The sequence below is a fragment of the Mycobacterium sp. genome (assembly GCF_025965855.1).
In the GTDB taxonomy this organism is placed as follows: domain Bacteria; phylum Actinomycetota; class Actinomycetes; order Mycobacteriales; family Mycobacteriaceae; genus Mycobacterium.
Window position 1 is genome coordinate 1 of record NZ_JAOPWB010000149.1, and the last position, 53,406, is coordinate 53,406.

The 53,406-nt window shown below is 66.4% G+C and carries 57 protein-coding genes, 4 tRNA genes and 1 pseudogene; 32 read left to right on the forward strand and 30 right to left on the reverse strand.

What is annotated here, in order from left to right:
• From JWP83_RS11725 to JWP83_RS11735, 3 genes are all read right to left on the reverse strand, one after another.
• The coding region (locus JWP83_RS11725; RefSeq protein WP_297730116.1) for a hypothetical protein at positions 1-317 on the reverse strand (317 nt) is incomplete at its 3' end.
• A 497-nt stretch (positions 318-814) separates the two neighbouring features.
• Positions 815-1,489: a GNAT family N-acetyltransferase gene (locus JWP83_RS11730; protein WP_297730117.1), complete on the reverse strand. Its 675-nt coding sequence runs from the start codon at positions 1,487-1,489 to the stop codon at positions 815-817.
• Between the two features lie 26 nt (positions 1,490-1,515).
• Complete coding sequence (locus tag JWP83_RS11735) at positions 1,516-3,939, reverse strand: AAA family ATPase (RefSeq protein ID WP_297730118.1); 2,424 nt, start codon at positions 3,937-3,939, stop codon at positions 1,516-1,518.
• 538 nt (positions 3,940-4,477) lie between these two features.
• Here JWP83_RS11735 and JWP83_RS11740 point away from each other — a divergent pair.
• From JWP83_RS11740 to xerC, 3 genes and pseudogenes are all read left to right on the forward strand, one after another.
• A pseudogene (locus JWP83_RS11740) lies at positions 4,478-5,383 on the forward strand (cell division protein FtsK); the annotation flags it as partial.
• Positions 5,384-5,393: 10 nt separating this feature from the next.
• Positions 5,394-5,627, forward strand: coding sequence for a DNA-binding protein (locus JWP83_RS11745; protein ID WP_297730119.1), 234 nt, complete (start codon positions 5,394-5,396; stop codon positions 5,625-5,627).
• On the forward strand, positions 5,628-6,785 hold the full coding sequence (xerC, locus tag JWP83_RS11750) for a site-specific integrase (RefSeq protein ID WP_297730120.1): 1,158 nt from the start codon (positions 5,628-5,630) through the stop codon (positions 6,783-6,785).
• A gap of 35 nt (positions 6,786-6,820) precedes the next feature.
• Here the strand turns inward: xerC and JWP83_RS11755 are convergent.
• From JWP83_RS11755 to JWP83_RS11765, 3 genes are all read right to left on the reverse strand, one after another.
• Positions 6,821-6,894 (reverse strand) — tRNA-Phe (locus tag JWP83_RS11755).
• Positions 6,895-6,920: 26 nt separating this feature from the next.
• Positions 6,921-6,997: transfer RNA gene (locus JWP83_RS11760), tRNA-Asp, on the reverse strand.
• Positions 6,998-7,028: 31 nt separating this feature from the next.
• Positions 7,029-7,101 (reverse strand) — tRNA-Glu (locus JWP83_RS11765).
• Between the two features lie 134 nt (positions 7,102-7,235).
• On the opposite strand from JWP83_RS11765, the gene JWP83_RS11770 reads away from it, so the two are divergent.
• Together JWP83_RS11770 and JWP83_RS11775 are read left to right on the forward strand one after the other, a co-directional pair.
• Positions 7,236-7,308, forward strand: a tRNA-Lys gene (locus JWP83_RS11770).
• Between the two features lie 139 nt (positions 7,309-7,447).
• The gene (locus tag JWP83_RS11775; protein WP_297730121.1) at positions 7,448-8,257 is read left to right on the forward strand and encodes a TIGR04255 family protein; all 810 of its coding nucleotides are present in this window, start codon (positions 7,448-7,450) and stop codon (positions 8,255-8,257) included.
• On the opposite strand, the gene JWP83_RS11780 is transcribed toward JWP83_RS11775, so the two are convergent.
• Positions 8,247-9,146, reverse strand: a complete 900-nt coding sequence (locus tag JWP83_RS11780; protein WP_297730122.1) for a class I SAM-dependent methyltransferase — start codon at positions 9,144-9,146, stop codon at positions 8,247-8,249. The two genes, JWP83_RS11775 and JWP83_RS11780, sit on opposite strands and share 11 nt — an antisense overlap.
• A gap of 137 nt (positions 9,147-9,283) precedes the next feature.
• Between JWP83_RS11780 and JWP83_RS11785 the strand changes: the two genes are divergently transcribed.
• Positions 9,284-9,694, forward strand: coding sequence for a metalloregulator ArsR/SmtB family transcription factor (locus tag JWP83_RS11785; protein ID WP_297730123.1), 411 nt, complete (start codon positions 9,284-9,286; stop codon positions 9,692-9,694).
• Between the two features lie 37 nt (positions 9,695-9,731).
• On the forward strand, positions 9,732-9,935 hold the full coding sequence (locus tag JWP83_RS11790) for a zinc transporter Slc39a7 (RefSeq protein ID WP_297730124.1): 204 nt from the start codon (positions 9,732-9,734) through the stop codon (positions 9,933-9,935).
• A 30-nt stretch (positions 9,936-9,965) separates the two neighbouring features.
• Here JWP83_RS11790 and JWP83_RS11795 read toward each other — a convergent pair whose 3' ends face one another.
• Positions 9,966-10,994 carry an oxygenase MpaB family protein gene (locus tag JWP83_RS11795; protein WP_297730125.1) on the reverse strand — a complete coding sequence of 343 codons (1,029 nt, stop codon included), beginning with the start codon at positions 10,992-10,994 and terminating at the stop codon, positions 9,966-9,968.
• 67 nt (positions 10,995-11,061) lie between these two features.
• On the opposite strand from JWP83_RS11795, the gene JWP83_RS11800 reads away from it, so the two are divergent.
• From JWP83_RS11800 to phoU, 5 genes are all read left to right on the forward strand, one after another.
• Positions 11,062-11,676 (forward strand): TetR/AcrR family transcriptional regulator, encoded by a 615-nt coding sequence (locus JWP83_RS11800; RefSeq protein ID WP_297730126.1) that lies wholly within the window; start codon positions 11,062-11,064, stop codon positions 11,674-11,676.
• A gap of 166 nt (positions 11,677-11,842) precedes the next feature.
• Complete coding sequence (locus JWP83_RS11805; RefSeq protein WP_297730127.1) at positions 11,843-12,865, forward strand: acyl-ACP desaturase; 1,023 nt, start codon at positions 11,843-11,845, stop codon at positions 12,863-12,865.
• 8 nt (positions 12,866-12,873) lie between these two features.
• A complete protein-coding gene (dusB, locus tag JWP83_RS11810; protein WP_297730128.1) occupies positions 12,874-14,007 on the forward strand; it encodes a tRNA dihydrouridine synthase DusB in 1,134 nt (377 codons plus the stop codon).
• A 216-nt stretch (positions 14,008-14,223) separates the two neighbouring features.
• Positions 14,224-16,338 (forward strand): LCP family protein, encoded by a 2,115-nt coding sequence (locus JWP83_RS11815; protein WP_297730129.1) that lies wholly within the window; start codon positions 14,224-14,226, stop codon positions 16,336-16,338.
• 57 nt (positions 16,339-16,395) lie between these two features.
• Entirely contained in the window at positions 16,396-17,082 is a 687-nt protein-coding gene (gene phoU / locus JWP83_RS11820) for a phosphate signaling complex protein PhoU (RefSeq protein WP_297730130.1), read from the forward strand.
• A gap of 15 nt (positions 17,083-17,097) precedes the next feature.
• Here the strand turns inward: phoU and pstB are convergent, their stop codons facing one another.
• From pstB to JWP83_RS11850, 6 genes are all read right to left on the reverse strand, one after another.
• Positions 17,098-17,874 (reverse strand): phosphate ABC transporter ATP-binding protein PstB, encoded by a 777-nt coding sequence (gene pstB / locus JWP83_RS11825; protein WP_297730131.1) that lies wholly within the window; start codon positions 17,872-17,874, stop codon positions 17,098-17,100.
• Positions 17,875-17,886: 12 nt separating this feature from the next.
• Positions 17,887-18,801: a phosphate ABC transporter permease PstA gene (pstA, locus tag JWP83_RS11830; RefSeq protein WP_297730132.1), complete on the reverse strand. Its 915-nt coding sequence runs from the start codon at positions 18,799-18,801 to the stop codon at positions 17,887-17,889.
• Positions 18,798-19,838 carry a phosphate ABC transporter permease subunit PstC gene (gene pstC, locus JWP83_RS11835; RefSeq protein ID WP_297730133.1) on the reverse strand — a complete coding sequence of 347 codons (1,041 nt, stop codon included), beginning with the start codon at positions 19,836-19,838 and terminating at the stop codon, positions 18,798-18,800. The genes pstA and pstC overlap by 4 nt, the downstream gene beginning before the upstream one ends.
• A gap of 44 nt (positions 19,839-19,882) precedes the next feature.
• The gene (pstS, locus tag JWP83_RS11840) at positions 19,883-20,959 is read right to left on the reverse strand and encodes a phosphate ABC transporter substrate-binding protein PstS (protein ID WP_297730167.1); all 1,077 of its coding nucleotides are present in this window, start codon (positions 20,957-20,959) and stop codon (positions 19,883-19,885) included.
• A 204-nt stretch (positions 20,960-21,163) separates the two neighbouring features.
• Positions 21,164-22,087, reverse strand: coding sequence for a mycothiol synthase (gene mshD / locus JWP83_RS11845; protein ID WP_297730134.1), 924 nt, complete (start codon positions 22,085-22,087; stop codon positions 21,164-21,166).
• Entirely contained in the window at positions 22,084-22,854 is a 771-nt protein-coding gene (locus JWP83_RS11850) for a response regulator transcription factor (RefSeq protein WP_297730135.1), read from the reverse strand. The genes mshD and JWP83_RS11850 overlap by 4 nt, the downstream gene beginning before the upstream one ends.
• 174 nt (positions 22,855-23,028) lie before the next feature.
• Here JWP83_RS11850 and lmeA point away from each other — a divergent pair, with 174 nt between their 5' ends.
• The 8 genes from lmeA to JWP83_RS11885 all read left to right on the forward strand — a co-directional run bounded on the left by lmeA (position 23,029) and on the right by JWP83_RS11885 (position 26,934).
• Entirely contained in the window at positions 23,029-23,841 is an 813-nt protein-coding gene (gene lmeA / locus JWP83_RS11855; protein WP_297730168.1) for a mannan chain length control protein LmeA, read from the forward strand.
• Complete coding sequence (locus JWP83_RS11860) at positions 23,838-24,254, forward strand: thioredoxin family protein (RefSeq protein WP_297730136.1); 417 nt, start codon at positions 23,838-23,840, stop codon at positions 24,252-24,254. The genes lmeA and JWP83_RS11860 overlap by 4 nt, the downstream gene beginning before the upstream one ends.
• 41 nt (positions 24,255-24,295) lie before the next feature.
• Positions 24,296-24,373: an Ms5788A family Cys-rich leader peptide gene (locus JWP83_RS31235; RefSeq protein WP_367185629.1), complete on the forward strand. Its 78-nt coding sequence runs from the start codon at positions 24,296-24,298 to the stop codon at positions 24,371-24,373.
• Positions 24,374-24,479: 106 nt separating this feature from the next.
• Positions 24,480-24,953 (forward strand): DUF4395 domain-containing protein, encoded by a 474-nt coding sequence (locus tag JWP83_RS11865; protein ID WP_297730137.1) that lies wholly within the window; start codon positions 24,480-24,482, stop codon positions 24,951-24,953.
• A 38-nt stretch (positions 24,954-24,991) separates the two neighbouring features.
• Positions 24,992-25,825 carry a sulfurtransferase gene (locus JWP83_RS11870; RefSeq protein WP_297730138.1) on the forward strand — a complete coding sequence of 278 codons (834 nt, stop codon included), beginning with the start codon at positions 24,992-24,994 and terminating at the stop codon, positions 25,823-25,825.
• Position 25,826: 1 nt separating this feature from the next.
• Positions 25,827-26,129 carry a DUF1416 domain-containing protein gene (locus tag JWP83_RS11875; protein ID WP_297730139.1) on the forward strand — a complete coding sequence of 101 codons (303 nt, stop codon included), beginning with the start codon at positions 25,827-25,829 and terminating at the stop codon, positions 26,127-26,129.
• Between the two features lie 11 nt (positions 26,130-26,140).
• A complete protein-coding gene (locus JWP83_RS11880) occupies positions 26,141-26,266 on the forward strand; it encodes a hypothetical protein (protein ID WP_297730171.1) in 126 nt (41 codons plus the stop codon).
• On the forward strand, positions 26,263-26,934 hold the full coding sequence (locus JWP83_RS11885) for an FABP family protein (protein WP_297730140.1): 672 nt from the start codon (positions 26,263-26,265) through the stop codon (positions 26,932-26,934). The genes JWP83_RS11880 and JWP83_RS11885 overlap by 4 nt, the downstream gene beginning before the upstream one ends.
• Before the next feature lie 250 nt (positions 26,935-27,184).
• On the opposite strand, the gene JWP83_RS11890 is transcribed toward JWP83_RS11885, so the two are convergent.
• Complete coding sequence (locus JWP83_RS11890; protein WP_297730169.1) at positions 27,185-28,051, reverse strand: aminodeoxychorismate lyase; 867 nt, start codon at positions 28,049-28,051, stop codon at positions 27,185-27,187.
• 70 nt (positions 28,052-28,121) lie between these two features.
• Here JWP83_RS11890 and JWP83_RS11895 point away from each other — a divergent pair, with 70 nt between their 5' ends.
• Both JWP83_RS11895 and JWP83_RS11900 read left to right on the forward strand, forming a co-directional pair.
• A complete protein-coding gene (locus tag JWP83_RS11895; protein ID WP_297730141.1) occupies positions 28,122-29,216 on the forward strand; it encodes a folate-binding protein YgfZ in 1,095 nt (364 codons plus the stop codon).
• 148 nt (positions 29,217-29,364) lie between these two features.
• Positions 29,365-29,559 (forward strand): DUF3073 domain-containing protein, encoded by a 195-nt coding sequence (locus tag JWP83_RS11900; protein ID WP_297730142.1) that lies wholly within the window; start codon positions 29,365-29,367, stop codon positions 29,557-29,559.
• Positions 29,560-29,635: 76 nt separating this feature from the next.
• On the opposite strand, the gene purM is transcribed toward JWP83_RS11900, so the two are convergent.
• From purM to JWP83_RS11930, 6 genes are all read right to left on the reverse strand, one after another.
• Positions 29,636-30,730 (reverse strand): phosphoribosylformylglycinamidine cyclo-ligase, encoded by a 1,095-nt coding sequence (purM, locus tag JWP83_RS11905; protein WP_297730143.1) that lies wholly within the window; start codon positions 30,728-30,730, stop codon positions 29,636-29,638.
• 71 nt (positions 30,731-30,801) lie between these two features.
• A complete protein-coding gene (purF, locus tag JWP83_RS11910) occupies positions 30,802-32,337 on the reverse strand; it encodes an amidophosphoribosyltransferase (RefSeq protein WP_297730144.1) in 1,536 nt (511 codons plus the stop codon).
• A 137-nt stretch (positions 32,338-32,474) separates the two neighbouring features.
• On the reverse strand, positions 32,475-32,864 hold the full coding sequence (locus JWP83_RS11915; RefSeq protein ID WP_297730145.1) for a sterol carrier family protein: 390 nt from the start codon (positions 32,862-32,864) through the stop codon (positions 32,475-32,477).
• 3 nt (positions 32,865-32,867) lie between these two features.
• Positions 32,868-33,473, reverse strand: coding sequence for a type II CAAX endopeptidase family protein (locus JWP83_RS11920; protein ID WP_297730170.1), 606 nt, complete (start codon positions 33,471-33,473; stop codon positions 32,868-32,870).
• Complete coding sequence (gene purL / locus JWP83_RS11925) at positions 33,470-35,767, reverse strand: phosphoribosylformylglycinamidine synthase subunit PurL (RefSeq protein ID WP_297730146.1); 2,298 nt, start codon at positions 35,765-35,767, stop codon at positions 33,470-33,472. The genes JWP83_RS11920 and purL overlap by 4 nt, the downstream gene beginning before the upstream one ends.
• 18 nt (positions 35,768-35,785) lie before the next feature.
• On the reverse strand, positions 35,786-36,574 hold the full coding sequence (locus tag JWP83_RS11930; RefSeq protein ID WP_297730147.1) for a helix-turn-helix transcriptional regulator: 789 nt from the start codon (positions 36,572-36,574) through the stop codon (positions 35,786-35,788).
• 125 nt (positions 36,575-36,699) lie between these two features.
• Here JWP83_RS11930 and JWP83_RS11935 point away from each other — a divergent pair, with 125 nt between their 5' ends.
• Positions 36,700-37,110, forward strand: a complete 411-nt coding sequence (locus JWP83_RS11935; protein WP_297730148.1) for a nuclear transport factor 2 family protein — start codon at positions 36,700-36,702, stop codon at positions 37,108-37,110.
• Between the two features lie 174 nt (positions 37,111-37,284).
• On the opposite strand, the gene JWP83_RS11940 is transcribed toward JWP83_RS11935, so the two are convergent.
• Together JWP83_RS11940 and JWP83_RS11945 are read right to left on the reverse strand one after the other, a co-directional pair.
• Entirely contained in the window at positions 37,285-37,632 is a 348-nt protein-coding gene (locus tag JWP83_RS11940; protein WP_297730149.1) for a VOC family protein, read from the reverse strand.
• A 14-nt stretch (positions 37,633-37,646) separates the two neighbouring features.
• Positions 37,647-38,903 carry a M18 family aminopeptidase gene (locus JWP83_RS11945; protein WP_297730150.1) on the reverse strand — a complete coding sequence of 419 codons (1,257 nt, stop codon included), beginning with the start codon at positions 38,901-38,903 and terminating at the stop codon, positions 37,647-37,649.
• Positions 38,904-39,012: 109 nt separating this feature from the next.
• Here JWP83_RS11945 and JWP83_RS11950 point away from each other — a divergent pair, with 109 nt between their 5' ends.
• The 5 genes from JWP83_RS11950 to JWP83_RS11970 all read left to right on the forward strand — a co-directional run bounded on the left by JWP83_RS11950 (position 39,013) and on the right by JWP83_RS11970 (position 43,821).
• Positions 39,013-40,032 carry a Dyp-type peroxidase gene (locus JWP83_RS11950; RefSeq protein ID WP_297730151.1) on the forward strand — a complete coding sequence of 340 codons (1,020 nt, stop codon included), beginning with the start codon at positions 39,013-39,015 and terminating at the stop codon, positions 40,030-40,032.
• Entirely contained in the window at positions 40,029-40,826 is a 798-nt protein-coding gene (locus tag JWP83_RS11955; RefSeq protein ID WP_297730152.1) for a family 1 encapsulin nanocompartment shell protein, read from the forward strand. Before JWP83_RS11950 ends, JWP83_RS11955 begins: the two co-directional genes overlap by 4 nt.
• 315 nt (positions 40,827-41,141) lie before the next feature.
• Positions 41,142-41,849, forward strand: a complete 708-nt coding sequence (locus JWP83_RS11960; RefSeq protein WP_297730153.1) for a haloacid dehalogenase type II — start codon at positions 41,142-41,144, stop codon at positions 41,847-41,849.
• Between the two features lie 37 nt (positions 41,850-41,886).
• Positions 41,887-43,350 (forward strand): NAD(P)/FAD-dependent oxidoreductase, encoded by a 1,464-nt coding sequence (locus JWP83_RS11965; protein WP_297730154.1) that lies wholly within the window; start codon positions 41,887-41,889, stop codon positions 43,348-43,350.
• Between the two features lie 3 nt (positions 43,351-43,353).
• Positions 43,354-43,821 carry a cupin domain-containing protein gene (locus JWP83_RS11970; RefSeq protein WP_297730155.1) on the forward strand — a complete coding sequence of 156 codons (468 nt, stop codon included), beginning with the start codon at positions 43,354-43,356 and terminating at the stop codon, positions 43,819-43,821.
• On the opposite strand, the gene JWP83_RS11975 is transcribed toward JWP83_RS11970, so the two are convergent.
• Both JWP83_RS11975 and JWP83_RS11980 read right to left on the reverse strand, forming a co-directional pair.
• Complete coding sequence (locus tag JWP83_RS11975) at positions 43,815-44,213, reverse strand: VOC family protein (RefSeq protein ID WP_297730156.1); 399 nt, start codon at positions 44,211-44,213, stop codon at positions 43,815-43,817. The genes JWP83_RS11970 and JWP83_RS11975 overlap by 7 nt on opposite strands.
• 105 nt (positions 44,214-44,318) lie before the next feature.
• Positions 44,319-44,633, reverse strand: coding sequence for a hypothetical protein (locus JWP83_RS11980; protein WP_297730157.1), 315 nt, complete (start codon positions 44,631-44,633; stop codon positions 44,319-44,321).
• 687 nt (positions 44,634-45,320) lie between these two features.
• Between JWP83_RS11980 and JWP83_RS11985 the strand changes: the two genes are divergently transcribed.
• Both JWP83_RS11985 and JWP83_RS11990 read left to right on the forward strand, forming a co-directional pair.
• On the forward strand, positions 45,321-45,791 hold the full coding sequence (locus JWP83_RS11985; protein WP_367185628.1) for a hypothetical protein: 471 nt from the start codon (positions 45,321-45,323) through the stop codon (positions 45,789-45,791).
• Positions 45,792-45,893: 102 nt separating this feature from the next.
• Positions 45,894-46,709 (forward strand): lysophospholipid acyltransferase family protein, encoded by an 816-nt coding sequence (locus tag JWP83_RS11990; RefSeq protein WP_297730159.1) that lies wholly within the window; start codon positions 45,894-45,896, stop codon positions 46,707-46,709.
• 33 nt (positions 46,710-46,742) lie between these two features.
• Here JWP83_RS11990 and purQ read toward each other — a convergent pair whose 3' ends face one another.
• From purQ to JWP83_RS12005, 3 genes are read right to left on the reverse strand one after another with little or no spacing between them, the layout of a single operon-like run.
• A complete protein-coding gene (gene purQ / locus JWP83_RS11995; RefSeq protein WP_297730160.1) occupies positions 46,743-47,417 on the reverse strand; it encodes a phosphoribosylformylglycinamidine synthase subunit PurQ in 675 nt (224 codons plus the stop codon).
• Positions 47,414-47,653, reverse strand: a complete 240-nt coding sequence (purS, locus tag JWP83_RS12000; protein WP_297730161.1) for a phosphoribosylformylglycinamidine synthase subunit PurS — start codon at positions 47,651-47,653, stop codon at positions 47,414-47,416. Before purS ends, purQ begins: the two co-directional genes overlap by 4 nt.
• A gap of 55 nt (positions 47,654-47,708) precedes the next feature.
• On the reverse strand, positions 47,709-48,437 hold the full coding sequence (locus JWP83_RS12005; RefSeq protein ID WP_297730162.1) for an ATPase: 729 nt from the start codon (positions 48,435-48,437) through the stop codon (positions 47,709-47,711).
• Between JWP83_RS12005 and JWP83_RS12010 the strand changes: the two genes are divergently transcribed.
• Positions 48,414-49,052, forward strand: a complete 639-nt coding sequence (locus JWP83_RS12010; RefSeq protein WP_297730163.1) for an MBL fold metallo-hydrolase — start codon at positions 48,414-48,416, stop codon at positions 49,050-49,052. The genes JWP83_RS12005 and JWP83_RS12010 overlap by 24 nt on opposite strands.
• Positions 49,053-49,119: 67 nt before the next feature.
• Here the strand turns inward: JWP83_RS12010 and JWP83_RS12015 are convergent, their stop codons facing one another.
• A complete protein-coding gene (locus JWP83_RS12015) occupies positions 49,120-50,787 on the reverse strand; it encodes an FAD-binding dehydrogenase (protein WP_297730164.1) in 1,668 nt (555 codons plus the stop codon).
• 48 nt (positions 50,788-50,835) lie between these two features.
• Positions 50,836-51,540 (reverse strand): DUF2334 domain-containing protein, encoded by a 705-nt coding sequence (locus JWP83_RS12020; RefSeq protein WP_297730165.1) that lies wholly within the window; start codon positions 51,538-51,540, stop codon positions 50,836-50,838.
• A 184-nt stretch (positions 51,541-51,724) separates the two neighbouring features.
• On the opposite strand from JWP83_RS12020, the gene JWP83_RS12025 reads away from it, so the two are divergent.
• Positions 51,725-53,347: a DHA2 family efflux MFS transporter permease subunit gene (locus JWP83_RS12025; protein WP_297730166.1), complete on the forward strand. Its 1,623-nt coding sequence runs from the start codon at positions 51,725-51,727 to the stop codon at positions 53,345-53,347.
• Positions 53,348-53,406: the final 59 nt, after the last annotated feature.

A 53,406-nucleotide genomic window follows, 5' to 3' on the forward strand; every position in this document is an offset into this window, starting at 1 on the left:
TGGAAGGTAACTTCGGTGCCCGTAATCGTCGATCCGTCTACGTCCCGCAGGTTGATGTCCGAGTTGATCGATCTTGATACGCCCTCGGGTGACCGCACACCTGTCACGATTGACTTCTTGATGTCCCGCCCTCGTATTTTCGATCTGATTCCTTCACCGACAGGTGTATAGACCGTCACTACGATCGCAACGACTCCGAGTGCCATAGATATGACGCCGACAATATAGGCAGCGGTGTCCGAAGCACTTGTGACATAAACGATCCAGCCGATTAGACAAGAAATAATTACAGCAAGAAATATCGACATAAGTTTCATCGGTTTCCCTTCCCGGAGTATCTTCTGGTGTCCTTCAGTATGGGCCGTCGCCTACCTCGGCGCGAGCGCATTCACGCGAGCGAGATCAGCCCAAATCCGGCGCTTCGCCTCATGCCCGGTTTGCGACCTTGCGCAACCTCGCAATGACTGTCAGCGGCAAGATCATGGCTATGAGCAGTGAAGCGCCGTGAAGATCTGCAGTGGGTCGACGACACGACAAATCTGTTGCCTGATGAAAGCCGTGTGCGAGCGTCACGGTGGAGGGTCGGAAAGTTCGTCCGCACGGAAGGCCGGCGCATAAGTGCAGATAACCTTAATCTGTCACCGCAGTGGCCGGACGGTGAGTCGGCGTGAACTTAACTGCCCGACAACCGAATCCCGCGCTGCAAAAAGGTGCCTCAACGAGCAGGCACGGCGGGACACCGCGCCGAGCTACCGCTGAGTTGGTGCCGCCGCGGCGGCGAGGGCGCAGCCCAAGACAGGCTGTGAGGACGCAGTTAACGGAGCCGGACGCCCTCCGGACGGTCGAGTGCCCGCCACATCCTCATCGCCTGGTCGTCCGTCGCGACCTTTCCCTCGTACTGTGTCTGATAGTTCTCAAGGTATTTTCGGATGACCGCGGTGTCGATTGTTTCAGCGCCGCCCGCCCCTGCGAATTCCGGATCGACGTGGAGCGCGATAAGCAGGAGTCCGTAAACGCGCTCCGCCCCCGGCTCTAGTGCAGGCTGGAAATATGGCAAGTCAAGTATCCGGCTGCCCCGGTTGACATAGAAGCGCAGGCGGGCTTCTGGGTCGCCGTGGTCTTCGCTGCCGCGGTGGGCTTCCGGATCCTCGACCTCGGCGAGGATGAGGCACGGCTTGAATTTCTGCCGCCAGGACTCGAGTGCTGCCAGGTACAGGGGGCCGCCGATGCCGCCGCCGCGGATTCCCGGACGCACGGCCAGGTAGCTCAACAGCAGCACCCGTACCGAATCGTCCCACTCAGCGATGGCACCGGCGAGGATGGTTCCGTCGTCATCCTCGGATAGCCAGATCGACGCGTCTTGCCCGTTGGCGTTCTCCTGCACCTCGTCGAGGCTGATGAGTTCATCTGGCGGGAACGACGGCACCAGGACCTGCTGGTAAAAATCCTCGATGACCGGTCCCGAGCCCGTTGCCTCGTATATGCGCATCTACTGACTCTTTCTTCCGTTCGGATCTAAAAGGGAGGGGGGTCGATGGGTTGCGCGATGATGACTTGCCTTTCATCGAGGACGTCTTCCAGGTGTGAGAAATACTGGCTGTCGATCTCGAGGATGTCGCCGGGCCAGGGCGGGGGGACTGGGAGCTCGAACCGGGCCGGCTCGGCGGACTGGTCTAAGCGGAGACCTACCGCCTCCCAGTAGGGCTGGAACAGTTCGCGTACGGCAGCCAGGGCGGTGTCGAGCTCGGCCAGCACGGCAGGGTCGCCGTCCTGTTCCGCGCGCAGGATCTTCTCCTGCGCGCGCCTGATGGTTGAGGCGTACAGCGACTTGGTGTACAGGTTGGGAGCTTGACGCTTTTTCTCCTGCTTGCCGTTGTACGTGTAGCTGAGCAGGGCAGCGCGGGAGTAGACCTCCACCGCCCTGGCGTAATCCCCGCTCTTCCACCACAGGTCGCCGATCAGCATGGCGACGCCGACCCGCAGGTCGTCGTCCTCGTCTTCGATGGCCGTCTGGTCGAGGCCGACGAGGCACCCGATGGCACGTTCGCGGTCCAGTGCTGCCCAGATCTCGGCCTGCCGGAGCCGCGACCAGGACCCGATCCACCCGTTGGGATTCCGCCGGACTTTGTCGCCAGGCTGCTTCTGGCAGGCCCGGTAGGCAGCGGAGAGCCACTCGTCGGCCGCTTCCGCGTCTTCCCTGCTGCCGTTGCCGGCGTACCACCGTGCCTTCCCGTAGAAGTTACATAGGAGGATGTAGATGCGCCGGAGTGTCATGTCCGGCGGAACGTGGTTGTACTCAAGGCTGAATGTTCCGAGCAGTCCGGTGACCGCTCGCCGGACCGACTTCCACTTTGCTGGGTCAGCGCGGAGCTCCGCCTCGTCCCAGCTGGACGTCCAGTTGCCGGAGAATTTCTCCAGCAAGTTCATCCACTCCTTGTCTTTTTGCTGGGACGAGACCCTTCTGAGCCAGCTCTCGATGTCGCTGGTGGCCTTGGAGCGCAGGTAGTCGTCCCACCACCAGAACGCGTCCAGGTAGAGCTTGACCAGGGTGGGCTTCGTCGCCTGGAACTCAATGGGCCCGAGCCACTGGGCGTGGTTGATCCAGTTCTCCACGCTGCGGGTCCAGGTGATCTGCTCGAACCGCGTCCAGGCGGCGAACGGTTCCTTCTCCTCTTCCCGGGGCAGAAGCTCGCGTTCCAGGTCCACCCGGCCGCGCTCGTAGCGCTCGGCGCTGGACTGCAGCGCCCGAAACCCCACGGGGTCGTGGGTTTTCAGCTGTCGCCAGGCCACCTCTCTGGTCGCCCGCGGAAGGCTCACGCCCTCCTCGATCGCGTCGTCAATGAAGGAGACGAGCTGTCGTTGGGCGAGCAACTGGTAGATCCGATGCACCTTGGGTTCCGACGGCTTCTCGCCGGCGTTACCTCTCAGCCTGGCGATCAAGCCCTCGGTGACCCACTCAGTGACCGTGAGCAGGCCGAATAGCGGCACTTCGTAGCCGAGTACGTCCGCCGCGAGCTGGTCGACAGCCGCGCGGACGCATTCGAGCAACCGGGTGAAGCCCTCGTCATACTCATCGCTCCGAAAGAGGTCCTCGAGGCTGCCAGACTGGGCGGCGCCGCCGTTGAGCAGTAACCTGCACCAGGTCGCCACCGCGAACGGGTGGCCCCGGGTCACCGTGAACAGCCCGCGCGCATCTTCGTCAGTCAAGACCAACCCCTGCTCCGTCACGTATGCCCGGACTTCCTCGGCAGACATGTTGAGCAGCGTGATGGTGCCCTCCGCGTCGTCGCGGTCCTGCACCCGGGCGTCCTTCCCGGGGCGTCGGAAGCTCACGGTCCGATACGTCGGTAGCCGCCTCAGTAACCCCCGCAGCCATCCCTGCACCGACGTACCGTCCAGTCGGTCGACGTCGTCGACCAGTACCACCACCTTGTACTCATCGGCGAGACGGCTTAATGCCTCTTCGGTCATGTGCTGGATGGTGCTGAGCATCGTCGACCGGTCCATCGGCTCGCCGTTGACGATGATTTGGTTGCCTACGATCGTTGATTTGCTTAAGCGGAAGGCGCTGATCTTCGCGGTGGCATTGACGGTCAGGTGGTACCACATGTTTGGATTGCGGGCCCGGCCCAAGGCGTCGGTCGCCGCTGAGGTGGCCGCCGTCGAGTCGGGCCGCTGCTCTGCGAACGCCTTGATGCCGGCTATGAATTCGGAGATCAGGGTTGCGCACGCATCGAAATCAGCCTGGACGGGGTCTTTGCCGGTATCGAATTCCGGTGCAGTGACGTGCAGTGCCAGCAAGTCGTCGTCACGGCAACGCTGGCTTACTTTCTGCAACAGCGCACTCTTCCCGGTGCCAGTGTCGCCGACGACGGTGTAACGGCCGAAAGAACTGTCCGGGTCCATGATCTTGTCGCACTGCTGTCCCAGGGATGTCATTGCAGCGGTGCCCCTTAGGTCGGTCGAGCGATGTGGACAGCGCCGCTGGTCAAGCCGTTGGCATCTGGCCTGCTGCCAGGCCAGTCGACCTTCAGAAGGAAGATCGCGTAGTTATAATGCAATCCAATAACGGTGAGTGCAACGGGCGGTTTACTACCGCGCCCGTTCTCCCATGAGTCAACCGACGGTCGGACACTTGAATAACTAGGTCGTCGGACATCAGTGTTTGGATCAGCGTCATGACACGCGCTGCGGCAGAGCACGCAAGTTGCTTTTCCAGATGCAGTCGTTAGCCATCGCTGGATGCAAGCAGCTCCCGTGTGAGCTGACTTACTTATATGTGTGCTTCTATCACCAGTTTTCCGCGGAAAACTGGCCAGGCCGTCTCAACGAGATCGGCGGTGAAAAAGTGCGCCCGAACCGCAGCGAGATTCAGCGGGCTCCATCGGAGAATCACAGGCCGGCGGCCCACCACAGGAACGTTCTGCTGCAGCAAAATTCACGATGCGGGTGATCGTGTACTTGAGAAGAAACCCTAATCCGCGACGCTGTCGGGGCACATTCCGCCCGTTCCACGGTGGTCGCACCCGGGACGGTTCGCATGGAATTGGTTATGCGACAACAGCTGTCGGCCATTGAAACTGCTAGACGGCCAACGAGCACCGAGGCAACAGCCGTTGAGATTGGCCGACGCGAGAATGGGTCGGCTTGGATTCTCCGCGCCGCTGGCCTCCACACTCTCACTGTGGGGTGCTCAGGGGCGGGCAAGGGCTCCATTTTTTGGGGCATTGCAGGCGGATTAGGCCCAGCCATCAAAGCAGGAAACGTCCGCCTTTTCGCCGTGGATTTCAAGTACGGGATCGAAATCTCAGTCGGCTCTGCTCTATTCAGCAAGATTGCGACGAACGAGGCTGAGGCCGCAGGCCTGCTAACCAAGTTGGAGGAGCTGCTGGATAACCGTGGCCGCAGGATGGCTGGCCGAGTGCGTTCGCACACACCGAGCACCGCCGAACCGCTCGTGGTGCTGCTCATCGATGAACTGGCTGGCTTGACCGCTTACATGGCAGACGTCGCCCTCAAGAAGCAAGTTGCGGCCTCGTTCTCACGCATCTTGACAAAGGGCAGGGCCGTAGGAATCGTGGTCGCAGCCTTCATGCAGGACCCTCGCAAGGAGATTCTGCCCATGCGCGGGTTGTTCACCCAGACCGTTGCACTGCGGCTGCGCTCACGCGACGAGGTCGCGATGGTCCTCGGTGATGGCCTTGCCGACGCCGCCCCCGCGCACCGCATCAACCCAAATAAGCCTGGGACCGGATACGTTATCGCCGAAGACGGATCAACGATGCGGGTACGTGCCGACTACTGGCCCGATTCGTTAATCCGTTCTGTCGCTGACGAATACGGGCTTACAAGTCAACGACCCGCTGGTCCCGCAGATAGCTGAGGAAATCGGCATGGCAACTCTCAGCATCAACACCACCGCGACCGCGATTGCGACCTTTCCAGAGCTTCTGACAGCGGAGCAGGTAGCCGAGCTGCTTGGCGTGTCCGCCGCCACCGTGAGCGGATGGGGCGCGTCGCGTGAGCACGGCGAGAACGTGGGGCCGCCATGCTATACGTTATCCGACCGCGTAAGACGTTGGGACGCAGCAGAAGTCCGCGCGTGGCTCAAGCAGGTGCGCCGCTAAATGGCTGGATCGGTACCGCGCGGCATTCGGAAGCGGATCAACTCAGCCGGCGAATCACGCTATCAAGTGCGCTACCTGGTGCGGGAGCCAGACTCACCGTCGGGTTGGGTTGAAACGTCGTCGACATTCGCCACCTTGCGAGAAGCGCGGGCCTTCAAAGCCGACAGGGACGGCGAAGCGGCGATTGGCGCCAGGCGCTTCGACCCTCGGCTTGGCCGAGCCAGCCTTTCCGGAATCTGGACCCAGTACAGCTCGTCGAAACGCCCGGCCGTGTCACCCAAGACATGGAGCGGCTACACGCAGCATTGGGAACTCCGCATCAGTCCGCGGTTCGCCCACGTGCCGGTCGACGAGATCAGCCGTAAGGATGTACAACAGTTCGTCGATACCCTGACCGTTGGCCCTTGGGCTAAGGTCGCCACGCTTCGGCTTCTGCGGTCGATTCTCGAAATGGCACGCGAGGACGGCCGAATTCACATCAACCCAGCGCAGGGCGTTGCAGCCGGGCGAATACCCGCACGAGAACGTCACCGCTACCTCACCGCCAGAGAAGTCGCTGCCCTGGCGGCGGCATGCGGCGACCAGGGCGACATCGTCACGATCCTGGCCTTCACCGGATTACGCTGGTCCGAACTCGTAGGACTGCGCGTCGGCGATGTCGACCTGGCAACCCGTCGCCTGTACGTTCGCCAGGCCGCGCCGGAGGTTGAAGGCCGGATCATCGTCGGGCCGCCAAAGACTCGCGCCGCCGTGCGAACCGTCCCACTCCCCCAAATCGTCATCGACGCACTCAAGCCACGAATCGTCGGCCGCGCTCCTACAGAACAAGCGATCACCTCGCCGAACGGCGGCTTCCTCAGATCAAACAACTGGCGTAGGCACACCCACTGGTCCCGAGCGCTTAAGAAAACCCTATTGGCGCCGTTGACCATTCACGATTTACGCCACACCTACGCCAGCGTTGCCCGGGCCTCCGGCGCTGACCTTCGCTATGTCCAGAAAACCATGGGGCACTCCACACCCACAGTCACGGCGAACATCTACAGCGACCTGTATTCCGACGAACTCGACCAGGTAGCCACAAACCTCGACCGGCTCCATGACTCCGCCGCAAACCAGACGAACGGACAGGAACCGGACACACGGAAACATCCATAGAGTGCTGTCACCGCGTCCGTGCAGTTCAACAGGGGTGGCCAGGGGCGGGATCGAACCGCCGACCTTCCGCTTTTCAGGCGGACGCTCATACCGACTGAGCTACCTGGCCGGAAGGCATTGAGTGCCTCGCCGTGTTGGCGACCCTGACGGGACTCGAACCCGCGACCTCCGCCGTGACAGGGCGGCGCGCTAACCAACTGCGCCACAGGGCCTCGCTGCTGCTCCGCGTCGCCGCGTCGCAAGTACCCCCTACGGGATTCGAACCCGCGCTACCGCCTTGAAAGGGCGGCGTCCTAGGCCGCTAGACGAAGGGGGCCAGAACCGAATCTCTCCGGGGTACTCGCAACGAAGTCACCGTTGGGAGCCACGCCAGCTTAGGTCACCGCAGGCCTGTTCCTCAAACGAACGGCATTCGAGCGGCGTTTCGGACGCAGTATCCTGAACCTTCGCGCCCCTATAGCTCAGTTGGTAGAGCTACGGACTTTTAATCCGCAGGTCCTAGGTTCGAGTCCTAGTGGGGGCACCCAAAAGCGGTCATCACCTCGGGCGATGCCGGCGTACCGTCGTCGGGCGGCGCCCGGTGGCGCCACGGCCGAGTCTTCGCGCTCGTCGCCCCGGCCGGCACTCGGCATGCCCTGGTTTGACCGCCAAACGGCTTGGCTATGCTTCGCAAGATGAGTGTCGATGCGGCCTACCCAAACGCGCCAGTAGCCCTGGTAACCATGGAAATCCGTCACCCAGCAACGGATTCCCTCACCGAATCATCGAGCGGGGAGCTCAGACGCCTGCTTGCGGACCTGCTGCCCATCGAACGCCAGGCGCAGGACGTGGCCTGGGCGATGGGCGCCGGCGGAAGTCCGCAGCCGGCCGCCGAGCGCTTCGTCCGCTACGTCAACCGCGACAACACGCTTGCCGCCTCGATGAAGACCCAGGCGGTCGTGATCGAGACCACCGCCTACACCAACTTCGAGGCGCTGGTCGACCTGGTCATGCGGGTCATAGACGCCCGCTCACAGTTCTCGCCGATCGTCGGGGTGGAGCGTCTTGGTCTGCGCTACGTCCTCGAGATCCGCGTCCCCCAGGGCGTGGATGGCCGCATCGAGTGGGCCAACTGGATCGCCGAGCCCCTGCTCGGACCGCAGCAAATCGCGCCCGGCGGCCTGATCCTGACCGAATGGCAGGGTGCGGCGGTCTACCGGGAGGCGCAGCCGGGCAAGTCGATGATCGTGCGCTACGGCCCGGGCGTGGGTCAGGCGCTGGACGCGAGCTATCACCTGCGCCGGACCATGCCGGCCCAGCAGGGACCGTTCTTCCTGATGGATATCGACAGCTTCTGGACTCCGACCGGGTCTATCCCCGAATACGACCGGAACACGGTGCTGACGACCTTCCAGGACCTGTACGACCCCGCTCGCACCGTGTTTCAGGAGATGCTCACCAACCGCCTGAAGGACGACCTGCTCAGCCGATAAGCACCGCGCTGGTGTAGGTCACGTCGGCGAAGGCTTCGGCGAGGTCGTCGTCGGGATAGACGAAGCCATTGGCCGCGTGCAACTCCTTGACGGTTCGCGACGACGTCCGCCAGCCGCGCTGGTTCAGATGGTCGAGGATGTGGCTGCGCTGCCCGTGATAGACGAGATCGTTGAAGTCGATCTCGAACCCGAGTTCGCTCATCCGGTCATGGTGTGCGCGCCACCGCGCGTCGGCGAAAACGGTGGTGTCGGGTACGAATTCGAAAGCCAGGCGGCTGTCTGGGGCACTCAACGCGGTGATGTTGCCGAACAGCGCGTCCTGGGCCTCGTCGGGCAGGTACACCAATAGGCCTTCGGCGCTCCACGCCGCGGGAGCCTTCGGATCAAAGCCGGCGGCCTGCAGCGCTGCGGCCCAGTCATCGCGCAGGTCGATGGCGACGGTGCGCCGCTCGGCGGTCGGCTCGGCGCCGAGGTCCCTGAGGGTCGACGTCTTGAAATCGATCACCTCCGGCATGTCGACCTCATAGACGACCGTGCCCGCCGGCCACGGCAGGCGGTACGCGCGCGCATCGAGTCCCGACGCGAGGATGACGACCTGGTCGATGCCGCTCTGCGCCGCGTCGAGGAAGAACCGGTCGTAGAACCTGGTGCGGCAGGCCATCCCCCGCGCCATTCGCTGTGGGTCGAACTCGGATTCACCGCCAACCGGAATCTGGCCGTTCACCAACCGCACGTAAACGTCGATGCCGACGGCGCGCACCAACGGCGCCGCGTACGGGTCGTCGATCAACTTCTCATCGGTCGACAGCGCCCGCTGGGCGGCGACCATGGTCGCCGTCGCCCCGACGCTGGTCGCCAGGTCCCAACGATCACGATCGGTGCGCGCCATAGCGTTCCCTCATCCCAAGCCGAAAAATATAGACTGTCTAGTTACTATCACAGTGCTGATTGGCGGGCCCGGCGGGACTCCACGGGCTCAACCCACTGACATTGCGGCGAGACTGATCCTTTGGCTATTATCTGCGTATGCATGCAGATAATAGCGGAGGCCGCCTGCCCGACGACCAAGCCAGCCTCGTGGTCGAGGTGTTCCGAATGCTGGCCGACGCCACCCGCGTGCAAGTGCTCTGGTCGCTGACGCATCGCGAGATGTCGGTCAACGAACTCGCCGAACACGTGGGAAAGCCCGCGCCATCGGTCTCCCAGCACCTGGCGAAGCTGCGGATGGCGCGTCTGGTCCAGCCGCGCCGCGAGGGAACCACCATCTTCTACAGCCTGGAGAACGACCACGTTCGGCAGCTCGTCATCGATGCGGTCTGCAACGCAGAGCATGCCGGTCCGGGGGTTCCCCGCCATCACCGCGACGAGAGCGGACTGAAGGCGATCGCCGCGTCATCGTCAACACGGAGCGCTCGAACGAGTCGCGGCTCGGTGTGAACGGCCCGAAACGACAACCACATTGGAAGGTGAAACCATGACCGAACAGCACACCCACGACGCGCCGCATGCGCACGAACACCGCCACGCCGACGTCGCTCACTCACATGCGCACACCACGCACGAGCACGACCACGTCACACACGAGCACGCCCATGCCCACGAAGACGGAACCGAGCACACTCATCAGCACGTGCACCAGTCCGACCTCGAAGGCGTGCACGGCCACGCACACGAGTGACGCCGCGCGTCCCGCCCTGATGGCGGAGAGCTAGGAGACGCTCGGGCAGTAATGCTTCGGGTTGTCGCGCTCGTCCAAAGGCGGCAGGTTGCGCGCCGGCGTCTGCACGAGCGGTGCGTCGGCCGGGATTCGCCCGGTCACACGATCCCAGCCGGCGCGCGCCCTCGGATGCCTGCGGTATCGCCTTGGCACGCAGGCAAAGACGAGGCGGACCACGTCGCCGACCCGCCGGTGCAGCCATTCGTCGCGGCGCGACCACCGGTAGCCCATCAGCTCGCGCACCGGCGGATCGTAGAGGCCGACGGTGAGCCACACGAAGAACGGGGCCAGCAGTTTGCGCTGCGCGGCCCATAGCGAGTCCGGAAGCCATTGAGCGAACGGCGGTTTGGGCAGCTCGGTCAGATCGAGGACCGCACGGGCGGCGTAATTGTTCTCTAACACGTTGCGGCACATGTGGTCCCAGTAGTCCTGGAAATCTTCCCAGGACGCCGGCACGGGCCGCATGCTCATGCCGTACATGCGATACCACTCGACATGTTCATCGAAGAGTTGTCGCCGCTGGGCTTCGGTCAGCCCCCCGCAAAACCGCTCTGCCACATGAATAGTGCCGACGAAGAAGGTGGCGTGCGCCCAGTAGAAGACATCCGGGTTCAACGCGTGGTAACGGCGGCCCCGTTCGTCAACGCCCTTGATATCGGCGTGATAGTCGCGCACCTCGGAGCCGGTGCCCGGGGCGCGTTCGCCGTCGAAGACGACCCCACCAATGGGGTATAGCGAGCGCAGCAGGCGCGGCCAACGCTCCCGAAAGAACGTCGAGTGGTCGATGACTGCCGCGCCAAGCTGCGGGTGCATGTTCTGCATGGATCCCGCCCACGGGCCCTGCAACATGCCGCGCCAGTCCCCGAAGTAGCGCCAGGTCAAAGAATCGGGGCCGAGCGGGATCGGCGGCGCCGCATAACCCAGAGGCGACACCGGGCACCCGCCGGCCACACCCTGTGATTCCGCGGGCGCTGCGCCGCCGCTGTTCAGCGGGCGGGATGCAGACGTATGTTGGGTCACTATTGGATTCCTGTAAGTATCGGCAGTTCTGACTACATGCGTTGTCATTTTAGAGCTTAGGAGCGATGTGCAGACGGGTCAACGACGGGGCCGTTGGACCGGCGTCCCCCTAGAGAGCCGCCTCGCCCTCCGCCGCGACAATCTCATCACCGCGGGCGTGCAGTTGCTCGGCAGCGACAGCGGTCCCGCACTGACCGTCCGTGCGGTGTGCCGGAAGGCCGCGCTCACGGAGCGCTACTTCTACGAAAGCTTCTCCGACCGCGACGAATTCGTGCGCGCCGTCTATGACGACGTCTGCACGCGGGCGATGAATACGCTTACCTCTGCGAAGACGCCGCGCGAGGCCGTCGAACAATTCGTCGAGCTCATGGTGGACGACCCCGTGCGGGGGCGGGTGCTGCTTCTGGCGCCCGCGGTGGAGCCGGTACTGACCCAGTCGGGCGCGGAGTGGATGCCCAACTTCATCGACCTGCTGCAGCGCAAGCTGTCGCGTATCGGCGATTCGGTATTGCAGAAGTTGATCGCCACAAGCCTGGTCGGCGGGCTGACGAGCCTGTTCACCGCCTACCTCAACGGCCAGCTCGGAGCCACCCGCAAGCAGTTCATCGACTATTGCGTCAACATGCTGTTCAGCGCGGCGGCACCATATGTACCCTCCACCGAGCAGGGGAAATCCGAGTAGCGGTTTCGGCACGCGCCGCACTGGCTAGCTGTAACAGAGCCACGTTTTCCGCGGGCCCGTCCGACAACTAAGACTGTGACGTGCCGCGCGGACGAGGAACTTGATGCTACCGGGGGACACAGATATATTGAGTGCAACCCGCAGACACAGATAACTGGAGGGGCCAATGTCAGCGGAGCTGACCGATGTACAGCTGTTGCGCGAACTCGAACCGTTCGTGGAGAAATACCTCAACCGGCACGAGAGCGTGCACAAGGACTGGAACCCGCACGACTACATCCCGTGGTCGGACGGCAAGAACTTTTACGCGCTCGGCGGTCAGGATTGGGACCCCGAGCAGAGCAATCTCTCCGACCTGGCCCAGGTCGCGATGGTGCAGAACCTGATGACGGAAGACAATCTGCCCTCGTATCACCGCGAGATCGCGATGAACTTCAGCTTGGACGGCCCCTGGGGCCAGTGGGTCAACCGGTGGACCGCCGAAGAGAACCGGCACGGGATCGCGCTGCGCGACTACCTGGTGGTGACGCGCGCGGTCGACCCGTTCGAATTGGAGAAGCTGCGCATCGAGGTGGTCAACCGGGGCTTCAGCCCGGGCCAGAATCACCAGGTTCGAGACGACCTGTTCGCCGAAAGCCTGTTCGATTCCGTCATCTATGTCACCTTCCAGGAGCTGGCGACGCGGATTTCGCACCGCAATACCGGTAGGGCCTGCAACGATGCGATCGCCGATCAGTTGTTGGCCAAGATTTCGGCCGACGAGAACCTGCACATGATCTTCTACCGCGACGTCAGCGAGGCCGGGTTCGAGATCGATCCCAACCGGGCGACGAAGTCGCTGCACAAGATCCTGCGCAACTTCCAGATGCCCGGCTTTCAGGTACCCGAATTCCGGCGCAAAGCCGTCTTGATCGCCGTTGGAGGCGTATACGACCCCCGCATCCACCTCGACGAGGTGGTCATGCCGGTGCTGAAGAAATGGCGCTTTTTCGAGCGTGAGGACATCACCGGTGAGGCAGCCGAGCTGCGTGACGACCTTGCCCTGCTCATCAAGGAGCTCGAGGCGGCCTGCGACAAGTTCGAGGTGTCCAAGCGGCGCCAGCTCGAGCGGGAGGCCCGCACGGGCAAGAGGACTACGGCGTTCGAGCTGCATCAAACCGCGGGCAAGCTAGTGATGAGCCGTCGTTAGTCCGAACGTTGCGCATCGGTCCGATCACGCTCGCCAGCCCGGTGGTGCTGGCCCCGATGGCGGGCGTGACCAACGTCGCGTTCCGGACGCTGTGTCGTGAACTAGAACTGTCGAAGGTCGGCACGGTCAGCGGGCTCTACGTCTGTGAAATGGTCACCGCGCGCGCTCTCGTCGAGCGGCATCCGGTCACCATGCACATGACGACGTTCGCCTCCGACGAGTCGCCCCGCTCGCTGCAGCTTTACACCGTCGACCCGGCGACCACCTACGCGGCCGCCAGGATGATCGCGGACGAAGACCTGGCCGACCACATCGACATGAATTTCGGTTGCCCGGTGCCCAAGGTCACCAAGCGCGGCGGCGGGGCGGCGCTGCCGTTCAAGCGGCGGCTGTTCGGCCAGATTGTCGCCGCGGCCGTGCGGGCGACCGAAGGCACCCCGATACCGGTGACCGTCAAGTTCCGCATCGGCATCGACGACGAGCACCACACCCACATCGACGCCGGCCGCATCGCCGAAGCAGAGGGCGCCGCCGCGGTCGCCCTGCATGCCCGCACGGCGGCGCAGCGCTATTCCGGCAACGCCGACTGGGAGCAGATCGCGCAGCTCAAGCAGCAGGTGCGGACGATCCCGGTGCTCGGAAACGGCGACATCTACGACGCCAGCGACGCGTTGGCGATGATGGCCAGCACCGGGTGCGACGGCGTCGTCATCGGCCGCGGCTGCCTGGGCCGGCCTTGGCTCTTCGCCGAGTTATCGGCCGCGTTCACGGGTAGCCCGGCCCCCGCGCCGCCCACGCTGGGCGAGGTCGCCGACATGGTGCGCCGGCACGGCCGGCTGCTGGCGGCGCATTTCGGCGAAGACAAGGGCATGCGCGATATCCGCAAGCACGTCGCCTGGTACCTGCATGGCTTCCCCGCCGGATCCGACTTGCGGCGAGCGCTGGCGATGGTCACGACGCTGGATGAGCTCGACTCGCTGCTCGACCGGTTGGACGGTGCCGTCCCGTTTCCGGACGCGGCGACCGGCCCCCGTGGGCGGCAGGGTTCACCGGCCCGCGTGGCCCTTCCCGAAGGCTGGCTGACCGACCCGGACGACTGCACGGTGCCGGCGGGGGCGGAAGTGATGCACTCGGGCGGTTGAGCGTTAACACGGGCGAAATCGCGTCCGCGGCGATAACTCAGTACGATGTGGACCTTGCTGCATTGCGCTTCGGTGGGGGTCGTTTGCGTGCCGCCGCAGGAGCGCGAGAACACCGTGCGACCCACGGGTGGCGCGGCTCGCGGCGCTGATCAACCGCAGCGCCGCACAGGCATTGTGCCCCTGCCGTCGCATCAGAGTTTCGGAGGCCGATAGGACATGAGTGATGGCGGCACTGACGCCACCCGTGGCCATCGGCGCACCCCGCAGCCAACGCTGGGCGCCGCCCCGTGGGAGCGGTTCGCGCAACCGCCGCCCGATCACAGCGTTCACCGGTGGCAGGCCGAGCCGGCCCCAGACGAGCCCGTCCAGTCGGCCGCCGTCGAGACCGAAAGCGCCGGGTGTCACACCGACGGCGGGCTCACCGTCGCCGATCTGATCGCCAAAGTTGGGGCCCCCAGCACCGCCCGGGCCAGTCACCATCGCGTCGCCCCCGATGCCGAAATTCCCGAGATCGGGGCCGACCTGCCCGTCGACCTGCAGGAAACGCAGGTGATCGACATCCCTGCCTATTCGCTCGACCCCCCCTCGGAGCTTCCCGACCTCGATGCCGCCAACTACCCGGATTACGACGAGTTCGAACCCGACGGGACCGAACCGGCGAGCGAACCACCTCCGCGCCGGCCCAAGCGGTTCCGCCGGACTTCGGCCGCCTCTGCCCCCGGGCCGGCTCCTGAGAACCGCGAGCCGAAACCCAAATCCCGGCGGCGGCCGATACTGCTGGCCGCGCGTTCGATGGCGGCATTCTCCGCCGTGCTGGCGCTGATCCTGACCGGTGGCGCCTGGCAATGGAGCGTATCGAAGAACAACCGCCTGAACTTCATCAGTGCGCTCGACCCGCACTCCAGCGACATCCGCGATCCGAACGGGCAGTACGGCGACGAGGACTTCTTGATCGTCGGCCTCGACTCGCGTGCCGGGGAGAACGCCAACATGGGCGCCGGGAACACCGATGACGCCGATGGCGCGCGGTCGGACACCGTGATGCTGGTCAACATCCCGGCGAACCGCAAACGCGTGGTCGCGGTGTCGTTTCCCCGCGATCTGGCGATCACTCCGATGCAATGCGAGGCCTGGAACCCAAGCACCGGCAAGTACGGACCCCTCTACGACGAGAAGACCAAGACCTGGGGTTCCAAGATGATCTACACGGAGACCAAGCTCAACTCCGCTTACGCTTTCGGCGGCCCGAAATGTCTGGTCAAGGAAATCCAGAAGCTGTCCGGTTTGAGCATCAACCGGTTCATCGCTGTCGATTTCGCCGGATTCGCGAAAATGGTCGACGCGCTTGGCGGCGTCGAGGTGTGCAGCAGCACACCTCTGCACGACTACGAACTGGGCACGGTCCTGGACCACGCGGGACGCCAAGTCCTCGATGGCTCAACCGCGTTGAACTACGTGCGGGCCCGCCAGGTGACGACCGAGACCAACGGTGACTACGGCCGCATTAAACGCCAACAGTTGTTCTTGTCATCGCTGTTGCGATCGCTGATCTCCGAGGACACGTTGCTCGACCTCAACAAGCTCAACAACGTCGTCAACATGTTCATCAGCCTCGCCTCCGTCGACAACGTCAAGACCAAAGACCTGGTCCAGCTCGGTCAGTCGCTGCAGGGGATGGCGGCCGGACACATGACGTTTGTCACCGTGCCGACCGGCGTCACGGACCAGAACGGCGACGAGCCCCCGCGAATGGCCGATATGCGGGCGCTTTTCGACGCCATCATCAACGATGATCCGCTGCCCGAGGAAAACGACCAGAACGCCCAGAGTTTGGGCACAGCGCCAACTTCGGGAGCGAGCAAGGCGCCCACCACCAAGAAGGCTCCGCCCCCCGCCGCGACCCCTGACGCACAGCACCAGCAGGTGACGACGGGCTCGCCGCAAGATGTCACGGTCCGGGTGTCGAACGCGACCGCGCAGAGCGGGCTGGCGGCCACCGCGACCAGCCAGCTCAAGCGGAACGGCTTCAACGTGATGTCGCCGGATGACTATCCCAGTTCGGTGAACACGACGACGGTGATGTTCTCGCCCGGCAACGAGCAGGCCGCCGCCACGGTGGCGTCGTCGTTCACCAACGCGAAGGTCCAGCGGGTCTCGGGCTATGGGCAAGTCATCCAGGTGGTGCTGGGGCCGGACTTCAACTCGGTCGCCACCCCCGCGCCCACCGGCTCATCGATCAGCATGCAGATAGAGCGCGGGTCGGGCAACACTCCGACGAAGCTGCCCGACGACCTGACGGTCACCAACGCCGCCGACACCACCTGCGAGTAAAGATCTTTGGCGGCACAGCATCGCGCTTTTCGCCGCCGAGAACGTAGGCTTGGCAGCATGCGGACCGCGTACCACGAGCAGCTCACTGAGTTATCCGAGCGGCTCGGCGAGATGTGCGGGCTGGCGGGAATCGCCATGGAGCGGGCCACCCAAGCCTTGCTGCAGGCGGATCTGGTGCTGGCCGAGCAGGTGATCTCCGACCACGAAAAGATCGCGACGCTGAGCGCCCACGCGGAGGAGAGCGCGTTCGTGTTGCTGGCATTGCAGGCACCAGTCGCCGGCGACCTCAGATCGATCGTCAGCGCAATCCAGATGGTGGCGGATATCGACCGGATGGGGGCGCTGGCCCTGCACGTGGCAAAGATCGCCCGCCGGCGCCATCCCCAGCACGCGCTGCCCGAAGAGGTCAATGGGTATTTCGCCGAAATGGGCAGGGTCGCAGTCGAATTGGGTAACAACGCGCAAGAGGTGGTGTTGTCCCGCGACCCGGAGAAGGCCGCCCGGATCCGCGAGGAAGACGACGCCATGGACGATCTGCACCGGCATCTGTTCTCGGTGCTGATGGACCGGGAGTGGAAGCACGGCGTGGCGGCAGCCGTCGACGTGACGCTGCTGGGCCGCTTCTATGAGCGCTTCGCCGACCACGCTGTGGAAGTGGCGAGGCGCGTCATTTTCCAGGCCACCGGGAGCCTTCCCGACGAAGACACGAAACACACCCGGCCGCCTCGGCCAGAACCGGCCTGACTCGCCGGTCGAGCGTTAGCCGAAGCGGCCGGAGATGTAGTCCTCGGTCGCCTTCTGGGTCGGGTTGGAGAAGATCTTCTCGGTGTCGTCGATCTCGACCAGCCGGCCGGGTTTGCCCACGGCTTCCAGGTTGAAGAACGCCGTCAGATCGCTCACCCGGGCGGCCTGCTGCATGTTGTGGGTGACGATGACGATGGTGTAGTCCTGCTTCAACTCGCTGATCAGCTCCTCGATGGCCATCGTCGAGATCGGGTCCAGCGCGGAGCACGGCTCGTCCATCAGCAACACGTCGGGTTGCACTGCGATGGCGCGCGCAATGCACAGGCGCTGCTGCTGACCGCCGGACAACCCGCCGCCAGGCTTGTCCAACCGATCCTTGACCTCGTCCCACAGGTTCGCGCCGCGCAGCGAGTATTCCGCAGTCTCGTCGAGCAGCTTGCGATTGCGCACCCCTCCCAGCTTCAATCCGGCGACCACGTTGTCACGAATTGACATGGCGGGGAACGGGTTCGGCCGCTGAAACACCATCCCGATCGCCCGACGCACTCCGACCGGGTCGATACCGGGGCCGTAGATGTCTTGGTCGTCGAGCAGCACGCTGCCCTCGACCCGGGCGCCCGGGATCACCTCGTGCATGCGGTTGAGCGTGCGCAGCACGGTCGTCTTGCCGCACCCCGACGGACCGATGAACGCTGTGACGCTGCGGGGCAGAACCGACAGCGTCACATCCGCCACCGCCTTGAACGACCCGTAGTAGATGTTGACGGCTTTGAGGTCCAACCGCTTGGCCACTGGTGCTCCTGCCTACGACTTCCCGGGGGCATAGATCCTCGCGATCACCCTGGCCCCGACATTGATGATCGCGATCACCAGAATGAGGGTTAGCGCCGCCCCCCACAACCGATCCGTGGGCACCGGGTTGACGCCCGCGCCCGCCGATGTCTGGTCGTACATCATGCCGGGCAGCGATCCCATGAACCCGCGGAAGATGTCGAAGTTCATCGACTGCGAATAACCGACGAGGATCAGCAGGGGCGCCGTCTCACCCATCACCCTGGCCACCGCCAGCATGATCCCGGTGATGATGCCGGACAGCCCGGTGGGAATCACCACGCTGGCAATGGTTTTCCACTTCGGGATCCCCAGCGCGTAGCTGGCCTCCCGCAGGTCCACCGGAATGATCCGCAGCATCTCCTCGGTGGCCCGCACGATCACCGGCAGCATCAACAAGACCAACGCCAACGACACCGCGAATTCGGACCGGGGCAGCCCCAGCGTCGCCACCCACAGCGCGTAGACGAACAACGCCGCCACGATCGAGGGCACGCCGGACAGGATGTCGACCATGAACGTGGCCAGCCTGCCCAGCGGTGTGCTGCCACCGTATTCGACCAGATAGATCGCCACCATGATGCCGATCGGGACCGAGATGACGGCGCACACCAGTCCCTGTAGCAGGGTGCCGACGATCGCGTGGTAGGCGCCGCCACCGGCCACGAATGCCGTCATACCGGCTTGCGAATGCGTCCACCACGCAGTGGAGCCAATCGCCTTGAGCCCCTTGGCGATTACCGAGCACAGCACCAACACCAACGGGATCACGGCGATCACCATCGACAGCGTCACCAACACGGTCGCGGTGTGGTTCGCGACCCGGCGGCGCCGGCCGAGCTCGGAGAAGGCCCGCGCCTTGAGCGGACGGTCGAGCATCGAGGTCATGGGCCGCCCCTACGGCTCCCGGCGACGGCCCCGCGGGCCAGGGCGTCGACCAGGAAGGTGAGCACGAAGAGGACCAGCCCCGCGGCGATATAGGCGCCGGCCTTGTATCCGTCATCGAATTCCGACGCGGTGCCCGCGATCTTGGTCGCGAAGGTCGAGCCGCCGTCGAACAGCGACCACCCGAACGCGGCCTGGGTGCCCCGCAAGATGATCAGTAGCGCGACCGTCTCGCCCAGGGCGCGGCCCAGGCCCAGCATCGCGCCGCTGACGTATCCGGGTCGCCCGAACGGCAGCACGGTCGTCTTGACCACTTCCCAACGCGTGGCGCCGAGCGCCAGCACGGCCTCGATCTCGTCGTGCGGCGTCTGGACGAACACTTCCCGGGTCACCGCGGTGATGATCGGCAAAATCATCACCGCCAGCACGATCCCGCCCGTGAAGATGGTGCCGCCGCCGGCTACCGACGCGTTGCCGGTGGCGAACAGGAAGCACCAGCCGAGGCTGTGATTCAGCCAGTTGGCGACCGGCCGCAGTTGCGGCGCCAGCACGTACAGTCCCCACACCCCGTAAACGATCGAGGGAACCGCGGCAAGCAGATCGACCGCGTAGGCCAGCGGTCCGGCGACCCTACGCGGCGCGTATTGCGTGATGAACAGAGCAACGCCCAGGGCGATCGGCATGGCCAGGACCATGGCGAACAGCGACACGAACACGGTCACCTGCAGCAGCTCGAGGATTCCGAAGTGCATGGCCGAGATGTCGGTGGTGACCCAGTTGCCGCCGTAGCTGAAGAAGTTCTCCTGGTTGCGCTTCAGCGCCGGTAGCGCACGCAACAACAGGAATCCGCCGATCGCCGCGATCAGAACGACGATCAAGACGCCGGAACCGCGTGCCAGCCAACGGAATATCCTGTCCCCCGCGCGCGGCTGGGCACGGCCCCAGGGGCTGATCGGTACGACCGGCGACTCCGGAAAGGGCGCGGCAACGACCGCACCCGAACCCGCCGAGGATGGGTTCGGCACTGAAGACCCTGTCACTGTGATCCCGTCACAGTTCTGCTGTCGCTCCTTGCGCCCACTGGTCACTGCATGGCATTGATCGCGGTAACCAATCGCTCCTTGACCTTATCGGGCAGCGGCACATAACCGGCGGACGTGAGGCCGGCCTGCCCATTGGTCGCGGCCACACCGAGGAACGACCTGATCGCCGCGGATGTGTCCGGGTCGTAGCCCTTCGAGCACACGATCTCGTAAGTGGCCAGCACCAGCGGGTACGTGCCCGGCTGCTGGGCGGCGTACATCGGATTCAGATCGAGCACCAGATCGTTGCCATCGGCCACGAAGCCGGCCGCCTGGATGGCCTTGTTGGCCGTGTCGTTGGTGAGCGGGACCACGCCGTTGTCGGTGTCGATCAGGGCGTACGGCAAACCGGCTTGGTCGGCAAACCCTTTCTCGACATACCCGATGGCCCCCGCTGTGACGCGCACGGCCTGGACCACCCCGGCCGACTTCGCGGCCCCTTCGCCGACGCCGCCCTGAAACTCCGTGCCCACACCTCGGGTCCAGCTCTGTGGCGCGGCGGCCGTCAGGTATTTCTGGACGTTGTCGGTCGTTCCGGACGAGTCCGCGCGGTAGATCGGCACGATTTTGGTATCGGGCAGCGCCACGCCGGGATTGAGCGCCACCAGTATCGGGTCGTTCCAGAGCGTGATCCTGCCGCTGAAGACCTTGGCCAGCGCGTCACTGCTGAGGACCAACTTCTGGACGCCCGGCAGGTCGTACACCAGCGCGACCGGGCCGAAGACCAGCGGCAGGTCCCACGCCGGGTTGCCGTCACAGCGTTTGGCGGCCGGGCCGATCTGGTCGGCGACCAGCGGCGAGTCGGCTCCCGCGAAGTCGACGTGGCCCGCGATGAACTGCTCGCGGCCGGCGCCCGACCCGGTCGGGTTGTACGACACACCCTTGCCCGGGCAGTACTGGCCCCACACCTGGTTGAAGAGCGACATTGCGTTTTGTTGAGCGGTCGAGCCCTCCGCCGTCAACCCATTCTTTCCGCCGCAGCCCGCCGTGCCGGTGAGTCCCGAGATCGTGGTCGGCGAAGCGCCGCGGCGGTTGTCGTCGCTGCCGCAGGCGGTCAGCGTTGCACCGCAGATCGCCATCGCCAGAGCCACGATCGTCAGCGCCCTGCCAAAGCTGTCGAGCCTCACCGATCTCGCTTTCTGATGCATTCCGGGACGCGTGCGGGCGCCGCTGGCAATTCCCCAAAGAAGGTTGGCGAGTCACCGCGAAAATATGCGCCGATATAGCCCACAGAAGCCGGTAGAGATGAATGCAATATGAACACTCAGCGCCCCCGGCTTAGGTCAGCCGGGCGCTGGCGCGTAGGCGGTGTCGACGCTGTAGGGGGTGAAGCCCAGGCGCTCGTACGTCCGCACCGCGGCGATGTTGTCGGACTCCACGTAGAGCATCACCGTCGGTTCTGCCGAACCGGGCAGCCGGCGTGCCAGGTACTGAATTCCGATGGCCGTCAACGTCTGCCCCAGACCCCGGCGCTGCGCGGAGGGGTCGACGCCGAGGACATAGACCTCACCCAGGCCCGGTCGGTCGGGGTGCACCTTGGTCCAGTGGAAGCCCAGTAGCCTGCCCGCCTCATCGCTATCGGGCGCGCCGAACGCCAGGAACAAACCCGCCGGGTCGAACCAGGGTTCGCTGCGCCGTTCCGCCAGATCGACTTCGGTCCAGCCGCCCTGTTCGGGGTGGTGGGCGAAGGCGGCGTTGTTGACGCGCAGCAGCTCGGCGTCGTCATCCGTGCCCTCGTAGGTACGGATTCGCACCCCGAGGACGGGCGGCACCGAGTGGCCGGTGTCACGCAGCGTGCGTCGCATCTGGACGAGCTCGCGCACCGGGACCAGTCCGAGCGCGTTGGCGGTCGCCCGGGCCGGCTCCAGGGTGCCGTGCGCCCAGAATTGGTTGCTCCCGGCGGTCTTGGCCATCGCGGCGCGTCCCATCGCCGCGCCGATACCGCGCCGGCGGGCCTGCGGGTGCACCACCAGTTCGGCCATCCCCGCGGCGCCGTCGCGGGGATGGGTGAGATTGAGGTAGCCGGCGATCGTGCCCGGTCGGCTACCGGTGACCAGCAGATGCTCGGTGCGGTCGTGCCCGAGTTCGCGCAGCACCTGTTCGCCGACGGGCGCTACCCCGTCGAAATCGGTTGCCGCCGAGACGATTTCGCGCACCCCCTGCTGTTCGTCGGCGGTCAGAGCGGAGCGCCACTCTGGAGCGCTCACTGACTGCGCAGCGGGTCGCCCAGCGGGTTTTGCAGTTCCTCGGAGTCGGGCTCGGCGTCGTCGGTCTCGTCGGGCTCGGCAATCGGCGCTCGGCCTCGCGCGGGCCGGACAGCCTTGTACCCCACGTTGCGTACCGTGCCGATCAACGCCTCGTACTCGGGGCCGAGTTTGGCTCGAAGCCGACGTACGTGCACGTCGACCGTGCGGGTGCCGCCGAAGAAGTCGTAGCCCCACACTTCGTGCAGCAGCTGTGCACGGGTGAACACCCGGCCGGCATGCTGGGCCAGGTACTTCAGCAATTCGAACTCTTTATAGGTGAGGTCGAGCGGGCGGCCCCGCAGTCTCGCGGTGTAGGTACCCTCGTCGATCACCAGCTCGCCGAGGCTCACCTTGCCGGCGCTCTCCTGGTCGGCCAGCCCGCCGCGGCGGCCGACCACCAGCCGTAGCCTCGCGTCGATCTCGGCGGGCCCGGTGCTGGGCAGCAGGATCTCGTCGAGCCCCCAGTCGGCGCTGACGGCCACCAGGCCGCCTTCGCTCACCACGGCCAAGACCGGGACCGACCGGCCCGCCGTGCTCAGCAGCCGGCAAAGGCCGCGCGCGGACGACAGGTCGGTGCGCGCGTCGACGAGCACGGCATCCGCGGTCCCGGCCTCCAGCAACGAGGATGGCTCTGGCGGCGCCGTCCGGATGGTGTGGGGAAGCAGCGACAACGACGGCAGCACCGGGTCGGGATGTAGCTCCGAGGTCAGCAGTAAAAGCTCCAACAAGCCCCTCCAGACCGTGGGAAAGGCGTCTCCCAATTTTGATAACGCCACGACGCGTTGGTTGCCAGGTCATCTAACGATAACTTGCCACCTGCCTTTTCGGCGTGGGGTATGAGGCAGTGTGAGCCCCGCCACCTGACGGTCCGCGACGCGGCGGTCCCGGGATTACGGGACAATGTGCGGATGCGCAAGGTGCTGATCGGCGTCGCGGCGGCGGCGATCGCCGGGGCCGTGCTCGTCATCGGCGCCGTCGGCGTGGACTACGGAACCAGCATCTACGCCGAATATCGGCTGTCGACCAGCGTGCGGAACGCCGCGAATCTCGGGACCGACCCGTTCGTCGCCATCGTGGCGTTCCCCTTCGTCCCGCAGGCGATGCGCCAGCACTACAGCCAGCTGGAGATCAAGGCCAACGCGGTCGATCACGCGATGGTCGGCAAGGCCACCCTCGAGGCCACCATGTACTCGGTCGACCTGACCTACGCGTCCTGGCTGATCAGGCCCGACGCGAAGCTGCCGGTGGGCAGGCTGGAGAGCCGCATCATCATCGACTCGGTGCACCTGGGCCGTTACCTGGGCATCACCGACCTGATGGTCGAGGCGCCGCCCAAGGAAACCAACACCGCCACCGGCGGCGTCACCGCCTCGGGCATCTCCGACAGCCACGGCCTGGTGTTCAGCGGCACGCCGAAATCGGCCGGCTTCGACCGCCGGGTCAGCGTCTCGATGGACCTTTCCATCGCCCCGGACGACCCGGCGACGCTGGCGTTCACCCCCACCGGGGTCCTCACCGGACCCGACACCGCCAACCAACCCGTCCCGGATGACAAACGGGACGCGGTGCTCCACGCCTTCAGCGCCAGACTGCCCAATCAGCGGCTTCCGTTCGGGGTTGCGCCGACCTCCGAGGGCGCCCGCGGTTCGGACATCATCATCGAGGGCGTGGCGCGGGGAGTAACGATCACGCTCAACGGGTTTAAACAGTCATGATGACCGTCATCGTCGCGACCGTAGCGGCCGTCGTCGTCGCAACCCTTGCCGGATGGTTGCTGACGCGCCGCTCGGGACAAATCCGGCAGATTGCTTCGGATCGGGGCGCCGAGCCCGACACCGCGGACCTCGGCCTTTCTCGCAGCGGGCCAACGATCGTGCATTTCAGCGCGCCGTGGTGCGGGCCCTGTGATCGGGTCCGCCGGGTGGTGGACCAGGTCTGCGAGGACATGGATGACGTGGCCCACCTCGAGATCGACCTGGACGCCAATCCGGCGACGGCGCGGCGGTTCTCGGTGCTCTCGCTGCCCACCACGTTGATCTTCGATGTCGACGGACGACAGCGGTACCGGGCCTCCGGGGTGCCCAAGGCCGCCGACCTGCGCTCGGTGCTGCAGCCGCTGTTGGCTTGAGCACCACGTCATTGGGTAAGCTTGCCGACGTGTCAGCCCGCGTGGAGCCCATGCTCACCAAGCGTCGCGCAGTCGATCTGTGCCGCGTCGCGGGTTGTTGTTGTCGCTGTAGCTGCTGAGTAGCAGCGCCCCCGCGCGCACTCGGAGCAGCTTCGGACCCCCTACCCAGGTCTCCAAAGGCGTGCCCCCCGCTTTCCGCGCAACAAGATTTCTAGGAGTAACACCGTGTCGAGCAGCAACACCGCCATGAAGCCGGACCGCGTCGACGTCCGCGGACCCAGGTTCGCCGCCTGGATCACGACCGCGGTCCTCGTGCTCGCGCTTATCGTTTCGGCCGCCAGCCCGCTGGCGGCCGCGGTCATTCTCGGGGTACAGGCCGTGGTCTTCGCGATCGGCGCCATCGGCGGCCCGCGCCGGCACCCCTATGGGCGGGTGTTCGCCACCGTCGTGGCGCCCCGGCTGGGACCGGTCAAGGAGCGCGAACCAGTCGCACCGCTGAAGTTCGCCCAACTCGTCGGCTTGATATTCGCGGTCGTCGGCGCGGCGGGATTCGTCGCCGGCGCCTTCCTGGTCGGTGTCGTCGCCACCGCGGCCGCGTTGGTGGCCGCCTTCCTGAACGCGGCCTTCGGTATTTGCCTGGGTTGCCAGCTCTACCCGTTAGTCGCACGCTTCCGTTCTGGCCCCGCGAATCCCGCTTAAACCCCGATCGTCAGCAGCAATCGAAAGGAATCCCCACCATGGCACGCTCCGACGTCCTGGTCTCCGCGGACTGGGCCCAGAGCAATCTCGACGCCGCGAACGTCGTCTTCGTCGAAGTGGACGAGGACACCAGCGCTTACGACACCGGTCACATCGCCGGCGCGATCAGGCTGGATTGGCGCAGCGATTTGCAGGACCCGGTCAAACGCGACTTCGTCGACGCACAGCAATTCTCCAAACTGCTGTCCGACCGGGGCATCGCCAACGACGACACCGTGATCCTCTACGGCGGCAACAACAATTGGTTCGCCGCCTACGCCTACTGGTATTTCAAGCTGTACGGCCACGAGAAGGTCAAGCTGCTCGACGGCGGCCGCAAGAAGTGGGAGCTCGATGGGCGCCCGCTGTCCACCGACACGGTCAGCAGGCCGGCCACCTCGTACACCGCCGCCCCGCCGGACAACAGCATCCGGGCCTTCCGGGACGAGGTCATCGGGGCCATCAACGTCAAGAACCTGGTCGATGTGCGCTCCCCCGACGAGTTCTCGGGCAAGATTCTCGCGCCGGCGCACCTGCCGCAGGAACAAAGCCAGCGGCCGGGCCACGTCCCGGGCGCGATCAACGTCCCGTGGAGCAAGGCGGCCAACGAGGACGGCACGTTCAAGTCCGATGAGGAGTTGGCCAAGCTGTACGCCGACGCCGGACTCGACGGCACGAAGGAAACCATCGCGTACTGCCGAATCGGGGAACGTTCGTCGCACACCTGGTTCGTGCTGCAGGAATTACTCGGCCACAAAAACGTCAAAAACTACGACGGCAGTTGGACGGAATACGGCTCCCTGGTGGGCGCCCCGATCGAGTTGGGAAGCTGATATGTGCTCTGGACCGAAGCAAGGATTGACGTTGCCCGCCAGCGTCGATCTGGAGAAGGAAACGGTCATCACCGGTCGCGTCGTGGACGCCGACGGCCAAGCAGTGGGTGGCGCTTTCGTCCGCTTGCTGGACTCGTCGGACGAGTTCACGGCCGAGGTGGTCGCGTCGGCCACCGGTGACTTCCGGTTCTTCGCCGCACCGGGATCCTGGACGCTGCGCGCGCTGTCCCCGATCGGCAACGGCGACGCCGTCGTGGCGCCCTCCGGCGCCGGCGTTCACGAGGTGGACGTCAAGATCGCCTGACGGACCGGCCGGTGCCCGGGACGAATAGACTCGTCGCCGTGGTGCTCTTCTTCGAGATCATGCTGGTTCTAGCAGTGGTGGTCATCTCATGGTTTGCCCTGTACACCCTCTATCGGCTCATCACTGACGAGTCGTGACCTCCGACGCCGACGCTGACGGCCCAGTCGTATTCGGGAGCGGCGGCGACCGTGCGGTCGCGGCCGCTGCCGAACGCGCCAAGGTGACCGCGTCCCGCAATATCCCCGCCTTCGACGATCTGCCGGTGCCCGCCGACACCGCGAATCTGCGCGAAGGAGCCAACCTCAACGACGCGCTGCTGGCGCTGCTGCCGCTGGTCGGGGTGTGGCGTGGCGAAGGCGAGGGCCGCGGACCCGACGGGGATTACCGGTTCGGCCAGCAGATCGTGGTCTCGCACGACGGGGGTGATTACCTGAATTGGGAGGCCCGGTCCTGGCGTCTCGACGACACCGGCGCGTATCAGGAACCCGGCCTGCGTGAGACGGGCTTCTGGCGCTTCGTCAGCGATCCCGACGACGATCCGACCGAGTCGCAGGCCATCGAGCTGTTGTTGGCCCATTCGGCCGGTTACATCGAGTTGTTCTACGGGCGGCCCCGTACGCAGTCGTCTTGGGAGTTGGCGACCGACGCGCTGGCCCGCAGTCGATCGGGCCTGCTGGTCGGTGGCGCCAAGCGGCTCTACGGCATCGTCGAAGGCGGCGACCTCGCCTACGTCGAGGAGCGGGTGGACGCCGACGGCGGCCTGGTGCCCCATCTTTCGGCGCGGCTCTCGCGGTTCGCCGGGTAGTGCCCTGGCGGTGTACTGACATGGAGCGGCCCCCGAGCAAAGCTCCTGGTTGGACGAACCGGAAGCTCGGGGGCCGGGTGGCTACGGGGAATTCGCCAGCGCGCGTTGATCGCCGGCTCTTCCGAGCCAATGCAGCTAGCGGGTAGCCACCTCACATGTCCATGAAGCTATCAATTTCGCGGACCACCTCCTTCCCTGTGTACGGCCGACCGTACCTGGCATTTCGCGAGCCGACAACAGAATTCAGCGCTCAGCGATCGCTGACGATCGCCGCGTCGACCAGCTCGGCGAATTCGGCGGCGATCGGGGATCGGAGCAGTCGCCTTCCGTCCAGCGTGTGCACCCGGGCCGCCAGGGTCATGCTCGAAACCAGCCAAATACCTTGGGCGGCATGCAGGTCCGCGACCCGCAGCGCGCGGTAGTCGCAGTCGTAGCCCTTGGCCCGGGCCACCTCGAACAGGGCCTGTTGCGTGGTGCCGCGCAGGATCGGATACCAGGGCGGCGGTGTCAGCAGGCACGGATTCCCGTCCGCTCCCGGTTCGGTCGCGATCACCACCGTCGAGCGCGAGCCTTCCAGGATGTAGCCGTCGGAGCTGACGAAGATGACGTCGCCGGCGTCCTGCCGCGCGGCGTGACGCAGGGCGGCCATGTTGACCGCGTAGGACAGGGTTTTGGCGCCGGCCAGCAGCCACGGCATGGCGTCGGCGCCTTTGGCCGGCAGTCCGCGGTCCAGCGTGATCGCGGAGATCCCGTCGCGGCGAACCGCGGTCACTCTGTCCGGGACGGGGGTGACCATCACGTAGGCGGTCGGCGCCGAACCGCTCTCGCGGCCGCGGCTGTAGATCAAGCGCATCGCGCCCTCGTCGGCGGTGCCCGCGGCCCACTGCCGCGCCGCCTCCTCGATGGCGTGCCGCCAACTGGGGAGGTCCGGCCCGGGCAGGTCCATCATCTTGGCCGACTGGGTCAGGCGCTGCAGATGGGACCCGACCAGACACGCCCCGCCGTCGCGCACCAGCAGCGTCTCGAAGATGCCGTCGCCGCGGACGGCCGCCAGGTCGTCGGCGTGCAACAGGACCGTCCCCGGCGGGTGCACCTCGCCGTCCAGCGTGACGATCACACCCATCTCGTCGGCCATGGACGAGAAGCCTAGCCAATGGACCCATCGCGGGGATCCGTAGAGTTGACGTGTGAATGCAGTCCCCGCACCCGACCCCGGACCCGACGCCGGCGCGGTCTGGCATTACGGCGATCCGCTGGGCGAGCAGCGAGCGGCCGAGACCGAAGCGGTGTTGGTTGACCGCTCGCACCGCGCGGCCCTCACCCTGACCGGCAAAGACCGGCAGACCTGGCTGCACACCATCTCCACCCAGCACGTGAGCGAACTCCCCGAGGGCGCCAGCACGCACAACCTCAGCCTCGACGGCCAGGGCCGCGTCGAGGACCACTGGATTCAGACGGAACTGGGTGGCACGACTTACCTCGATACCGAACCGTGGCGGGGTGAGCCGTTGCTGGAGCACCTGCGCAAGATGGTGTTCTGGTCCGAGGTCGCCCCGGGCGGCGCGGACCTGGCGGTGTTGTCGCTGCTGGGTCCGCGGCTGGCCGACCGGGCGGTGCTGGACGTGCTGGGCCTCGACGCCCTGCCCGCCGAGCTGACCGCCGTTCCGGTCGCCGGTGGCGGCTTTGCGCGGCGGATGCCCGGCGCCTCCGCCGACCAGATCGAAGTGGACCTGCTGGTTCCCCGCGGTGAGTCGGTCCGCTGGCAGGACCGCCTGGCGCAGGCCGGCGTGCGCGCGGCCGGGGTGTGGGCCTACGAAGCCCACCGGGTGGCGGCGCTGCGCCCGCGACTCGGCGTCGACACCGACGAGCGCACGATCCCCCACGAGGTGGGGTGGATCGGTGGTCCCGGCGAGGGGGCCGTGCATCTGGACAAGGGCTGCTATCGCGGGCAGGAGACCGTCGCTCGGGTGCACAACCTGGGTAAACCACCGCGGATGCTGGTGTTGTTGCACCTCGACGGCTCGGTGGAGCGGCCCTCGACGGGAGACGCGGTGCTCGCCGGCGATCGCGCCGTCGGACGCCTCGGAACCGTGGTCGAGCACGTGGACCTCGGGCCGGTGGCGCTGGCGCTGGTCAAGCGCGGGCTGCCGGCGGACACCCCGCTGGCGACCGGCCCGCAGGCCGCGGTCGCCGCGGCAATCGACGCCGATTTCCTGCCGGCAACCGAACACATCGGCGCGGGACGGGTAGCCGTTGAACGGTTGCGGGGCGGTGCGAGATAATCGTCGATGACGTCCGCCACAGCGGACAGGGGTCACCGACACCCCACCGTGAGGCACGGTAAACTGTCGGCAGGACAATAACGACACCAAAGAGATCGGAGCCGCCTACTCGTTAGGCCGCTCCGTTATTGCGCGAGGGGGTTCCCCCATGGGCCGCGGCCGGGCTAAGGCAAAGCAGACCAAGGTTGCACGAGAACTCAAGTACAGTTCCCCGCAGACCGACTTCCAGCGGCTTCAGCGCGAGTTGTCAGGAACGGGCGCCGAAGAGTCCAACGAGCTGGACGGCTCAGACGAACCAGTCCCAGACAATTCGTGGGACGACCTCGACGACTGGCGCCGCTAGTACTCAAACCCCTGTGCCGATGCGCTGAGCATCGGCACAGTGCTTGTCCCCCTTAGTCTCGGCCATGGTGCGGCCGCTAAAACCTCGGGTGTTGTCCGACCAGCTTGGCCCGCGGGCCGTCTTTTCCGCCTTTGCCAACGGTGCCCAGCACCCAGCAGTTCAGATGCCGCGCGGTCAAGATCGCCAGGGCGCGGTCGGTGTCCTCGGGAGCGACGACGGCGATCATGCCGACGCCCATGTTGAACGTCTTTTCCATCTCCTCACGGGTCACGCGGCCACGCTGGGCGATCATGGCGAACACCGGCGCCGGCGTCCACGTGCCGCGGTCGACCTCCGCGACCAGCCCGGGCGGGATGACGCGTTGCAGGTTGCCGCCCAGCCCGCCGCCGGTGACGTGACAGAACGTCCGGACGTGGGTTTCGGCGGTCAGCGCCAGGCAGTCTTTGGCGTAGATGCGGGTCGGTTCTAGCAGTTCCTCACCCAGCGTGCGGCCGAACTCCTCCACATAACCGGCCAGGTTCATCCGGTCGATTTCGAGGAGGACGCTGCGGGCCAGCGAGTACCCGTTGGAATGTAGGCCGGACGAGCCCATCGCGATGATGACGTCGCCGGGTTTGACGCGGTCGGCGCCCAACACGTCGTCGGCCTCGACGACACCGATGCCGGTCGCCGAGATGTCGTAGTGGTCGGGTTCCATCAGGCCGGGGTGTTCGGCGGTTTCGCCGCCCAGCAGCGCGCAGCCGGCGCGCACACAACCCTCGGCGATGCCGCCGACGATCGCGCTCAAGCGTTCCGGGACCGTCCGGCCGACCGCGATGTAGTCCTGCAGAAACAGTGGCTCGGCACCGCAGACCACCAGATCGTCGACCACCATGGCGACCAGGTCGAGGCCAACGGTGTCGTGCTTGTCCATCGCCTGCGCGACCGCCAGCTTGGTACCGACACCGTCCGTGGACGCCGCCAGGACCGGCTCGCGGTAGTCGCCACGCAGAGCGAACAGTCCGGCGAACCCGCCCAGCCCGCCGCGCACCTCGGGCCGGGTGGCCTTGGTGGCCAACGGCTTGAACAACGCGACGGCGCGCTCACCGGCTTCAATGTCCACCCCAGCCGCGGCGTAGGTGATTCCCTGGCTGCCCGGGTTTCGTCCGGGGCTTTTTCCGGGATCCGTCATCGCGATAAAGGCTACCGGGCGGCGCTTCGCGCCGGTATCAAACCTCTATGAAGCACCGGGAGCGGCTCCGGTCAACGCACGATCGGCACTTCATCGGGTGCCAGATCGTCGAGCGCGGCTCCCCGCGCGGCATTGGCGAGCATGTGCTCGATGACGTTCTTACCGAGCGCCGTTTCCTCGGGCAAATCGATCGGATACTTGCCGTCGAAGCAGGCCGTGCACAGCCGTGAGGCGGGCTGCTCGGAGGCCGCGACCAGGCCCCGCAGCGAGACGTAGCCCAGCGTGTCGGCCCCGATGGCGTGCCGGACCGCCTCGAGCATCTCCTCTTTGTTCGCCACGGCGTTGGCGATCAACTCGGCCGGCGACGGGAAGTCGATGCCGTAGAAGCACGGCCACTTCACCGGCGGTGACGCGATGCGCACGTGCACTTCGAGTGCGCCGGCCTCGCGCAACATTCGCAACAGTGCCCGCTGGGTGTTCCCCCGCACGATCGAATCGTCGACGACGATGAGCCGCTTGCCGCGGATCACCTCTTTCAGCGGGTTGAGCTTCAGCCGGATGCCGAGCTGGCGGATGGTTTGCGACGGCTGGATGAATGTGCGCCCCACGTAAGCGTTCTTCATCAGGCCCTGGCCGTACGGAAGGCCGGACTCCTGGGCGTATCCGACGGCGGCCGGGGTGCCCGACTCCGGCACGCCGATCACCAGGTCGGCCTCGACCGGGCATTCGCGCGCCAACCGGCGACCGATGTTGACCCGGGTGGCGTGCACCGACCGGCCGGCGATCGTGCTGTCCGGCCGGGCCAGGTAGACATACTCGAAGACGCAGCCCTTGGGCTCGGGGTTGGCGAAACGGGTCGAGCGCACGCCGTCGGCGTCGATGGCCAGCAATTCGCCGGGCTCGATGTCGCGAACGAACGAGGCACCCACGATGTCGAGCGCGGCCGTTTCGGATGCCACCACCCAGCCGCGGTCCAGCCGTCCGAGCGAAAGTGGCCGCACCCCATGCGGATCGCGGCAGGCGTACAGCGTGTTTTCGTCCATGAACGTCAGGCAGAACGCCCCGCGCACGGTCGGCAGCAGTTCCAGCGCGGCTTGTTCCAGGGTGGCATCGGCCGCGCCGTGGGCCAGCAGCGCGCCCAGGATGTCGGAGTCCGTCGTCGCGGGGGCCGGGCACCTGGTGCCGATCAACCCCTCGGCGCGGGCACGCGAGGCAAGCTCAGCGGTGTTAACCAGATTTCCGTTGTGCCCCAACGCAACCCCGGTGCCGGCCGCGGTGTTGCGGAACACCGGCTGGGCGTTTTCCCACGTCGTGTCGCCTGTGGTCGAGTAGCGGCAGTGGCCGATGGCGACATGACCCTGCATCGCGGCCAGCGTCTGCTCGTCGAACACCTGGCTGACGAGGCCGAGGTCTTTGAAGACCAGCACCTGGGATCCGTCGGCGACCGCCATACCCGCGGCTTCTTGCCCGCGATGCTGCAGCGCGTACAGGCCGTAATAGGTGATTTTGGCGACTTCCTCGCCCGGGGCCCATACCCCGAATACGCCACACTCTTCACGGGGTGAGTTCAGGTCATGCTCGGGTGCTTCGGGTCCAGCGACGGTCACGGTTCGGCGGCTCCCTGGCGAACGATTGGTGACGTAACGGAGTCTACGGGCAGCACGGCCGGCGCGCCCAATCCGATGGGCGTGTTGGGCACCGAAATCAGTCTCCATAACCCTAAACCTGCAGTTCAGAGTTATATTCAGCCCACATCGAACAGGGGCAACCAGTGGCCGATTTCACCGGCGCGTGAGCCCGACAGCCGCAGCGCCCCGGCGGCCTTCGCGTCCTCGAGCGACAGTAGCCCGGTGGCCAGCCGCAGCCAGGTCCGCGGATCGGCCTCCACCACGTTCGGTGGTGTGCCCCGGGTGTGCCTGGGTCCGGAAATACACTGGACCGCGGCGAAGGGCGGAATCCTTACCTCGACGCTGGCGCCGGGCGCCACCCCGGCCAGGGTGCGCGCCGTGAGTCGCACCGCAGTCGCCAGAACGTCCCGGCCGGGCGCCGGGCGAGACTCGTCACGCAGCCAGTCGAGGACGGCCAGCAAGGCCTGCCGCGTCTTTGCCGGATCGGCACTCTGACGAGCGGGCATACCTCAGCGTTGCACGGCCAGCGCGGCGATCGCGCCGGCCTCGTTGATGGCCAGATGCACCAGCATCGGCGCGGCAAGGCTGCCGGAACGGTCGGCCAGCCAGCCGAACAGCCAGCCCGCGACACCGGTGACCAGCACGGTGGCCGCCGTCGGCGCCCCCGTCGCACGCGCGTCCGGGATGTGCGAGAGCCCAAAAGCGGCGGCCTGCAGCATCCTTCCGCCGGGCCGGCCGAAGGCGCGGGAGCCCACACCGGCCAGCGCGGCGCGGAAGGCGGCCTCCTCGGCCCAGACGGTGCCGACGGGTATTTGCAACAGCAGCCAACACGGCACGGACGCCGGCTGCTCGCGGACCGCCATCGCGGCCCGCACCAAGGGCACCGCGGTCGTCGCGGCGATCCCGCTCCCCACCGCGATCCCGGCCGCAGACCCCCACCGCACCCCCGCCCACAGCCGCGGCGGGCGCAGCCCCAGCGGCGCACGGGTCGCCAGCACCAGCAGCGCACCCACACCGGCCTGCAGCGTCACCCGCCGCGCAGGGGACAGCCGCGGACTGACAAAGCTCCAGCCGACCAGCGCGGCGGCCGACGACAGCGCCCGCAGCTGACCTATCCGAAGAATCGCGGCAGCACCGCCTCGGACGTCTCGCGCAGTTCCGCCAGGGACACGCTGAACAAGCCCTGAACCTCGACGGCGTCCGAGGCCCGATCGACGACACCGATGCGGATCGCGGGCAGTCCCCGCGCCTCGCACATCGAACGGAACCGGCTCTCCTCGGTGCGCGGCACCGCCACCAGCACCCGGCCCGCCGACTCGGAGAACAACATCACGAACGGGTTGGCATCCTCGGGAAGCACTATGCGGCAACCGGTTTCACCCGCCAGCGCCGATTCCACGATGGCCTGGGCGAGACCGCCCTCGGACAGATCATGCGCCGCGGAGACCAGCCCGTCTTGCGACGCCGAGGTCAGCACCTCGGCCAGTAGCATTTCGCGTGCCAGGTCCACAGCGGGAGGCAACCCACCCAGGTGGTCGGCGGTCACCTGCGCCCAAACCGAACCGTCGAACTCGTCGCGCGTATCGCCCAGCAGCAGCAGCGTTTCCCCGGGTTCGGTGCCCAGGCCGGTGGGAATGCGCCGGCCGACGTCATCGATCACGCCGAGCACGCCGACCACCGGGGTGGGCAGAATAGCCGCCGAGCCGGTTTGGTTGTAGAAGCTCACGTTGCCGCCGGTCACCGGAATCCCAAGGGCCGCACAGCCATCGGCGAGGCCGCGGACCGCCTGCGAGAACTGCCACATCACCCCGGGATCTTCTGGCGAACCGAAGTTGAGGCAGTTGGTCACCGCCACCGGGGTCGCACCGGTGACGGCGACGTTGCGGTACGCCTCGGCCAGCGCGAGTTGGGCACCGGCGTAGGGATCCAGCAGCGTGTAGCGCCCCGACGCGTCGGTCGACACCGCGATGCCGCGGCCGGTCGACTCGTCGACGCGCAGCACGCCGCCGTCGGCATGCTCGGCCAGCACGGTGTTGCCGCGCACATAGCGGTCGTACTGCTCGGTGATGAACGCGCGGCTGCACAGGTGCGGACTGCCCAGCAGCGCAAGCAAAGTCGCGCGCAGCTCGTCACCGGTGGCCGGCCGCGGCAGTCCCGTCGAGCGATCCGCATTCAAGGCGTCCTGTGATTCGGGGCGCGCGACCGGACGCTGGTACACCGGCCCCTCGTGGGCCACGGTGCGCGGCGGCACGTCCACGACCGTCTCGCCGCGCCAGGTGATCCGCAGGCGGTCGCCGTCGGTGACTTCGCCGATCACGGTGGCCAGCACCTCCCACTTGCGGCACACCGCCATGAAGGCGTCCACGTTCTCCGGCGCGACCACCGCGCACATGCGCTCCTGCGACTCGCTGCAGAGCACCTCGGCGGGCGTCATCTCCTTGGCCCGCAGCGGCACGGTGTCGAGCTGGACCGCCATACCGCCGTCCCCGGCCGACGCCAATTCCGAGGTGGCACACGATAATCCGGCTCCGCCGAGGTCCTGGATGCCGATCACCAGCCCGCCCGCGTAGAGCTCCAGACAGCACTCGATGAGCACCTTCTCCATGAAGGGGTCGCCCACCTGAACGGAGGGCAGCTTCTTGCGGGATCCCGTGCTGTCGAACGTGTCCGACGCCAGCACCGACACCCCGCCGATGCCGTCCAGCCCGGTGCGCGCGCCGAACAGGATGATCTTGTTGCCCGCTCCCGAGGCGAACGCCAAATGCAGGTCCTCCTGGCGCAATACGCCGACGCACATCGCGTTGACCAACGGGTTGCCGGCGTAGCACGCGTCGAACACGGTCTCGCCGCCGATGTTGGGCAAGCCCAGCGAGTTGCCGTAACCGCCGATGCCGCGGACCACACCGTCGACCACGCGGCGGGTGTCCGGCGCGTCGGCGGCGCCGAACCGAAGCTGGTCCATGACGGCGACCGGTCGCGCGCCCATGGCCATGATGTCCCGGACGATGCCGCCCACGCCGGTGGCCGCACCCTGGTACGGCTCGACGTAGGACGGGTGGTTATGCGATTCCACTTTGAAGGTGACGGCCCAGCCGTCGCCGATGTCGACGACGCCGGCGTTCTCGCCGATACCGGCCAGCATGCCGGCGCGCATCTCGTCGGTCGTGGTCTCACCGAAGTAGCGCAGGTGAACCTTCGACGATTTGTATGAACAGTGCTCGCTCCACATCACCGAGTACATGGCCAGCTCGGTGTCGGTGGGCCGGCGGCCCAGGATCTCGCGGATCCGCTGGTACTCGTCGTCTTTGAGGCCAAGTTCGCGGAACGGTTGCGGTTGGTCGGGGGTGGTCGCGGCGTGTTCGACGGTATCGGTGGTGTGGGTGCGCGCGCTCGTCCCGGAGACAGTCACGCAGACAGTGTAAGAGCGCTACCTGCCGCGCAGCAGGCTGGCGCTTTCGGCGTCGGCCGGGTAGAACAATTCGACGGCCAGTTCGTCGAGGGTGACATCGAGCGGGGTCCCGAAGGTAGTCAGCGTCGTGAACATCGACAGCCGTTGTCCGCCGCCGGCATCGAGCTCGAACGGAACGAGGAGCGAGGTGTTGTCCGGCGGGGAGCTCCATGCCTTGGCGGCGGTCGCGACTCCCGGGTATCCGCGTATCTCCTCGTCGAGCGCCCGCAATGCCGGGTCGCCGGTGAGCGCGATCGTGCGCCGGAGCTGGTGCAGCAGGTAGCCCGCCCATTCGGGGAAATTCAGGGTTCGCGCGGCGAGGCCGTCGGGGTGCAGGGACAACCGGTAGACGTTGGCCGGCGGCCCGAGCAGATCTTCGGGCAGACCCGCGGTCAGGGCGGACGCCGCGGCGTTTGCCCCGACGATGTTCCAGCAACGATCGATGACGATGCCCGGGTAGGGGTCGTGGGCGTCCAGGAGGCGCTGCACCGCGTCGCGCGCCGGGGAGAGCGCGCCGTCCTCGAGCGGGCGCGACTGGTAGCGCGGGGCGAACCCGGCCGCAAGCAGCAGCGCGTTCCGTTCGCGCAGCGGAACGTCGAGGCCCTCGGCGAGGGCGAGCACCATCTCGGGGCTGGGATGGGAGCGCCCCGTCTCGATGAAGCTCAGGTGCCGCGCCGACACGCCCACACTCAGCGACAGGTCGAGCTGGCTGACGCGTCGACGCGCCCGCCATTCGCGCAACAGGACACCAACCGCCGCGTGGCTCACGAAGCCACGGTAACCATGCCCGTGTACCCGCAGCGATGACCTCGGAGGTAATTGTGCCGCCGCATGCCGCCGCGACACGCTTGGCACAACGCGCTCAACCGGAGCGCCCGACCCAAGGAGGAACGATGACCGACGTACAATCCGCTCCGGCCAGCACGGCCCCGAAGTTCAGCGCCGAGGTATTCGCCGCGTATTGGGCCGCGCCCACCATGTCGCGCGGCTTTGACATCCTGGCCGACGACATCATCGGCTACTGGCCGGGTGACCCCGAGCCGGTCCGGGGGATCGAGGCATACACGGCAAAGATCGCCGAATTGCTCGCCGCTGCACCGGATTTGCAACTCGAGGTCGTCGACAGCGCTACAGTTCCAGGCGCCGCCGCGGGCGAGGAGCTGGTGTTCTTGCACTACGTAGGTCGGGGCACCGGCCCGGATGGACCGTTCCAGATCCGGGGGATCGACCGGGTTCGCACCCGCGACGGCATCGTCGTGGAGAACGTCATCCGCTACGACCCGGTTTTCGTAGCCCAGGACTGATTTAGGCCAGCGCCGAGCAGCGAGATTCGAGTGTGCACCCAGGTACTCAAGCGTGCGTTGATGGCGGAAATCCTCCTGGCGCGGTTTTCCGCCCTACACGCATACTCAACGCCCAGGGCGCACACTTTGCTCGAGGTCGCGCGGTCGAATATTGCTGCGCGCTTCGGCCTTGAGCTACTGACGCACCACGCAGAACACGTTGCCCTCGGGGTCGGTCAGCACCACCCAACGGAAGTTTTCGCCGAACTGATGCCGGCCGACCTCGGTCGCCCCGGCCGCGGTCAGCCGGGACACCTCGGCGTCAACGTCGGCCGCACTCAAATCGAGGTGCACCCGGTTCTTTCCGGGAGTGGGATCGGGCACCTTCTGGAACCCGAGCCGCAGCCCTTCCGGAAAGATCACCGCGGTGAATTCGTCGGCGAGTACCTCTTGCGTCGTACCGCCGAACTGCTCGGCCCACCAGCCGGCCAGCCCCGCGGGATCGCCGCAGTCGAACGTCACCATCTCTAGGTTTAGCGTCATGGCCGGATCGTAGGTCAGCGAGGCAACAGAAAAGCTTGCAGCGCCGCCGAATAGGCGGCCACGTCATGCGCACCCATCAACTCCCGTGCGGAGTGCATCGCCAGCTGCGCGGCACCGACATCCACGGTCGGGATGCCGGTCCGTGCGGAGGCCACCGGCCCGATCGTCGAACCGCACGGCAGGTCGGCGCGGTGCTCGTAACGCTGCAACCCGACCCCGGCCTGCCGGCAGGCCAGTTCGAAGGCAGCCGCGGTGCGCCCGTCGGTGGCGTACCGCAGATTGGGGTGCACTTTGAGCACCGGCCCGGCGTTGACCTCGATCAGGTGGCCGGGCTCGTGCCGCTCGGGGTAGTTGGGGTGGGTGGCGTGGGCCATGTCGGCCGAGGCGAGCAGCGACGCCGGCAGCCGGCGCAGGAAGTCCTCCCGGTTGCCGCCGGCCGCGAGCACGATCCGCTCCAGGACGGTGCTCAGCAGGTTGGACTGCGCGCCGCGGTCGGAGGACGAACCGACCTCCTCGTGATCGAAAAGCACCAACACCGGCAAGAAGGCCCGCGGCTCGGCGGCCACCAACGCCTCCGTCCCCGCGTAGCAGCTGGCCTGGTTATCCAACCGGGGGGCGCTCAACAGGCTGGCATCGGATCCGAGCACCGTCGACGGGGTGAGGTCGTGCGTCATCAGGTCGGCGGCCAGCACCTCGGGCGGCGCCAGCCCGGCCCGCTCGGCGACGTAGTCCAGGAACGAAACCCGTTGTTCCGCAACGCCCCAGACCGCATTGACGTGTCGCTGCGGGTCCAGCGTCACCGACTTGCGATCCTCGGCCAGGTGGATCGCCAGCTGAGGCACCCGCAGGATCGGATCGTCGATCCGGACGAGCCGCTGGCTGATCCCGGCGCCGTCCCGGACCGACAGCCGCCCGCTGATACCCAGGTCTCGGTCCAGCCAGGAGTTGAGCCACGCGCCCCCGTACGGCTCCAGCGCCACCACGCGCCAACCGGCGACCAGCCGGTCCGGATGCTGCTTGACCCGCAGGTTGGGGCTGTCGGTGTGCGCGCCGACGATCCGGAACGGCCCGTCGGGTCCTTCGGAATTCCAGGCGACCAGCGAGCCGGCCCGCACAATGAAGTAGCGGCCCGGTCGGTCCGGCCAGCGGTCGGTTTCGCCGAGTTCGGCGTATCCCGCCTCGACCAGCCGAGCGGCCACCGTGGCGCAGGCATGAAACGGCGACGGTGATGCGTCGATGAAATCGCAGAGGCCTGCGGCGTTGGCCGGCATGGTGAACATCATGGCTGTTGGGGACGACGGGGTTCGCGCTGGGCCTGAATGCGCGGCTCCATGGTCACGCCAGTTACGGCGCTCCCGTCGCCACGCTAAGGTCGGCAGAGTGCCTCCGGTTCAGCCCCAACCCATCCTCGAGCCGTTAACCCCGGCCGCGATCTTCCTCGTCGTGACGATCGACGACGGTGGGGAGGCGACGGTGCACGACGCGCTGCCGCACATTTCCGGGCTGGTGCGCGCGATCGGTTTCCGCGAGCCGCCGAAACGCTTGTCGGCGATCGCCTCGATCGGCTCCGACGCCTGGGATCGCCTATTTTCCGGACCGCGTCCCGCCGAGCTGCATCCGTTCGTCGCGCTGAAAGGCCCGCGGCACAACGCTCCGGCCACACCCGGGGACCTGTTGTTCCACATCCGGGCCGAGAGCTTGGACGTCTGTTTCGAGTTGGCCGACCGCATCCTCCGGTCGATGGCCGGTGCGGTCACCGTGGTCGACGAGGTGCACGGGTTCCGTTACTTCGACAATCGCGACTTGCTCGGATTCGTCGACGGCACCGAAAACCCTGACGGCCCAATGGCCGTCAGCGCCACGGCCATCGGTGACGAGGATCCCGACTTCGCCGGCTCGTGCTACGTGCACGTGCAGAAGTACGTGCACGACATGTCATCGTGGAATTCGCTGTCGGCCACCGAGCAGGAACTGGTGATCGGCCGTACCAAGCTGGAAGACATCGAGCTCGATGACGACGACAAGCCGGCCAACTCCCACATCGCCCTCAACGTCATCACCGACGACGACGGCACCGAGCTGAAGATCGTGCGGCACAACATGCCGTTCGGTGAGTTGGGCAAGGCCGAGTACGGCACCTACTTCATCGGGTATTCGCGGACGCCGCGGGTCACCGAGCGGATGCTGGAGAACATGTTTCTTGGCGACCCGCCCGGCAACACCGACCGAATCCTGGACTTTTCCACCGCAGTCACCGGCGGACTGTTCTTCTCCCCCACCGTCGACTTCCTCGACGACCCGCCGCCCCTGCCCGCGCCGCTGGTGACAGCGCGGCCAGTCACACCGGCCTCTGATGACGGCTCACTCGCGATCGGCAGCCTGAAAGGAATCCCTCGATGAACAACCTCTACCGCGACCTGGCACCGGTCACCGAAGTCGCCTGGGCGGAAATCGAATTGGAGGCCACCCGTACGTTCAAGCGCCATATCGCGGGGCGGCGAGTCGTCGACGTCAGCGAGCCCGGCGGACCGGTCACCGCAGCGGTGAGCACCGGCCGGCTCCTCGATGTCGATGCTCCCACCGACGGCGTGGTGGCGCACCTGCGGGCCAGCAAACCCCTTGTCCGCCTCCGTGTTCCGTTTACCTTGTCTCGCTCGGAGATCGACGACGTCGAGCGCGGTTCGAACGATTCGGACTGGGACCCCGTCAAAGCCGCGGCCAAGAAGCTGGCGTTCGTCGAGGACCGCACCATCTTCGAGGGCTACGCCGCCGCGTCGATCGAGGGCATCCGCAGCTGCAGCTCCAACCCGGCGCTGACGTTGCCCGAGGATCCCCGCGATATGCCCGATGCCATCTCGCAGGCATTGACCGGACTGCGGCTGGCCGGTGTCGACGGCCCGTATTCGGTGCTGCTGTCGGCCGAGGTCTACACCAAGGTCAGTGAGACCACCGAACACGGCTATCCCATCCGCGAGCACCTGAACCGATTGGTCGACGGCGACATCATCTGGGCGCCGGCCATCGATGGCGCCTTCGTGCTGACCACCCGCGGCGGCGACTTCGACCTGCAGCTGGGCACCGACGTCGCAATCGGGTACCTCAGCCACGACGCCGAGACCGTTCAGCTATATCTGCAGGAGACACTGACGTTCCTGTGCTACACCGCAGAAGCGTCGGTCTGCCTGGCCCCGTAGGAATAGATTTCGGGCTTTTCATCGCGATCGTTCGGGTTAACCATCAACACTTATTCGGCCAACATCACTTATCTCGCGTTGTGTTGGGAAGTGGTCGACCGACCCGCCCACGAGGACGTCACGCAGCTCACGCGCAGGATGTTGCGAATGCGGTCGTGTAACGATAGGCGTGTTCTCGACGGCGGCGGTCGTCGCACTCAAATGGCCGGTTGCCGGGATGGCGTTGATCTGTTTGTGTCTAGTCGGGTACTTACGGCCGGATGTTCGCACACCGAAGAATGTCGACCGCGACAGTTCCCGTGAGGATTGAAAACTGTGTCACAGCCACCGGGGCCGCGCGCTACACCGTCCGTGCTGGTTTTCGACGTGAACGAGACTCTCGTCGATATCGATTCGCTGGCACCGCTTTTCGGGGAGAAGTTCGGTGACGAGCGGGTGCTGCGGGAATGGTTCGCACAGCTCGTCATGTACTCGATGACCGCCACGCTGACAGAAAACTACGTCAACTTCTCGACGCTGGCCCAGGGCGTGCTCCGCACGCTCGGCGACATCTACGACGTCGCCATCACGGCCGACGACCTGCACCACCTCAAGACTGGCTTGCTCACGATGCCGGCACACCCCGATGCGGCGGATGGGCTTTCCTCTCTGCGCGACAACGGATTTCGGCTTGTCACGCTGACCAACTCGCCGCCCAACCCGGACGGGCCGACGGCGCTGCAGAACTCCGGGCTGGCCGGCTACTTCGAACACCAGTTGAGTGTCGATCCCTGCCGCGCCTTCAAGCCAGCTGCGGCGGTGTACCGACACGTGTGCGAGACCCTCCAGGTGGCGCCCGCCGATTGCATGATGGTGGCCGCCCACGTGTGGGATACCCTCGGCGCACAACATGTCGGCTTCAGCTCCGCTCTCATCACCCGACCGGGCAATCCGCCGCTGCCAGTCGAGGGGCTGCCGCAGCCAAATCTCGTGGCGAGTGACGTGCGCCAGCTGGCCGAGCGTCTCATCGGGGGGCGGGCCTGACCGTTCATCAGGGACACCAGCGAGAGGATCTTCGACCATGGCAGCAGTCATCGAACGGGACGACGACGTCTATGACGTGATCGTGCTCGGCGCCGGACCGGTCGGGCAGAATGCCGCGGAGCGCGCCCGCGCGACGGGCCTCAGCGTCGCCCTGGTCGAGCGCGAACTCGTCGGAGGCGAATGTTCGTATTGGGCCTGCGTGCCGAGCAAAGCGTTGCTGCGTCCGGTCATTGCCGTCTCGGACGCCCGCCGGGTCGACGGCGCTCGTGAGGCGGTCAACGGTCCCATCAGCAGCGCGGGCGTCTTCGGCCGCCGCAACCGCTATGTCAGCGACTGGGACGACAGCGGCCAGGCCGACTGGGTAAGCGGAATCGGCGCGACCCTGGTACGCGGGCATGGGCGGTTGGACGGTCCGCGACGAGTCGCCGTCACCGCCCCCGGCGACGAGCAGACGGTGCTGACCGCACGGCACGCGGTTGTGGTTTGCACCGGCAGCCGGCCCGCGCTCCCCGACTTGCCCGGCATCGCCGAGGCCAGACCGTGGACCAACCGCCAGGCCACCGACAGCAGCGACGTCCCGGAGCGGCTCGCCGTCGTCGGTGCCGGCGGCGTTGGTGTCGAAATGGCCACCGCCTGGCAAGGATTGGGCTCACACGTGACCCTCCTGGCCCGAGGTTCCGGGCTGTTGCCCCGGATGGAGCCCTTCGTGGGCGAACTCATCGGCCGGGGACTGTCCGAGGCGGGCGTGGATGTGCGCGTGGGAACAGCGGTCCGCGCGCTGCGCCGGCCCGACGGCGGGCGGGTGGTCCTCGAATTGGACGATGGATCCGAATTGGAAGTCGACGAAGTGCTTTTCGCCACGGGCCGGGCGCCACTCACCGACGACATCGGCCTGGAGACGGTGGGACTGACGCCGGGCAGCTGGCTCGACGTCGACGACACCTGCCGGGTGCGGGCCGTCGAGGACGGCTGGCTCTACGCCGCGGGCGATGTCAATCACCGGGCCCTGCTGACCCATCAGGGCAAGTACCAAGCACGCATCGCCGGTGCGGCCATCGGGGCCCGCGCGGCGGGAAAGGCGTTGGACACCGCGCCGTGGGGCGTGCACTCAACCACCGCCGACCATTACGCTGTGCCGCAGGCGTTCTTCACCGACCCGGAGGCCGCCGCGGTCGGCCTGACGGCCCGCCAGGCCGACGAAGCCGGACACCGGGTGCACACGGTCGACGTGGAAATCGGCGACGTCGTGATGGGAGCCAAGCTCTACGCGGACGGGTACACCGGTCGGGCCCGGATGGTGGTCGATGCGGATCGTGGCCACCTGCTCGGTGTCACGCTGGTCGGCCCCGGGGTCACCGAGATGCTGCACTCGGCCACCGTCGCCGTCGCCGGCCAGGTGCCCGTCGATCGGTTGTGGCACGCCGTGCCGTGCTTCCCGACGATCAGCGAGGTGTGGCTGAGACTGCTCGAGGCCGATCGGGACTCGGCGGACGATAATTGACGCATGGCGACTTCGGACGGATTTCATCCAGACTTCCGCGACGCGGCGACAGAGGTCTCCCGCCACCGCGTGCACCACGTCAAGGCGTCGGACATCAGTTCCGACACCGCACAATCGGAGGGCCTGCGCCGGTTCGCAGCCCTGTCCGGCAAGTCTGTCGGTGCCGAGAAGCTGTGGATGGGCGAGACACACGCGTCACCGGCGACCGTCTCGTCGAACCATCATCACGGCGAATCGGAGACCGCGATCTACGTGCGAAGCGGTCACCCGGAGTTCGTCTTCCACGACGGCGTCGACGAGGTCCGCATCTCCACCGCGCCCGGCGATTACGTCTTCATCCCGCCGTATCTGCCGCACCGGGAGGAAAACCCCGACCCCGACTCCCCCGCCGAAGTTGTGATCGCGCGCAGCACCCAAGACGCCATCGTCGTCAATCTGCCCGAACTGTATCCACTGAAGGGCGCTCAGTAGACCGCGATTTCGATGAGATTCCCGTCGACGTCACGGCAGTAGTGCGAGGTCATTGGCCCCAACGCGCCGGTCTTGGTTACCGGTCCCGAGACGATGTCGATGCCGCATGCGGTGAGGTGGGCGCGGACGTCGTCGGGAGTTGCCTGCGTGATGAAGCACAAATCTTCGGAGCCGGCGGCTTCGACGGACCCGGTCACCCAGTCGGGATCGTCGGCCAGCGCCCCGACCGGCCGCAGGTTGATCTTTTGGTTCCCGAACGACACGGCGGTTCTGTTGGACGGTCCGAAAGTCTCTCGCCTCATGCCGAGGACCCGCTCATACCAAGAAGCGGTGGCCTCAACGTCCTTGCAGTTCAACACAATATGGTCGATCCGTTCCACCGCGAACCCCACGTTCAACCCTCCTTATCGGTGCGCAGCTGCGTTGCGAGCGCGGCCGCCAGCTGGTCGGCGGCATGCTCGTCGAGTGTCTTGTGAGCGAAAATCATTCGGGGACCGCTATGCGCAGGTGATGGTGCGCTGTAACCAGTATTCCGTCCCCACCGGATTCATTGGGCATTGGCTGCGGGTGAAGCTTCCAACGAGCCATTCTGTGCGTGGACGAAGCAATTTACCGACCCGCTGCTCTGCGATTGTCGACAGATAGCACCCCAGCTCCGCACCCGATATCAAGCACCGTGCGATGTTGCGCGGGAAGCAGAGCCACAAACCGGTGAAGCCACCCCTGTTCAAACAAGCGATCACCGCGATCACGAGACCAAGCCGCAGCATGACGCGGTAAATCTCGATGACCCGCACCGCGTCAGACCCCACGGACCCAAATCTACTGAACGCAGCGGCACCAATCACCACCGTCGCCCCTCAACCAGATCCACCAACCCGCCCAGCGCGAGGGCAACTCGCGCCGTCACACCCGGGGCCGCATCAAGTCGACATTGCCAGTGCGCACGGTTGGCTAGCCCATTGTCAAAATCGCCGTTGCGGCCAGCGCGATTATGGTCCCGAGGGCTACGAGTATCACCGTGATTGCGGCGCGCACGATTTCGTCTTCGCTGGGTCGCCTGCGCGGCATGACGATTTCCGCTCGCCAGGCTAGTGCTTTGGTTCCTGCGGCAACGGTAATCCCAGGGCTCGTATCAGATTCACAATCCGGCAAGCCACCCGAACACCCTGCACCTCCATGCCCATTCATCGTGTAGCTGCCGACAAGCACGCGCGCAGGGGCCGCGGTGGTCATGTCAGCCAGCCCTGAGAATGCGGACCACCGGATGGGTTATTTGCAGTCAAAGAAGCCACCCCTTTTCATGTAACTAACGGTAGAAAACTCAAGTCACTATTGGGACTAAGGTGGCTAACGGTACGAGCACGCACCCAATCGCGTTCCATGTCAAAGCGGATAAACCGGAATCCCCCTCGCTCAGCGAATTCTCAACATTTTCTTCGTTTCCGGCTAGCTCGGCTCCAAGGATCCGCAAAGCCGCTGGCCTCACCATCGATCTCATGATGAGTGAGCCGCTCTGCGCGAACCTGGTCGAGCGCTATCTGTGCACACGCGGCAGCCGGTATTTCCGGGGCCGGCACGACGGCGAGTTTTTCTACGTCGCCAATACCCGCCCACGGCGGCTGCACGTCCACCTCGAGGTCTGCCCGACGCACGGCGACGTGTTGATGATCCGGGTGACCCCCGCATGCTTCTTTCCCGCCACCGACCGCCCCTGGCTGATGCACTTCGCCGACACGTGGAACGCACAGGACCGCGAAGTCGTCGCGATCGTGCACGGCTCCTCCGACCCGCAGCGCATCGGGGTGGTGGCGCGCAGGTCGCAATGGATCCGGAAGGGTGTCTCCTTCGAGGATTTTGCTTCCTTCGTCGACGTCGCCATCGCGGACGCAATCGACCTGTTCGGCCAGTTGGCCCCCGTCGTCGAGTTGCCCTCGACGGCACCTCCGTTGCTGTGTGACGCCGGCTGAGGGCCGGGGCCGCCACGGGGAATTCTCGGCGTTGTTTTCGCGGGTGGCGTTACGCCCCCGCCGATGTTTAAGGCCCGCATCACATCGGGCAATCAGTAGCAAATGACAGGTACACAACAGCGGGCGCCCGACACCCACGAGATCGCCAAATGGGATCCGGCGTTCACCCGACAGGTCGCCAAAGCCATGGGACCCGTCGTCAAGCGGTGGTATCGCGCCGAGGTGCGAAACATAGGGAACATTCCATCCAGCGGTGGAGCGCTGGTGGTGTCCAATCATTCGGGCGGGATGCTAACGCCGGACGTGCTGATCTTCTCGCCGGCCTTCTACGACAGGTTCGGCTACGACCGCCCGGTCTATACCCTGGGCCATTACGGGCTGTTCATGGGCCCCATGGATGGATGGCTCCGCCGCCTGGGGGTCATCGAGGCGAACCCGGAAAACGCCGCCGCGGCCTTGCGTTCGGGCGCGGTCGTGTTGGTCTTCCCCGGCGGCGACTACGACTGCTACCGGTCCACCTTCAGCGCGAACACCGTCGACTTCGACGGCCGTACCGGCTATGTCAGGACCGCCATCGAGGCGGGGGTGCCGATCGTGCCCACCGTGTCCATCGGCGCCCAGGAGACGCAGCTGTTCCTGACCCGCGGCAACTGGCTGGCGCGCAAGCTGGGACTCACCAAGGCCCGGATAAACATCCTGCCGGTCAGCTTCGGCTTCCCGTTCGGCCTGAGCGTGGTCTTCCCGCCCAATCTGCCGCTGCCGGCCAAGATCATCACCGAGGTGCTCGAGCCCATCGACATCGCCGCCCGCTTCGGCAACGACCCCGACGTCGACGAGGTCGACGCCCACGTGCGTGCCGTGATGGAGGCCGCGCTCAAGCGGCTGGCCGCCCAGCGCCGCTTTCCCATTTTCGGCTAACGGCGAATTACGCAGTACGACAAGGATTTCCGCCTAAACGGCCAGCACGGCGTCCAGCGCCGAGTAGAAAAGGCCCAGGCCGTCGTCGGAGGGTCCCGTCAGCGCCTCGATGGCGTGCTCGGGATGCGGCATCAGCCCGACGACGCGACCGTTGGCGGAGCTGATGCCCGCGATGTCACGCTGCGAGCCGTTGGGGTTGTCGTGGTAGCGGAACACCACCCGGCCCTCGCCCTCCAGCTCGTCGAGCACGTTCGCGGGGGCGACGTAGCGGCCCTCGCCCGACTTCAGCGGCACCAGCAGGTCCGCGCCGAGTTCGAAACGCGACGTCCAGGCCGTCGAGGTCGATGCCACCCGCAGCCACACGTCGCGGCACACGAAATGCAAGCCCGCGTTCCGAGTCAGGGCCCCAGGGAGCAGCCCGGCCTCGCAGATCACCTGAAAACCGTTGCAAATCCCCAATACCGGCATTCCGCGTCCCGCGGCGTCGACCACCGCGGCCATCACCGGGGCGAACCTGGCGATCGCACCGGCGCGCAGGTAGTCGCCGTAGGAAAAACCGCCGGGCACCACCACCGCGTCGACCCCCTTGAGATCGGCGTCGGCGTGCCACAGCCCGACCGCCTCGCCGCCGACGCGCCGCGCCGCGCGTGCGGCGTCCACGTCGTCAAGCGTCCCGGGAAAGGTGATGACGCCGATCCGCGCCGTCACTGCGCCTCCCGGCTTATCGTCCAGTCCTCGATCACGGTGTTGGCCAAGAGCGATTCCGCTATCTCGGCGAGCTCTGAGTCGCCAATCGTATCATCGACCTCTAGCTCAAACCTCTTGCCCTGCCTGACATCTGAGATCCCCGGGTGGCCGAGCCGACCCAGCGCGCCGACAATGGCCTGACCCTGCGGGTCCAGAATCTCCGCTTTGGGCATCACATGAACGACCACCCGGCTCACCGGCGCTCCTCCTCAGGGTTTATCTCGGCACCCAACTGTACCGGCGAGCTCCGATTCAGGGGCACGAGGCGATATAGGCGTCGCACAGGGGCGCGGTCATGGAGTTCAGCACGGGGTCGTCCGCCATCGCCGGCCAGGGCGCCTGTGGCGGCCCCGACGACCACAGCGTGAGCTCGCTGACCGTGCTGCTCGCCACGTGGGCCACCAGGTAGGTGTGCATGATGACGGGCCCGCTGACCACCGCGGCCATCCGGTTCCGCTCGTCGCTGGTGATCGACGGCGACTGGGCCGGGGCACGCTGCTGGCAGCCGCGCAGGGCGGCGACGGCATTGCTGAACACCCCAGCCGCGATGGAGCCGCCGCGCGCCGTGTCACCACGCCAGTGCAGAACCTCGGCCTGCAACTGCCACTGACTATCCGGGTGGGTGATCGTCACGCGCGCCGCGACCGCCGAATCGCGGGCGTCCTGCGGCGCCGACGGTGTGGCACACAGGTCCTCGAACCGAAACCTCGCCGTCCCGCCACCGGTCAGCGGAACCGACGAACCCGCGAGAGCCGGCCAGTTGTACACCGAGTCCAACGGCACCGCGCGCTGCTGGATCCACGCGCTGTTCGGGATCTGGTCGCACACGGGTGGGCACGTCTCCGGGTCCGCGTGGGCGGGTACCACGACGATCAGAGTTACCGCGAAGCCGCCGGCAGCCAGCATCGCCAGGATCACCCGCATCGGCACCACCCCCGTCAGGGCACAATCGTTGACATGCAACTTACGCACTTCGGCCATTCCTGCCTACTTGCCGAATTCGACAACACGCGTGTGCTATTTGATCCGGGTACGTTCGCGCACGGTTTCGAGGGAATCACAGGCCTCTCCGCCATCCTCATCACCCACCAGCACCCCGACCACGTCGACGTCGGGCGGCTGCCTTCGCTGCTCGAGGGTAACCCCGACGCGGCGCTGTACGCCGATCCGCAAACCACCGAGCAGCTGGGCGCGCCGTGCCGGGCGGTGCACGTCGGCGACGAGCTGCGGCTCGGCGAGCTGACCGTCCGGGCCGTCGGCGGCCGGCACGCCGTGATCCACCCGGAAATCCCTGTGATAGAGAACATTTCGTACCTGATCGGCGACGGGGGCCACGCGGCGAGATTGATGCACCCCGGCGACGCGCTGTTCGTGCCCGACGAGCCGGTGGACGTGCTGGCCGCTCCGGCGGCGGCCCCGTGGATGAAGATCGCCGAGGCCGTCGATTACCTGCGCGCGGTGGCGCCGGCGCGGGCGGTACCCATCCACCAGGGGATCATCGCCCCGGATGCGCGGGGCATCTACTACGGTCGGCTCACCGAGATGACCACCACCGACTTCCAGGTGCTGCCCGAAGAAAGCGCGGTCACCTTCTAGCGCCGTCACCTTCCAGCGCGAGCACCACAGGCCTCGGCACCGCAAAGGTCTAGGTCACCACAGAGGTTTAGGTGATGTCGTCGGCGGCGCCGCGACCGGCGGCACGCCCGGAGAAAATGCAGCCGCCCAGGAACGTGCCCTCCAGCGCCCGGTACCCGTGCACGCCGCCACCGCCGAATCCGGCCACTTCGCCGGCCGCATACAGCCCGGTCAGCGGGGTGCCCTGGGCCGTCAGCACCCGACCGGCCAAGTCAGTCTCGATGCCGCCCAAGGTCTTTCGGGTCAGGATGTGCAGCTTGACCGCGATCATCGGCCCGGCCTTCGGATCGGTCAGCCGGTGCGGCGCCACCACCCGGCCCAGCCGGTCGCCCAGGTAGCCGCGGGCGGCACGGATCGCGGTGATCTGCCCGTCCTTGGTGAACCCGTTGGCCACCTCGCGGTCTCGGGCGGTGACCTCGGCTTCCACCGTGGCGTAGTCCAGGGGCTCCACATCGGGCAGCTTGTTCATCGCGGTCACCAGCTCGCGCAGCGAGTCCGCGCTGACGAAGTCCACGCCGCGGTCGATGAAGGACTGGACCGGTGCCGGCGGCCCGGAGCTGGCCCGGTTGCGCAGCAGTTCGCGCACGCTCTGCCCGGTCAGATCGGGGTTTTGCTCCTGACCGGAGAGCGCGAACTCTTTCTCAATGATCTTGGTGTTCAACACAAACCAGGTGTAGTCATGCCCGGACTTGGTGATGTACTCGCACGTGCCGAGGGTGTCGAAGCCGGGGTACAGCGGCACCGGCAACCGCTTGCCAGACGCGTCCAGCCACAGCGACGACGGGCCCGGGATGATCCGGATGCCGTGCAGCGGCCAGATCGGGTCGTAGTTGGTGATGCCCTCGGTGTAATGCCACATCCGGTCGGGGTTGATCACCCGCGCGCCGGCATGCTGGGAGATGCCGATCATCCTGCCGTCGACGTGCGCGGGCACGCCGCTGAGCAGTTGATCGGGTACGCGGCCCATCCGCGTCGGCCAGTTCTTGCGCACCAGATCGTGATTACCGCCGATGCCGCCGCTGGTAACGATCACCGCTGAAGCGCGGAACTCGAATTGTCCCACCGCTTTTCGTGATGAAGCCACACCGCGCGCCGCCGCCGAGGGCTCCAACAGGGTGCCGCGCACGCCGGTCACCGCGTCACCCTCGACGATCAGCTCGTCGACCTGGTGGCGGTGCGCGAAACGCACCGATGAGCGGTCGCGCAGCTGACGCGCGAAGATCTCGACCAAAGCCGGCCCGGTGCCCCACGTGATGTGGAACCGGGGCACCGAGTTGCCGTGTCCCTGTGCGCCGTAACCGCCGCGCTCGGCCCAACCCACCAACGGAAAGATCTTGAGCCCCCGGGCGCGCAGCCAGCTGCGTTTCTCTCCGGCCGCGAAATCGACGTAGGCGCTGGCCCATTGGCGTGGCCAGTAGTCCTCGGGCCGGTCGAACGCCGCCGTGCCGAGCCAATCCTGCAGGGCCAATTCATGGCTGTCCCGGATGCCCAGGCGGCGCTGCTCCGGGCTGTCGACGAAGAACAGGCCGCCGAACGACCAGAAGGCCTGCCCGCCCAGATTGGCGCTGTTCTCCTGGTCGAGGATCAGCACCCGCAGGCCGCGCTCGACCAACTCGCAGGCGGCCACCAAGCCCGACAGCCCGGCACCCACGATGATCGCGTCAGCGGCGAACCCCGCGGCCGAAGAATCGCTCATGTCCGAACAGGGTAATGCCCGCGGCCGGCGAGCCGATCAGACGCTCGGTCAGGCCGCGTCGAGGACCGCCCTGCGGGACCGCCATCGGTACACCGTCGGGGTGCAGCCATGCATCGACGCCAGGTCGACGGCGTCCAGCATCGCCTGCAGCGGCCCCGGCTTGCGCAACTGGTGCGCGGCCACCGCGACCCGCACGATGCCGCCGCGGCGCGCGATCCGCTCCGCGGACAGCACTACCATGCGGCACCACCACGGTTCGGTCAGGAAGCCCTCGCCGATGCCCAGCACTCTGGTGCGTTCGGTACTGTGCCGGACCAGGTCGGTGATCCCATGCAAATCGGCAAGCAGCCGAAAACCGTTCTGTGGCAATGCCTTGACGACACCCGGGGACACCACCCAGCCCGGTGCCGCGAACAGCCGCGTGCGCAGCCCGAGGTGCTCGAGCACCCGGTCGGCGCCCATCAGTCGCAGGTTGGCCTCGTGCGCGCGCAGCACCGCGAATTCGCCGCGACGCTTCTTGGTCGCGGGGTCGTCGTAGCCGTGCAGCACGATGGCGTCCCCGCCGGCCCGCCGGGCGGTCAGCCACTCGACGGTGTGCGGGTCGCGGTCAAGCCGGTAGTCACCCTTGAGCCGGGGAGCGACCAGCAACGAAACCGGGATCTTGCGGGCGTCCATTTGTGCGCAGAACGCCTCCACGTCGCCCAGGGTGCGTTCGCCGATCCCCGAGACCGAGACGATCAATTTTCCAGACACACCTGCAGTTTGACGATTCCAGGTGTCGGGATGGTGAAGGACACGCGGACGGCAGGCGTATATCGGGCCCGGTCGGGAAGCCGCCTAGACGCCCCGAGGCCGTGAAAAAGCCCGGGGCCGAACCGCCCGCCCGGACCGCGGCAGCAAACGCGTCCCGGCGCCGGCCGGGACAAATCGATTCGATATGCTAAGCAACGCCATGGACAAGGCCCGTTCAGCAGCGGCCGACACCCCGCCGCCCACCGCTGCCCCTCAGCAGCCGGGCGTCCATGTCTATCCCGACAAGTTGGACGCCAGGCTGTTACGGGTCTCCGGGGTATGCCTGCTGGCCACGGTGATGGCGATCCTGGATATCACCGTCGTCGCCGTCGCGCAACGCACCTTCATCGACCAATTCGGCTCCGCGCAGGTCGTTGTCGCCTGGACGATGACCGGCTACACGCTGGCCCTGGCGACCGTGATCCCGTTGACGGGCTGGGCCGCCGACCGGTTTGGCACCAAACGGCTTTTCATGGGGTCGGTGGTGGCATTCGCGCTGGGCTCGGTGCTGTGCGCGGTGGCGTCAACGATCTTGCAGCTCATCGTGTTTCGAGTGGTGCAGGGCATCGGCGGCGGCATGCTGATGCCGCTGGGATTCATGATCATGACCCGCGAGGCGGGCCCCGGGCGGCTCGGCCGCCTGATGTCGATCCTGAGCATCCCCATGTTGCTCGCCCCGATCGGTGGGCCCATCCTGGGCGGCTGGCTCATCGACACCTCCAGCTGGAGGTGGATCTTCCTGATCAACCTGCCGATCGGGCTCGTGACGCTGGTTCTGGCGGCGATCGTGTTCCCCAGGGATCATCCAGCGCGCTCGGAGACTTTCGATGTCGTCGGTGGACTGCTGCTGTCGCCCGGGCTGGCGACGTTCCTGTTCGCGGTGTCGTCCGTCCCGCGCTGCGGGACGGTGGCCGACCGTCGCGTCTTGATACCGGCGGCCGTCGGCCTCGTGTTGATTGCCGCGTTCGTGGCGCACGCTCGGCGCCGGGCGGACCATCCTTTGATCGATCTGCGGCTTTTCCAAAACAAGGTGATCACCCATGCCAATGTGACGATGCTGCTGTTCGCCGCCGCGTTTTTCGGCGCGGGCCTGCTGCTCCCAAGCTACTTCCAGCAGGTGCTGCACCAGACGCCGATGCAGGCCGGGGTGCACATGATCCCGCAGGGACTGGGCGCGATGCTGACGATGCGGCTGACCGGCCCGCTGGTGGACAGGCAGGGGCCGGGCAAGATCGTGCTGGTCGGCATCGCACTGATCACCGCCGGTCTGGGCGCCTTCGCGTTCGGCGTGGCCAGGCAGGCGGGGTACCTGCCCACGCTGTTGGTGGCGCTGGCGATCATGGGCCTGGGCATGGGTTGCACCATGATGCCGCTCTCCGTCGCGTCGGTGCAGGCGCTGGCCCCGCACCAGATCGCGCGCGGCACAACGCTGATGAGTGTCAGCCACCAGGTGGGCGGTTCCATGGGAACCGCGTTGATGTCAATGATCCTCACCAACCAGTTCAACCGAAGCGAGAATATCGCCGCGGCAAACAAACTCGCGGCGCTGCAGCAGAAGGCGGCCGCCACCGGAGCGCCGGTCGACCCGTCCGCGATACCCCCGCAGGCGCTTGCCCCCGGCTTCTCGGGCAACGTGCTGCACGACCTTTCCCACGCGTACACGACGATATTCGTGATCGCGGCCGTGTTGGTGACGTTCACCGTCATCCCGGCGGTGTTTCTCCCGAGGCAGCCTGCGAGCGAAACAGTGGGCGAAGATCTCGATTAGCCCTCAAAAAGCATGTTGGCGATCCGCATCGCGGTGTCCATCGGATCGGGCTGTTTGAT

What these genes read in the sequence shown, in the direction of transcription:
- JWP83_RS11790 (WP_297730124.1), top strand. Translation starts at nt 9,732, where the DNA reads ATGACCGAACAGCACACCCACGACGCGCCGCATGCGCACGAACACCGC.
- JWP83_RS11985 (WP_367185628.1), top strand. Translation starts at nt 45,321, where the DNA reads ATGATGAGTGAGCCGCTCTGCGCGAACCTGGTCGAGCGCTATCTGTGC.
- purM (WP_297730143.1), bottom strand. Translation starts at nt 30,730, where the DNA reads ATGACGGATCCCGGAAAAAGCCCCGGACGAAACCCGGGCAGCCAGGGA.
- JWP83_RS11990 (WP_297730159.1), top strand. Translation starts at nt 45,894, where the DNA reads ATGACAGGTACACAACAGCGGGCGCCCGACACCCACGAGATCGCCAAA.
- phoU (WP_297730130.1), top strand. Translation starts at nt 16,396, where the DNA reads ATGCGGACCGCGTACCACGAGCAGCTCACTGAGTTATCCGAGCGGCTC.
- JWP83_RS11860 (WP_297730136.1), top strand. Translation starts at nt 23,838, where the DNA reads ATGATGACCGTCATCGTCGCGACCGTAGCGGCCGTCGTCGTCGCAACC.
- JWP83_RS11775 (WP_297730121.1), top strand. Translation starts at nt 7,448, where the DNA reads ATGCTTCGCAAGATGAGTGTCGATGCGGCCTACCCAAACGCGCCAGTA.
- JWP83_RS11730 (WP_297730117.1), bottom strand. Translation starts at nt 1,489, where the DNA reads ATGCGCATATACGAGGCAACGGGCTCGGGACCGGTCATCGAGGATTTT.
- JWP83_RS11875 (WP_297730139.1), top strand. Translation starts at nt 25,827, where the DNA reads ATGTGCTCTGGACCGAAGCAAGGATTGACGTTGCCCGCCAGCGTCGAT.
- JWP83_RS11965 (WP_297730154.1), top strand. Translation starts at nt 41,887, where the DNA reads ATGGCAGCAGTCATCGAACGGGACGACGACGTCTATGACGTGATCGTG.
- JWP83_RS11935 (WP_297730148.1), top strand. Translation starts at nt 36,700, where the DNA reads ATGACCGACGTACAATCCGCTCCGGCCAGCACGGCCCCGAAGTTCAGC.
- JWP83_RS11945 (WP_297730150.1), bottom strand. Translation starts at nt 38,903, where the DNA reads ATGCCGGCCAACGCCGCAGGCCTCTGCGATTTCATCGACGCATCACCG.
- JWP83_RS11780 (WP_297730122.1), bottom strand. Translation starts at nt 9,146, where the DNA reads ATGGCGCGCACCGATCGTGATCGTTGGGACCTGGCGACCAGCGTCGGG.
- JWP83_RS11970 (WP_297730155.1), top strand. Translation starts at nt 43,354, where the DNA reads ATGGCGACTTCGGACGGATTTCATCCAGACTTCCGCGACGCGGCGACA.
- JWP83_RS11785 (WP_297730123.1), top strand. Translation starts at nt 9,284, where the DNA reads ATGCATGCAGATAATAGCGGAGGCCGCCTGCCCGACGACCAAGCCAGC.
- JWP83_RS11805 (WP_297730127.1), top strand. Translation starts at nt 11,843, where the DNA reads ATGTCAGCGGAGCTGACCGATGTACAGCTGTTGCGCGAACTCGAACCG.
- JWP83_RS11915 (WP_297730145.1), bottom strand. Translation starts at nt 32,864, where the DNA reads ATGCCCGCTCGTCAGAGTGCCGATCCGGCAAAGACGCGGCAGGCCTTG.
- JWP83_RS11735 (WP_297730118.1), bottom strand. Translation starts at nt 3,939, where the DNA reads ATGACATCCCTGGGACAGCAGTGCGACAAGATCATGGACCCGGACAGT.
- JWP83_RS12005 (WP_297730162.1), bottom strand. Translation starts at nt 48,437, where the DNA reads ATGGCCGAAGTGCGTAAGTTGCATGTCAACGATTGTGCCCTGACGGGG.
- pstA (WP_297730132.1), bottom strand. Translation starts at nt 18,801, where the DNA reads ATGACCTCGATGCTCGACCGTCCGCTCAAGGCGCGGGCCTTCTCCGAG.
- JWP83_RS11870 (WP_297730138.1), top strand. Translation starts at nt 24,992, where the DNA reads ATGGCACGCTCCGACGTCCTGGTCTCCGCGGACTGGGCCCAGAGCAAT.
- pstS (WP_297730167.1), bottom strand. Translation starts at nt 20,959, where the DNA reads ATGGCGATCTGCGGTGCAACGCTGACCGCCTGCGGCAGCGACGACAAC.
- JWP83_RS11900 (WP_297730142.1), top strand. Translation starts at nt 29,365, where the DNA reads ATGGGCCGCGGCCGGGCTAAGGCAAAGCAGACCAAGGTTGCACGAGAA.
- JWP83_RS11955 (WP_297730152.1), top strand. Translation starts at nt 40,029, where the DNA reads ATGAACAACCTCTACCGCGACCTGGCACCGGTCACCGAAGTCGCCTGG.
- JWP83_RS11815 (WP_297730129.1), top strand. Translation starts at nt 14,224, where the DNA reads ATGAGTGATGGCGGCACTGACGCCACCCGTGGCCATCGGCGCACCCCG.
- JWP83_RS11745 (WP_297730119.1), top strand. Translation starts at nt 5,394, where the DNA reads ATGGCAACTCTCAGCATCAACACCACCGCGACCGCGATTGCGACCTTT.
- JWP83_RS11940 (WP_297730149.1), bottom strand. Translation starts at nt 37,632, where the DNA reads ATGACGCTAAACCTAGAGATGGTGACGTTCGACTGCGGCGATCCCGCG.
- JWP83_RS12015 (WP_297730164.1), bottom strand. Translation starts at nt 50,787, where the DNA reads ATGAGCGATTCTTCGGCCGCGGGGTTCGCCGCTGACGCGATCATCGTG.
- xerC (WP_297730120.1), top strand. Translation starts at nt 5,628, where the DNA reads ATGGCTGGATCGGTACCGCGCGGCATTCGGAAGCGGATCAACTCAGCC.
- JWP83_RS12025 (WP_297730166.1), top strand. Translation starts at nt 51,725, where the DNA reads ATGCTAAGCAACGCCATGGACAAGGCCCGTTCAGCAGCGGCCGACACC.
- JWP83_RS12010 (WP_297730163.1), top strand. Translation starts at nt 48,414, where the DNA reads ATGCAACTTACGCACTTCGGCCATTCCTGCCTACTTGCCGAATTCGAC.